Origin of the sequence: Bacteroides salyersiae, from assembly GCF_031172035.1 — a bacterium.
Classification (GTDB): Bacteria; Bacteroidota; Bacteroidia; order Bacteroidales; family Bacteroidaceae; genus Bacteroides; species Bacteroides salyersiae.
This window is the reverse complement of the sequence record NZ_CP133452.1, coordinates 4959743-5017413: the sequence shown is the minus strand read 5'-3', so window position 1 is coordinate 5017413 and position 57671 is coordinate 4959743. Positions and strand designations below refer to the sequence as shown.

Below are 57671 nucleotides of genomic sequence, written 5' to 3'. Positions count from 1 at the left end.
TGGAGGTTTCGGCAGACTTTGTCGGTGAGGCTGAAGCGAAGAATGTGGAGATTAATTATCAGTTGGACGAACAGATCGAAGAGGTTAGTTTTGACAGGGATAAGTGTGAAATTATTCTGACTAACTTGTTGATTAATGCACTGAAGCACAGTCCGGAAGGAACAGGAATAACCATTATTACCAAACTATTGTCAGAAGAGCAACGCGTTCGCATATCGGTTTCCGATCAGGGTTGTGGATTGCAACAGGTAGATGTAAATAAACTCTTTACCCGTTTTTATCAGGGAAACGGTGAGCAGCGTAACGGCTCGGGTATCGGATTGTCTTATTCCAAGATTTTGGCCGAATTACATGGGGGAAATATTGGTGCCAGAGATAACGAAACGGTGGGTGCCACTTTCTTTTTTGAGCTTCCTTTACAAGCCATATCGGAAGAGGTACTTTGTGAGCCCAAAGCTTATCTGAATGAACTGATCACTGATAGTGGTGGAGAAAACATTCCGGATACAAATGCTTTTGTCATGAGTAACTATTCTCTATTGGTTGTTGATGATAATCAGGATTTGGTTGATTTTCTGCGGGATATGTTGAAAGATAAATTTAAGCAAATATATGCTGCCGCAGATGGGGTAGAGGCTTTGGAGCTTCTTCGGAAATATCAACCGGATATTATTGTCAGTGATGTAATGATGCCGCGTATGAACGGTTATGAACTTTGTAAGCAGATAAAAGAGGATATTGCCGTCAGTCATATTCCGGTTATCCTGCTTACTGCGCGTGACGATGAGCAAAGCCAGTTGCAGGGATATAAAATCGGTGCGGACGGGTATTTGACCAAACCGTTCGAAGAGGAAATGCTACTCGAACTTATTCGTAGCCGTTTGCGTAATCGCGAACAGACAAAGGCACGCTATCTGAATGCCGGATTGTTGCCGGCACCCGAAGACAGTACATTCAGTCAGGCAGACGAGACTTTTCTTCTGAAGCTGAACAAAATCATTACCGATCATCTGTCCGATTCCGAGTTGGATGTTGCTTTCCTTTGTAGAGAGATCGGTATGAGTCGTGCTACGCTTTATAATAAGTTAAAAGCACTGACGGATGTGGGAGTCAATGATTATATCAATAAACTTAGAATAGAAAAGGCAATACTGCTTATTACCACTACCAATTTGAATTTTACCGAAATAGCAGAACGCTGTGGATTCACTACATCGCGTTACTTCAGCACTTTATTTAAGCAGTATACGGGAGAAACGCCGACGAAGTATAGGGAGAAGAGTAGTCAAGTGGCTAAGTAGTAAGTAATTGAGTAGTTAAGTAGTAAGTAGTTCAGTAGTCAAGTAGGATAGACTTATTTCTGATTTTTTCATGTTACTTGCTATTTAGTCATTTATTATTAATGGACTACTTGTTATTTGATAGCTTGTTATTAGGCTATTTACTACCTGCTACTTACTACTTGACTACTTAACTACTAATTTCATTTCAGTCTGAATACTGATATACTTTCAAATCAAATTTGGGTACCATGGCAAATAGATGGTCGAAGATATCGGACTGAATACGTTCGTATTCCTTCCATATTTTGTTTCGGGAGAAGAAATAAACTTGGATAGGTACGCCATATTCGGTAGCTTCTTTTTGGCTGATTATCAAGTCAAGATCTTGGTTTACTACAGGCAGACTGCATAAGTAACGTTCTATGTAGACACGATACACTTGCGAGTTGGTCGGTATCACTCCTTCTTCCGGTTGGTAATCGGCCAGTAAAGGGATTTCTTTCCGAAAAGTATCCAGCATTTCGGGGGTACAGAATTTTAGTGTGGTAAGGTCGAGAGTGATATTCTTCATGACTCTCCGTCCACCCGATTCCACCATTCCGCGCCAATTCTGGAAAGAGTTGTTTACGAGACTGTAAGGAGGAATAGTAGAAATCGTGTTATCGAAGTTTTGAATTTTGACCGTATTCAATGTAATTTCCTGTACTATACCATTAGCATTGCTCGAAGGGATTGTAACCCAGTCTCCTAACCGTACCATGTCATTGGCTGATAATTGTATACCTGCCACAAATCCTAAAATGGAATCTTTGAATACTAACATCAGAACGGCTGCCGAAGCCCCCAAACCGGCAAACAGACTTGCCGGCGATTTGTTCACGAGAATGGCAATCATGATGATGCCTCCTACAAAGAAAAGAAGAACTTGCAGAACCTGTATAAATCCTTTCATCGGATGGTTCTTTGCCTTGGCTTTTTCCGAATATACGTCCAATATCATCAGCAGTACTCCGTTGATGGCAAGCAGCAAGGACAGGATGATGTAAACGGCACATATCTTCTGAGAAATAAGCAACAGTTCTTTTCCGCGTACAAAAGCGATTGGTAATAGTATATATACCAATATGCCGGGAATCGTATGTATCAGATTATGGAATACGCGTCGTTTCATTAATAATGTATTCCATACGTGTGGGGAGTGTTTGGTATATTTTCTCATTCCACCTACCAGAATGGCCTGGCAAAGGTAATCGAGCCCTACCGCGATGCAGATCATTAAGATAGCAATAATGGCCTCATCAAACGTGTTGGCTATTTTCGGGTCTATTCCCCATCCGATGAGGATCTTGTTCATCCAATTTCCTAAGTCCATAATTATATCTTGTTTTTTATAAGTATAACGGCAGACTTAGGAAATTGTTTCATCCGGATTTTCATCCGTTTACTTTTTTGTAGTCTTCCAGGAATTTTTTCAATCCGGATTCTGTAAGCGGGTGGTTTAGTAGTCCCTTAATGGCGCTTAACGGACAAGTAGCTACATCGGCTCCGGCTTCTACGCATTCCATGATGTGCTTGGTGTTGCGGATAGAGGCTGCCAATACTTGTGTCTTGTAATTATAATAACGGTACATGCGTACGATATCGGCAACGAGCCCTACACCGTCTTCACAAATATCATCCAGACGACCTACGAAAGGAGACACATAGGTAGCTCCCGCTTTAGCAGCCAGTAAAGCCTGCCCGGCAGAAAATACCAGGGTACAGTTGGTACGGATACCTTTTTCCGTGAAATATTTAATAGCTTTGATGCCATCGGCAATGCATGGTACCTTTACTACGATATGCGGATTTAATGCGGCAAGTTCTTCACCTTCCCGAATCATGCCTTCATAATCGGTAGCTATCACCTCGGCACTTACGTCACCTCCCACGATATTACATATTTCTACATAATGTTTACGTTGGTTTTCGGTTCCTTTGATGCCTTCTTTGGCCATAAGTGAAGGATTGGTAGTAACTCCGTCGAGCACACCGAGTGCATATGCCTCGCGTATCTGCTCCAAATTAGCTGTGTCGATAAAAAATTTCATAACTTCTAAATTTTAGTGGTTAACTATCTAACGTCCAAAGGTAAGTATTTGTTTATCCATTTGCAAGATTATCAGATATTCTCCATTTTTTGTTTCCAATATTGTCTACCGGATGTTCGTAAATGTCTATTTTTTGCTTGTGCGGTAAAAATATTGACTGATGCAGGGTGTGTATGTTCTCATAAATGACGATATTTGTTCCGGAATCTAATATTAACTTATCATGAAAAAAAATTATTTTGTACTTCCCTTAGTTATTACTCCCTGTCTCGTTCAAAATGCCGTTGCGCAAGAGAAAGGAGAACAGCGTCCGAACGTGGTTTTTATCTATGCCGATGACATCGGTTTCGGTGATTTCAGTTGCAATGGTGCGAATACGATTCATACTCCCAATGTAGACCGTGCGGCGGCACAAGGCGTGCGATTTACTAATGCACACAGTGCGGCTGCAACAAGTACTCCTTCCCGTTATGCCATGCTTACGGGAGAATACGCTTGGCGTAAAGCCGGTACGGGTATTGCCGACGGTGATGCCGGTTCTATTATTCGTCCGGATCGCTATACTATGCCGGATATGTTCAAGCAAGCCGGTTATACTACTGCTGTAGTAGGTAAATGGCACTTAGGGTTGGGAGATAAAGGTGGTGAACAAGATTGGAATAAACCGTTGAAACCGGGTACCAACGATATTGGTTTTGACTATTCTTTTATTATGGCTGCCACCGGCGACCGTGTTCCTTGTGTATTTGTAGAAAATGACCAAGTGATCAACCTTGATCCGGCCGATCCTATTCAGGTCAGCTATAAAAAGAATTTTCCCGGGGAGCCTACCGGAAAGGACAATCCCGAATTGTTGGTTATGCATCCTTCTCACGGACATGATATGAGTATTGTCAATGGAATTTCCCGTATCGGTTTTATGAAAGGCGGTAAGTCGGCACTTTGGAAAGATGATAAGATAGCCGAAACCTTGACCGATAAGGCTGTATCTTTTATCGAAACACATAAAGATCGCCCGTTCTTCCTTTATTTTGCTACGCAAGATGCGCATGTTCCCCGTGTTCCCGGAGCACAGTTTGTTGGTAAGAGTGGTATGGGGCCTCGTGGTGATTGTTTGTTGGAGTTTGACTGGAGCGTAGGAGAGGTGTTGAATGCGCTTGAACGACTGGGATTAGACAAAAATACGTTGGTCATTATCTCCAGCGACAATGGTCCGGTTGTAGATGATGGTTATAAAGATCAGGCAGTCGAACTGTTGGGTGATCATAAACCCGGTGGTAAGTATCGCGGTGGTAAATATAGTATCTATGAAGCCGGCACTCGTGTTCCTTGCATTTGGAGATGGCCGGGACAAATTAAGCCCGGAGTGTCCGATGCATTACTTTGTCAGATTGACTGGTTTGCTACTTTTGCACAAATGTTGAATCAGTCTCTTCCCGAGGGTGCAGCACCGGATAGCCGCCCGATGAAAATGGCTTGGATGGGGAAAGAGAAGAAAGGGCGTGATTATCTGGTTCTGCAAAATGCACAAAATAATCTTTCCATTACAGATGGTCGTTGGAAGTATGTTCGTCCCGGTCGGGGGCCGGCTTATAATAAGCAGGTGAATATTGAGTTGGGAAACAGTATGGAACCACAATTGTATGATTTGAAAAAAGATGCCGGTGAAAAGAATAATTTGGCGAAAGAACAGCCCAAACGTGTGCAACAGTTGAGTGCCGAATTGGAAAAGGTAGTTGACGGACGGTACGGATTGCCGTTGTATTGATATTACCTTTGTTGCTGATAATACGTGTTTATAAAACGGATTTTTGTTAACCTTGTTTCTAAAATGTAAGAGTGTATATTCTTATTATATAAGAGTATATACTCTTACATATCAAATGTCTATACTTTTTATACACAAATGTCTATACTCTTATAAGTGTTGATTATCAGTTTGTTATATTCTATTAGACTTTCTGATATGGAATATAAATATTGGATGAGAATATTACTAAAGTTGATTAATAGACAATTATGGGTAGAATGTTGTTTCTATCAATAAAATTCTGTTTCACAAAAAAAGAACCTATTTTTTATATTAAACTATTGCAATCCAGTTGACTGACTATACTATTTATCCGATTCAAAATTTTGAAAAGCGTAGATTATTATTATATCATACTTCTTGTTGTTATTTCTCTAATGATGCTGTGGCAGGTGTATGGGGTGGATTTTATATTTCCTAAAACTAAATAGTTGTTAATTTCACTTTCAAACTCTGAACTAAAATTTGATATATTATGTTGTTTAAAATGAAAGCGAGTTCTACTTCGGTTTTAAAAATCGAATAAAACGGAGAGTAAGATTTATAAAATGAAATAAATTATTCGTTTTCTAAAGTTTTGAATGCTAAATTTATTAATTCATGTAGCTTTATGAAAATATAGAATTAAAATCTATTAATAGATTCAGTCATTGAATATATGCTGTGTAAGCATTTGACCTTTACTCTCAAAATAAAAATCCCATTTAGGGAATGTATGATATATTTATTGTATAACCAACTTAACACATTTTAATTATGAAAAAATTTATTATTGTATCTGCTTTTGTATTGGGAGCATTTACTGCAAGTGCCCAAAACGACCAGACTGCTCTTCAAGGAACTAAATTTGGTGATAACTGGTCTATAGGAATCAATGCCGGTGCAACGACTCCTTTGACTCATAGCGCATTCTTTAAGAACGCCCGTCCGGCTTTTGGATTTGGAGTAGCGAAACAATTAACTCCTATTTTCGGTTTCGGCCTTCAGGGTATGGGATATGTGAATACTACTCAGAGTAAAACGGCTTTTGACGCTTCTGATGTCAGTCTGTTAGGTAAAGTCAACCTGATGAACTTGTTTGCAGGCTATCAGGGAACTCCCCGGCTGTTTGAGATTGAAGCGGTTGCCGGTATCGGTTGGCTTCATTACTATATGAATGGTCCTGGAGATGAAAATTCGTGGTCTACTCGTCTCGGATTGAATTTGAATTTCAACCTTGGCGAATCTAAAGCATGGACTTTGGGAGTGAAACCTGCTATAGTATATGATATGCAAGGCGATTTTAATACGGCAAAAAGCCGCTTTAATGCCAATAATGCCGCTTTTGAACTGACAGCCGGATTGGCATACCATTTTAAAACCAGTAACGGAACCCATCATTTTACTACAGTCAAACCTTATAATGCTGCGGAAATAGCCGAATTGAACTCTTCTATCAATAATCTTCGCTCACAGGTAGGTAGTAAGGATAGTCAATTGGCAACTACCACGCGTCAGGTGAACGAACTGCAAAGCGAGCTGGATGCTTGCCGCAATAAGGTTGTTCCTGTTGAAACAGTAATTAAGACGGATCGGATTCCGGAGTCTGTGATCACATTCAGGCAGGGAAAATCGGTTGTTGATGCTTCTCAATTGCCTAATGTGGAACGAATTGCTTCTTATCTGAAGAAACATCCGGATGCTAATGTGATCATTAAAGGATATGCTTCACCGGAAGGAAATCTTGAATTCAATAAGAAACTGGCAAAAGCACGTGCTGAAGCTGTCGAATCTATTTTGGTGAAAAAGTACAAGATTGATTCTACACGGGTTAGTGCCGAAGGACAAGGTATCGGAGACATGTTTACAGATCCGGATTGGAACCGTGTGAGCATCTGTACGATTGACGAATCCAAGTAAGCGTTTTACTCCTTTTCATATATGATTTCCCCCTCTTGCTCTACTTCTATTGAAGCAGAATAAGAGGGGGAAATTTATTGTATTATCTTCTTGAAATTTTTATTTGCGTTGTTCTACCATGCGGATGGTACCGTCTTCGTTATAATACAGTTTATCGACACATATTGAGCGCAACCAATCGTGATGTGACAAAGCACTGTTGTGATAAAAAGCATACCATTGCCCTTTATATTCTACGATAGAACCGTGATTGGTAGCACTGTCTGTAGGATCCATATAAACACCCATATGCTTCCAAGGACCTAAAGGGCTGTCACTAATGGCGTAATGCATGCGGTTGTCTCCTTCTACGCCATCGTTCCAGTCGTCGTTATGGTTGTCAGAATAGGAAAGGTAGTATTTTCCTTTATATTTATGTATCCATGTGGCTTCATGAAAGTCTACCAGACCTTCCATGACTTTCATTTCTCCATCCAGTTCCATCATATTATCTTTCAGTTTGCCTCCCTTACAAATACCGCCACCGCCATTGTAGATATATGCCTGGCCGTCATCATCCATAAAGACACAAGGATCTATCAGCGAATCCATTCCTTTGATATATCCTTGTACGGTGAAGTTTGCGGCAGGTTCTTTGCTGGTGGCTACTCCGATTTTCCAACTTCCGTTCCAGTCCGTATCGCTGGGGTGGGGGAAATAAAAGTAATACGTGCCGTCTTTGTAGGCACAATCCGGTGCCCACATGAATCCGCCTTCTTTACGTCCCCAAGGTACCTGAGAAGAATTCAGAATTTCACCATGATCCGTCCAGTGCACCATGTCGTCGGTAGAAAACACATGATATCTGTCCATTAGGTCACAACCCCGTGGCGGAGCTATATCATGCGAAGCGTAGACATACAGACGACCGTCGTTCCAAACGTGGGCAGAAGGGTCGGCTGTGTACATGTGTGTGATAAAGGGATTTTGAGGAGTAGAACCCATGCATCCCGCTAATAATAGAGCACATGCGGCATAAAGATACTTTTTCATAAATATAGATGTAATAGTTTTGTTTTGGCAGATATAAAAATATGTATTTGCCGGATTATCATTAATTTCATTTACGTTGTTTTACCATCCGGATAGTACCGTCTTCGTTGTGATACAATCTGTCTACACAAATAGAACGCAATGCCGGATTTTTAGATAAGGAGATTGTATGATAAAAAGCGAACCATTCTCCCTTATATTCCACGATAGAGCCTTGATTGGTAAAACAGTCGGAAGGTTCCATGTAAATGCCCATGTATTTCCACGGTCCTAAAGGGTGGTCGCTGATAGCATAACGCATACAGTTGTAGCCATCCATGCCGTCATTTCTGTTCGGATCATGATTATCGGCATAAGAAAGATAATATTTTCCTTTATACTTATGTATCCATGTACCCTCGTGGAAATCGTCCAGACCTTCCATTGTTTTCATTTCGCCGTCCAGTTCCATCATATTGTCTTTCAGCTTTCCCCCTTTGCAGATACCTCCTCCGCCATTGTAGATATAAGGTTGTCCGTCGTCGTCGATGAAGACAAAAGGGTCTATCATCGGATCCATTCCTTTGATATATCCTTGAACCGTAAAGTTTGCAGCAGGTTCTTTACTGGTAGCTACCCCGATTTTCCAGCTGTTATTGGTATACGTATCACTGGGATGCGGAAAGTAGAAGTAATACGTTCCGTCTTTATATGTACAGTCCGGTGCCCACATAAATCCGCCCTCTTTGCGTCCCCACGGCACTTGTGAAGAGTTTAATATTTCACCATGATCTTTCCAGTGTACCATGTCATCGGTAGAAAATACGTGATACCTGTCCATCAGGTCACATCCTTGCGGCGGGTCTATGTCATGCGATGCATAGACATACAGACGGCCGTCATCCCATACACGGGCAGAAGGGTCGGCCGTGTACATGTGTCTGATAAAAGGATTGGGGGCCAAGCTGTCGATAGTAGTCTTTTCTTTTTTTCTGTTTTTATTTTCAGATGACTGGTGAGAGACTTTGCACCCAACTGATAATAAAGTGCATAGAGCATAAAAGCATATCTTTTTCATAATATAAATTGTTGTTGTACTCTTTTGAATGTACAAATTCGTCTTCTTTGGATTGAAATAAAAAGGAACATACAGATTACTTTATCGGCCAAAAATAGCCAATTTGTATGCTCCAATATTGTAAAAAACAAGCAAAAAGTAGAAAATCCGTCCTATGATAGGGACGTTAGTCGAAGTATAGAACGTCTACGTTATTTTGTGAGACAGGTATGTTGATTATTGTAGACAATGTGAGTTGCTTGTGGATAGATTTGGAATAATCAGTTCGGGAATGCTCGTATAAGAAAAGCTATATTCTTTTTATTGAAGATTTATGTTGAAATTTATGAGTGTATTTCTATCTTGTTTCTCTATTAGGATAAAATTCTGTGTTATGGAAAAATAAATACAAAATAAAGGATTGCTAATTGTCTGATAATCTGCTAATTATACATATTTGCTTTTTCTCTATGAGAAACAGGTTGAAAGTCGTAGAGAAACGTCTCGTTCCTCTACGACCAACGGGACGTTCCTCTACGACCAATGAAATGAAAATTTATAATACTTTACGCGGTACGTGGCTTTTTAGAAAGACTATTTATGTATCTCTGTTCGTAATTTTGACTGTATGATTTTAGAGCGTGATTCTGTGTATAAGTTTCTCTGCCCAAATTTGTTCTGTTACCAACCATCGGGTTTCTTCAGTTTCATGAGATTGTTGAATGACGTTTTCTAATAAATCTTGATATTCTTGCAAAAGTTTTATAGTTACGGTCTGTTTGTTTTCTCTGAGCGACAGTAGAATTTTCAGCTTATGGATATTCAGATTGGGAGTATTGGATAATTCTTCGGCTTTGTTTAAATAAGCTATACATTTTTTGTTGTTTTCCGGAGTATTCGAAAGTTTCATAATACTGTTCGTTATCACGATATAGTCATTCGGACAAGCCATTTTATTATCTATGTTTTTCATGGCAAGACGGGCGGACGCGATATATTTACGATTATAATCCATCATTCCGGACTCAAAACTGACTACGGTGGAGGTCATTTTCAGATAATTTCTGTCTTCTGATAGTGGAGTGAATGCGCCCATTTTTTCGAGTCTTTTTTCTAAAGTACCATAAATATCTCCTTTAGATAGCGCTTTCGCATTATGCTCGTCTTTATAATATGAATAGATTTTAGTGAGAGCGGAAATTAGAGCTTCTTTGTTTTTTCCGGTGAATTCCATGAACTTCATGGCATATTCATCGGCTTCAACTTCCTGTTTTTCTGAATAGTCCAACCCCATGCGATTGATTATTTTTTCATTGATTAATGTTTGTATGAGATCATTAGTCGCAAAAACTAATCCCGGTTCATAGTTGTAGTAACGTTGATAGAGATATTCTTCTGTAGCAGCCACTACTCCGTTAGCCACATCGCCCCAAAATTCGGCACGTTTGGCATGGGTTATATTTTTATTGGTAGTGATAATGGCATGATCCAGAACGTTGTGAGCGACTTCGCGAGCCAGAATAGCGCACAATTCCTCTTCCGTATCCAAGGTCGTAAGTAATCCTGTCGATATAAGCAGACATTGGTTACTTAACATAAGTGCGTCCGGCGAAGGAGATTTTAAAATTCGTATTTGAGGAACGGGGTTTTTATGTGTATTGATGAATTGATTAGGTGCAATGGATAACAACAAACATTGTAGATAATCTTCAGTTGCAGCATCTTCATAAAGCAGTTGCGATTGAGCCAATTCCTTTAAATATTCATCGGCTTCTTCTGCCTGTTCTTGCCGAAGTATTTCCTGATATCCTTTTTTATCATAATAGGATATTAATCCGTTGGATAATTGTGCAATCTGCCAGAAAGCATTGTTACTATCCGGATGCAGATCGATAATGTCGAGCCGGCTTATGGGAATACCTAACTGCACTCCGTTGGCTACTATCACTGCTTGTGTTTCGTAATTACCATTGTAAGGAGTAGCTTTTAATTTAGCGATTCTTTGCAATACTACAGGGGTTCCTTTTGTTGCATTTTGGTAGTCTTTTTTGAGAACGCCTTCGATGTTTAGCGTAGGATTAAAAAAAATATCCTGAGCAAATATTGTTCCATGGCTTAACAGAACGATTATTAGTGTAAGAAGTATACGTTTCATAAGTGCGATGATTTTGTTATTGTTACAAATGTAGAGAGAAAAAAACATATCTGAAAAAGAAAAGTACTATTTGCCGATAGGGATTTCCCTCTATGTTTATTGGCCTTTCCATAATTTCTTGTCCTCCTTCCAGAAACATCTAAAACTCATTGCTAATGGTAGATTTAGACGTTTTTGGAAGCTTAAAAGTGATTTTTGAACATCGATTTATACATGATGTGCTATGTTTGCAATGAAAAAAGTCGTTTAACTAATTTGAAAAAGAGTTGATTAAACGTTAGGTAATTTAATTATTAACTTTATTAATTTATTATTATGAAAAGAAATGTACTTCTCTCAGCAGTTACATTGATGATGACTGCTAATGTTTTTGCACAAGCAGAAGATGTAACTCCCGCCGCGTTTAAATTTCAAGAACGCTCGGTAGGTCCGGTTGAAATGTTTTGGGGTACTGGTGCCAATCCTAGTATAGCAGAGTTAAATGTCAGTGGTTCTATTGTGACTGCAGTGGCACCGGCAAATTCAACAGAGGAAGAAGCTTTATCTTCCGGACTTTCCATTGTGAATAGTGAATTTGGAAATCTTTTGTTGCTGAAAGGTAAAAATGCGCCTGCATCAGCAGAAGGGCCTGCATCGACAGGTGATTTAGGCAAAGGTTGGTTCTCTTTAAATTTTATAGGACCGGCAAGTGCTGAAGGTGGGAATGATTATCGGGTTACATATCAAATGAAAATGGTTTCGGATCTTGAAATCGGTGCTAAGAAATTAGGTTTGTCTTGTGTCTCTGGAGGTGGAAATAATACTTCATTAGGTTCTAAGAGTGAAGTACTTTTTACCGGAGACTCTGGTTGGTGGCAATTTCAAATAAATGCGAAAACCGGAACAAAAGATCCTTTCCGTGCCCGTATTGAATTTGATGGCCAAATGATGGATAAAACTGCTTTATATGTTTATGAAGTAAGTTTTGTGAGGAATCCGGAAGGAGAGTTGGTAAATACGGAAGGTACAGAAAATGCAGACGGTTCTTATACAGGTATGAGTAAACCGAATGGAGCTGTTAGTGTTGGTGTTGCATCTACTATGTCGGATTTGAATGCTCCGTTTGTGACTTGGGATCATCAGTATATTTATGTGAACAATGCCAATAATCGCGAGATGGTTTATATTTATAATATGATCGGACAATTGGTTCATAGTGCAGAAGCCACAGCAGGATTTATGGAAATTCCGATGAATCCGGGAGCTTATATTGTAAAAGTGGGTGCAAAATCAACGAAAGTGATATTATAATTGGATATATTCAATCAGATAAAAGGAGTACCGGTTCTGTACCGGTCTCTTTTTAATTTTTTACTCTTTAAATTTGATAACTATGAAGCAAATAGGAAAGATTTTTTCTTTGTTTGTAGTCTGCTGTTTCTGTTTCTCTTCTTTGCAGGCACAAGTCGTTAATTATGCTTTAAAACTTTCGGGGGATAATTCTGTTATTTGCGGACAAGTACCTGAAATTAATGGGAAAAGTGAATATGCTGTTCAATTTTTAATGGCTCCACAAGAATGGACTGCCGGTGCTTATATTTTTAAACGTGGCTCTGATATAGAGGAGTTTTCAGCGAGACTATCTTCCGTAGCAGGGAATGTCGTTTTTAAGATTGGAACCGAGGAAATCGTTTTGACAGGGGTTTCGGTAACAGGTTGGACACAGATATCATTAGGGGTATTTAAAAATGGAGCCGATACATGGATTAATGGTGTGAAAACCTGGAATGCCAACAGTAATTTGCAGATGCCGTCTTCTAATGAGGATTTGGTTTTAGGTAAAGGGTTTAAAGGACGTTTGGATGAATTCCGTGTATGGAATACCAGCCTACCGAGCGCTGCTGAAGAAGAACTGATGTTCCAGAATACGGTAAATAAATTTCATCCGAAATGGGAATCTCTCGTTTTATACTATAAATTTGACCAAGAGCAATGTGCAGATCATATTGTTGACTATAAATTCGCTCATCACGGTACGTCAAATACTGTAATCCAGAGGGAAGAAGTGACTGATAATAATTTTTTCCGATACCGTGTCGTAACAGGATATTCTTCTTTTAATCGCCATTGTGATCGTCTGCAAATAGATAAAGATATGCATTTACTGACGAACGATTTGATTTTTCTGAATGCTTCAGTAAACGGACGTACAGGTGAGGTTACCATGACGGCTTTGGATGACGCTTCGGCAACGGGAGGGGTTACTTACATGGCTACAGATGGAGAGCGCTCCGGTATTGCGGTTCTGGATGGTACAGGTACATTAAACTTAGGTAAAGCTATTCAGGAGGGAGAACCGTCAAGTTTGTCGGCGACTGTTGAAGGTTGGTTTTATGTAGAAAAATGGGTTGAGGGTGCTGTTCTTTTTGAACAGAAAGAGAATGATTCCAACTTATTTGGTATCTATTTAGGAAATTTGGAAAAGAAACAACTGATTGTTAAAGCAGATGGTTGGCAGATGGAGTGTGATAATGTTCTCAGTCCGGAGCAATGGCAGCATTTAGCTGTAACAATGGATCCCACTTCTTCACGTAATCCCATGCGTATTTATGTTAATAATCAGAATCTGAAAGGAACAATAGACAAACCTGCTGACGGAGTGATGTATACCCTTAAAGATATTGATGCCGATGCGGTGGTGGGTACTGGTTTCATAGGTAAGATGGATGAATTGATGGTTTGGAGAAATGCCCGTACTACTTTTACTTCAGATATGGACGGTACATTGACTTCTGCAGTGTTTCCAGGTGGAGGATATGATGCTATCTTCTTCGATGGTTATTGGAAGTTTGACAGGGAAGATAATATCGGATATAATTCAAAAGGCTGGAAAGCAATGATTGAACAAACCAGAGAGTTGTATAAAGGATATAGAGGATATAAAATAAGAATAGGCCTGATCAGTTCGGATAGTGATGGCAGCGGAAATAAGTTGTGGCCTAATTATATTGGAAATGAATCTTGGCGTGCGAATATTGCTAAAGGAGTTGAGGCGTTGATTCCTTATTGTGACGGTGTAGATATCGATTTGGAATGGTTGGATAATAATCCTAATAATCCTAAATGGGCTTCTTATGGAGAAATGGTAAAAGCAATACGTGCAGTAGTGCCGAACGATAAAATATTTAGTGTAAGTTTACATCCGGTTTCTTATACGATGCCTTTGGATGCGATTGATGCTGTTGATTATGTAACTTTTCAAAATTACGGGCCACGGAAAAGTAGCTTAGTATGGAGTGCTTACTCTTCTTTTTATACTACGGCTGTAAATTATGGCTATCCTGCGGAGAAGATTCGTCTTTCTATGGCGACAACCGCAGTTATGAGTGATAATTCCGGGAAGAATGTGAAAGGATATAAGGATCTGGATTTTTCAACTGTGACTGCCGAATCGAATACAGGTACTATTGGAGGTGTTGACTATACCTTTAATGGAGTAAAAGAGGTACAAAAGAAAATGCAATTGCTTGTTGATAACAACACCGGTGGATGTATGTATTTTGATATGGGGAATGACGTAAGTGTACAAGATGAGTTAAGTTTGATCAGAGCTTTGAGTATGACCATTCATTCTAATGTGGATACATTGGTGACAAAAGTAAGTACAGACCCTGTAGGAATAGAGGAGAAAAAACTTTATCCGGAATTAAATTCGGCTAAGGTTAGTGTTTATCCTAATCCTTCCGATGGTAATTTTCAGGTAGACTTACCTTTTAGCGGAGAAGCTGTATGCGATTTGTTTTCCATGACCGGTAATAAAGTATACAGCACAATAGGAGAAAAACAAATTCGTTTTTCATTAAGTGGTATTCTTTCGACAGGATTATATATATTGAAAATAGATTCTTCTGAGGGACAGGCTACCACAAAAGTGCAGATAAAATAAATGTGAAACTTAATATAATATGGTATGAGAAACAAATGGCAATTTAGTTTATTAGCTTTCGCCTTGCTGATGATTTGTCCTTTCTTGTCATTGCATGCTGAGATTGAATCCGTGCAGCAGTCTAAGGTGATTAAAGGACGGATTACAGATGAGACGAATGAGGGAGTTGTAGGAGCGAATGTTCTTGTGAAGGGGACGACTAATGGAGTTATAACAGATATAGATGGTAACTATTCTATTTCTGTGTCTGGGAATAATGCGATTTTAGTAATTTCATTTATCGGATATAAAACACAGGAAATAAAGGTTGGTAATCAAACGACGGTCAATGTCAAGCTGTCGGAAGATTCCGAGATGTTGGATGAGGTTGTGGTTGTTGGATATGGGACAGTACGTAAAGGAGATGTGACAGGAGCTATTTCTTCGTTAAAACCCGATCAGAATGAAGCGGCAAAGGTTGTATCTATAGATAATCTGTTGCAAGGTAAAATCGCAGGTGTGAATGTTGGAGCAACGGTGGCTACTCCAGGAGCTGCTTCTTCTGTAACCATTCGTGGTGCCAACTCATTGCGTGGTGATAATCAACCTTTATATGTCATTGATAATATCCCGCAAGCTTCTACCGGTGAGTTTGCAGCCAGTGCTTTTGGCGACAGTGATTTTCAAACCGCTCAAAATCCGTTGACGAGTTTGAATCCGCAAGATATTGAGGATATTCAGATCTTGAAGGATGCATCAGCCACAGCTATTTATGGTTCACGCGGTGCTAATGGAGTTATTCTTATTACAACTAAAAAGGGTAAAAGCGGAAAACCTAAAGTCAGCTTAAGTGCGAATTTTACAATTGCAAATGCAACGAAGTTAAAAGATATGTTGAATTTGGAGGAGTATGCGCGCTTTCGTAATGAACAGTTGGGTGAAAAGTCTGCACAGTTCTTTTTTGCCGGTGATGAAGTGCGTTATATTTATTCCGGTGGTGAATATGATCCGGAAAACCCTGAGTCTTATCATGTATTGACCTATCATAACTGGCAAAAAGAGATTTATCAAAGTGCTTTTTCTCAAAATTATTCGGCTACTATCAATGGCGGTAACGACAAAACAACTTATTTTGTTTCAGCTTCCTTTAAAGATATCAATGGTATTGTTTACAATACGGGATTGAAACAGGGGGATTTACGTGCAAATTTATCAATGGATTTATCTAAAAAAGTAAAACTGGATATGACATTGAATGGTTCTATCAAGCAGAATGATATGATGTCCGGAGGTGATACGAAGGGAGGTGCGACTGGCTCTGTAACCCGTACTGCTCTTGATTCGGCACCTTACGTGACACCATCCGGTGAACAAAATTTGTCGGCAGAGGAAAAAACAACCGTATGGAGTTGGATCAATGATTATGATGATATTACTAATGAGAAAACGTTCAGAGCTTCTGCTGATCTGACTTGGAATATTGGTGCGGGATTTTCTTATAATGCCCGTGTGGGTGGAGATATTTTTATGCAATCTCGTGGGCGTTGGTTCGGACTCCAATTGTTTAAGGGGGAGAATGATAATGGTTCTCTTGGATTGACGAATTTGGAGAAAAACCATTATACAGTTGAAAACATTGTAAATTACAATACTAAAATTAAGGATATTGTTGATATTGCAGCTACTGTGGGTATTACTTATGATGATTATGGGTATTTAAATAAGGTTACTTCTGCCCGTAATTTTGAAAACCACTCTTTCCGTACTAAAGGATTGCATATGGCAGGAACTATCAATGAAGAACAACCGATTCAGAAAGATTATCAATTACTTTCATATTTGGGACGTCTGAATTTGGCTTTTATTGAAGGACGTTATTTATTGACTGCAACATTTCGTGCTGATGGTACAAGTAAATTTGTAAAGTCTAACCGTTGGGCATATTTCCCATCCGTAGCTTTGGCATGGCGCATGGAACAAGAGAATTTTGTTAAGGAAAATGCTTCATGGATTGATCAGTTAAAGCTTCGTTTAGGATATGGTCAGACAGGAAATCAGTCTATAGATCCCTATAATAGTTTTTATAATTATAAAAAGACAATTGACTATGCGGATGCTAGTGGAAATAAAGAACTGGGTTTGGCTGTTAGTAATTTGCAAAATCCGGAACTTAAGTGGGAGACAACTACTTCTTATAATATAGGTCTTGATTTTGGCATATTCAATAGCCGTTTATCCGGTACATTGGATTGGTATTACAAACGTACGAATGATTTGTTGATTGATCGTGCTGTTTCCTATACAACAGGGTTTGCAAATGTTCTGATGAACCAAGGAGCATTGTCAAACAAGGGGGTTGAAATCTCTTTGGATGCAGACATTATTCGTACCAAAGACTTTACTTGGAATGTGTCCGGTAATATAGGCTTTAACAGTTCGAAAATTGAAAAATTGGGCTTGCCGCTTTCTTATTATGGAAATAACCAGTATTCAGCTTATTTAGGTAATTCAATCGGTGATCATTTTGGTGTAGCCAATATTTTCATAGAAGGAAAGGCTCCCGGATTGTTTTGGGGATATAAAACAGATGGTATTATTCAGGAGGGGGATGATGTGCCTCAGAAAAGTGACAATAAGAATACCGTTGCAGGAAGTACGGATCCGGGTAATATCAAATTTGTGGATAGTAACGGTGATGGCATGATCACTGAAGATGATAAAGTCATTTTAGGAGATCCTAACCCGGATTTTACTTACGGTTTCCAGACCCGATTGGCTTACAAGGACATTTCTTTGTCTGTATCTTTTAATGGAGTTTATGGAAATGATTTGTTGAATAGCAATTTGCGCTATGAAGCGATGCCGTCTAAGAATTCGTCTAATATTCGTAAAGATGCTTTTGCGAATGCATGGCGGGCGGATAATCCGACAAACCGTTATCCGAGTGTAAATAGTACCAACCCCTCTACCGCCGTACTCGACCGCTATATTGAGGATGGTAGCTTTTTAAGATGTTCGGATATTACTTTGGGATATACTATACCGAAGAGTCTCGTGGGTAAAATTGGTTTTCAAGCAATAAATGTGTTTGCTTCTGTAAAAAATGCATTCGTCATTACCGACTATTCAGGATATGATCCGGAAGTGAATACATTTGCATTTGATGGGTTAAGAAGAGGTATTGATATGAACTCGTTTCCTCAATCACGTTCTTATATCTTTGGTTTAAGTGTAACATTTTAATTGGGTATCATGAAAAAACTAAAATTAATATATTTCTTATTAGCTATTTGTGCATTTTCTTCTTGTTTGGACGAAGATCCTCAATATGCTTTAAATAGTGAATCTGTTTTTTTGGATAAAAATACAGCACAGTTGGCATTACTTTCCTGTTATGGACAATTGACAACATATGATGGTTTTGGCCAGGCTGCTCAGGAGTTGTTGGTAGGTGCTTCCGGATTGGGATGGGCACAAACGAACGCCGGTGATCAGGATCGCTATGTTTCTTTAAATGCGTCTTCCGGTTGTACGATAACGAAGATGTATTGGAGAAGTTTATATAAAACAGTGTCGGAAACAACCTTTTTTGTAGAGAATATGAAAGCGAGCCCGTTGGATGAGGATTTTAAAACGGGCTTGGTAGCACAAGCTAAATTCTTGAGAGGATTTGCATATTATCATTTGTTGACAACTTTTGGAGGAGTTCCTTTGCGCAATACAATTCCATCTTTAGAAACGCTTTCTATTCCAAGGGCGTCAGAAGAAGAAATAGTGGCGCAGATCGAGGAAGACTGGAAAGCGGCTATTAGTGGATTGCCGGAAACTTCCGATGCCGGTAAAGCTTCTGGTTTGGCAGCACGTGCTTATTTGGCTAAATTATACTGGTATCTGGGCTGTCAGGGGAAAGAGTCTGCTTCTGATAAGACATATTGGGATTTAGCCTTGGAGCAATGTGAACTGGTATATGGAAAATTTGAATTAGAATATAATTTTTCGGATTTATTTGTGCAACATTCGAATTCTAAAGAGGCTATTTTTCAGTTAAATTTCTCAACCGAATCTTCTACAACAGGAAATCGTGGAAGTTGGATATTTGCTCCTCAGAATTCTACGACTGGAATATCGTGGGGACGTATTCGTATGTCGAAAGCTTTTCATGACTATTTGAAAGGAACCTATCCGGATGATCCGAGATATAATGAAACTGTTTTCTTGGAATGGACCAATACGAGTACAGGTGATAAACAGGTTGCCTATCCTAAATTGATCTATAAAGAGGGTCGCGTTACTCATAATGTGGAGATTGATTATAGTATATGTGCTGAATCCACTAATCCTACAGTGGAAGAATTGGAATCTATGGACCAAATGTTGGTGAAACGTTTCGTGGAGCCTACCGGAGAGCACAATGGATGGGCTTATTATAAGAAAGCGATTGATCTGAACTCTACTGCACAAAACTCTCGTAAGAATCTTATTTTATATCGCTACGCTGACTTTTTACTTATGATGGCAGATGTTCTGAACGAATCTGGTGATACGGAAAGAGCTATTGAGATAGCAAATGAGGTATTGCGGAGAGCGCGCCAGTCAGGAGGGGCTAATGCGGTTTATCCGAAAGATTGGGAGAGAAATTTAACTCAGGATGAGGTGAGGAATAAAATTTTCTGGGAACGTTTGGTCGAATTGGCCGGTGAACAGACAATGTATTGTGATGTACGTAGACGAGGAACAGAATATCTGAAGAAAGTATTAGAAATTCAGAACAATCATCATATAACAAGAGCCATTGTAGAGAATGCTGAATTGGGTGGACATAAATTTAAAGAACGTCTTTTTAATAATGGTAATTTGACTGAAGACTTTTTAAAGAAAAATCTTAGATTACCTATTCCACAAGAAGAATTGAATACGAATGAGGCAATATCTGCCAGTGATCAGAACTATGGATATTAATTTGTTTTTTCGTTACTAACTTCTCATAGGAGAACGATAAGTATATAAGGAAAAGTTTTACGTTTTACTATAAGTAGTGGTGAGTCATGAGCTCACTGCTACTTGCTGGAAAAAGTATAATAGAAATTGTGACGAATAATAATCATTTGGTCATATTTATTGTTGCAAATTATATTATATGAAATTTCTAATCTGAATAAATACTATTAAAGAGTAATTGTATGTTCTGTTAGTAATAACTATAAGATAACCAGACTTTATAAGATTGAGATGAGATCGTTTTCCCATTTTCAATTTTAGTGTCATTATTAGTTATTATTTTGTCTTTCTTTTCAAATAATATTCAGAAACAGATGTATTTTGAACATTTTTGGAATATATAAAATTATTTCCGAACATTGGTTAGTAACTATTGTCGTACATTTGTATTCTAATTAAGTATAGAATTACTGAAAGATAAAAGATAGAAATTATTGTATTTAAATTAATCTTGTTTTACAATGAACCGACCAGACTTAAAATTAGTTTATCCCTTTGCCGGATTAGCAACATTGGCAGCAGCTTCTTCTTGTCAGCATCAAAAGAAAGAAGAAGCAAAACCATATAATATTGTTTATATCATGACAGACGACCATACAGCTCAGATGATGAGTTGCTATGATACACGTTATATGGAAACTCCCAATTTGGATCGTATCGCTAATGACGGAGTACGCTTTACCAATAGTTTTGTGGCTAATTCACTGAGTGGACCGAGCCGTGCCTGCATGATAACCGGTAAGCATAGTTGTGCCAATAAATTTTATGATAACACTACCTGTATTTTTGATAGTGCACAGCAGACTTTTCCTAAGCTGCTTCAAAAGGTGGGTTACCAAACAGCTTTGGTAGGTAAATGGCACTTGGAAAGTTTGCCTTCCGGTTTTAATTATTGGGAAATCGTGCCTGGTCAGGGAGATTATTATAATCCGGATTTTATTACTCAGGATAATGATACCATTCAGAAACAGGGATATTTGACGAATATCATTACGGATGACGCTATCGACTGGATGGAGAATAAACGGGACAAAGAGAAGCCGTTCTGCCTTTTGATTCATCATAAGGCTATTCATCGTAATTGGATGGCAGATACATGCAATCTGGCACTCTATGAGGATAAGACTTTTTCTCTTCCGGAAAATTTCTTTGATGATTATGAAGGACGTCCGGCTGCTGCTGCGCAGGAGATGAGTATCGTGAAAGATATGGATATGATTTACGACTTGAAGATGCTTCGTTCGGATAAGAATTCACGTTTGAAATCTTTGTATGAGAGTTTTCTCGGACGTATGAATACTGATCAAAGGGCTGCATGGGATAGGTTTTACGGTCCGGTTATCGATGATTTTTACAAGCAGAACCTGAAAGGGAAAGAATTGGCCAATTGGAAATTCCAGCGTTATATGCGTGATTATATGAAGACGGTGAAATCATTGGATGACAATGTGGGTCGCGTACTCGATTATCTGGAAGAAAAAGGGATGCTGGACAATACTTTGGTGGTTTATACTTCAGATCAGGGATTTTATATGGGTGAACATGGCTGGTTCGATAAACGCTTTATGTATGAAGAATCGATGCGTACCCCTTTGATTATGCGTCTGCCGAAAGGTTTCGATCGTAAAGGCGACATCACCGAGATGGTTCAGAATATCGATTATGCGCCGACTTTCCTTGAACTGGCAGGTGCGCCGGTACCTGATGATATTCAGGGAGTATCGTTGTTGCCTCTGTTGAAAGGAGAACATCCGAAAGATTGGAGGAAAGCGTTGTATTATCACTTCTATGAATATCCTGCCGAGCATATGGTAAAACGTCATTATGGAATTCGTACGGAACGATATAAATTGATACATTTCTATAATGATATCGACTGGTGGGAATTGTATGATATCCAGAGCGATCCTACTGAAATGCATAATTTATATGGAAATATACAATATGATTCTGTAATAAACGAACTTAAAACGGAGATGCTTAAGCTACAGGAGCAATATGATGATCCGGTACGCTTTTCTCCGGAAAGAGATAAAGAATAAAAATGTAAATTGTTGATTTATCATGAAACACACCTTATCAATTATAATAGCATTACTGTTTGCCCCTATTATAGCAGTACAGGCTGACGACTTGACACGAAGTATTTCGATTGTTCCCACCCCGGTGCAGATGGTACCGGGAGAGGGGAGCTACCGATTTTCGGATCAGACGGTGTTTGCTGTAGAAAATTCGGGACAGGCGGAAGTTGTCAGGAATTTTATTAAACTGTTTACCCGTGCTGCCGGATTTACACCCCAACTGAAAGAGGGAAGCGCAGCCGGTGGTGACGTTTGTTGTGTAACAGATCGTAATTTAAAAAGTGAAGCTTACCGGTTGGAAGTTACTCCGAACCGTATCGTGATGAAAGCTTCGGATACGAAAGGCTTTTTTTATGCGTTGCAGACTATTCGTCTATTATTGCCGTCCTCTATCGAGAATGCTCGGAATGTAGGGGGGAATCCGGACTGGACAATACCTTCGGTGAAAATCAGTGATGAACCTCGGTTTGGTTATCGTGGGCTGTTGTTGGATGCCGCCCGTTTTTTTATTCCTAAAGAGAACGTGTTGCGGATTATGGATTGCATGGCTATGCTGAAGCTGAATAAATTGCATTTTCATTTATGCGATGATAATGGCTGGCGCTTGGAAATAAAAAAACATCCTCGTCTTACGGAAGTGGGGGCCTGGCGCGTGGATCGTAGGGATGTACCTTTTCATTCGCGAAGGAATCCGAAGTTGGGAGAAGCGACTCCTGTCGGTGGATTTTATACGCAGGAAGACATGAAAGAGATGATTGCTTATGCAGCCGAACGGCAGATCGAGGTGATTCCGGAAATAGAAATGCCTGCACACAGCAATGCTGCGTTGGCATCTTACCCGGAGTTGGCTTGTCCGGTAGTGAAGAATTTTATAGGAGTGTTGCCCGGTTTGGGTGGAACGCACGCCAATATTATTTATTGTGCAGGCAATGATAGTGTATTTGCCTTCTTGCAGGATGTAATTGATGAAGTGGTGGAGTTGTTTCCTTCCCGGTATATTCATCTGGGAGGTGATGAGGCTAATAAGACGAATTGGGAAAAATGCCCTCTTTGTCAGGCACGGATGAAAAAAGAACATCTGACTCACGAAGAGGATTTGCAGGGATATTTTATGAAGCGGATGTGTGAATATGTGCAAAGTAAAGGACGTGAGGTAATCGGATGGGATGAATTGACCAATAGTACGATTCCTGATGGGACTATTATTTTGGGCTGGCAAGGAATGGGGACGGCCGCTTTGAAAGCTGCTGAATTGGGGCATCCGTTTATCATGACCCCGGCACGCATCATGTATCTGATTCGTTATCAGGGGCCACAATGGTTTGAACCTGTTACTTATTTCGGAAATAATACTTTGCGGAATGTGTTTGACTATGAACCGGTGCAGGAAGACTGGAAACCGGAGTATACATCTCTTCTGATGGGAGTACAAGGGTCTATGTGGACGGAGTTCTGCAATAAACCCGAAGATGTGGATTATTTGCTTTTCCCTCGTTTGGCGGCAGTGGCCGAGAGGGCTTGGACAAAACCGGAGTTGAAAGATTGGAACGGTTTTTTGAAAGGACTGGATGTTTATAACAGCCATATTGCGGTTAAAGGGGTGGGCTATTCCCGTTCGATGTATAACATTCAGCACACCGTGACATCGGTAGATGGAGCGTTGCAGGTTAATCTGGAATGTATTCGTCCGGATGTAGAAATACACTATACATTGGATAATAGGGAACCTTCGGTAAAATCACCTCGTTACACTCAATGTCTGACTGTCAAAAATGCACAAGTATTGAGATGTGCTACTTTTAAAGATGGGAAACAGATGGGAAAGACGCTGATTTTACCTGTTATTTGGAATAAGGCTACCGGTAAGCCTGTACTTGGAGATAACAAGAATGAGATAGTGATGACGAACGGGATACGTGGAAGTCTGAAACAGACCGATTATGAATGGTCTTCTTGGGAAAAGAGCGATCACATTTCCTTTACAATTGATTTACAGAAAAAAGAGATATTGAATACATTAACTTTAGGCTGTATTACCAATTATGGAATGGCTATTCATAAGCCTGCTGTTGTCAAAGTGGAAGTCTCTGATGATAACCGTAAGTTCCGTGAAATAGGAATATTGAACTTTACTTCCGAAGAAATTTTCCGGGAGGGTAATTTTATCGAAGACTTATCATTGGATATGGGCGGTATACAGGCTCGCTATATCCGTATTACGGCTGAGGGCCCCGGAGCATGTCCGGAGGATCATGTACGACCGGGGCAGGAATCCCGGGTGATGTTCGACGAGGTGATGGTGGAGTGAGAATTAGATTTTAGAATTTAGTAGCTGGTAGTTAGAATCCTTGCGGCGTGACAGTCACAAACGGCATATCTTCTACCTTCTACCTTCCAACTCCTAACTTCTAACTCCTAACTACCAGTTTCTAATTTTAAAAACATAAAAACGATGAATAACTCATTGAAATCATTTTTATTGATGATACTGGCAATGCCGGTTATCATTCCTGTTACGGCACAGCAACAGCCTGAATGGCAGAGCCAGTATGCCGTGGGGTTGAATAAATTGGCTCCTCACACTTATGTGTGGCCTTATGGCAGTGCTTCGGAAGTACAAAAAGGTGCTTATGAGCAATCTCCTTATTATATGAGCCTGAATGGTAAATGGAAGTTTAATTGGGTAAAGAATCCAGATAATCGTCCGAAAGATTTTTATAAACCTGCTTTCTATACCGGCGGATGGGCAGATATTGATGTTCCCGGTAACTGGGAACGCCAAGGGTATGGTACGGCTATTTATGTTAATGAGGCCTATGAATTTGATGATAAGATGTTCAATTTCAAAAAGAATCCTCCTCTGGTTCCTTATAAAGAGAATGAGGTAGGCTCTTACAGGCGAACCTTTACCATTCCCGCCGGATGGGAAGGGCGTCGTGTCGTTCTTTGTTGTGAAGGAGTTATTTCCTTCTATTATATATGGGTAAACGGTGAGTTTTTGGGATATAATCAAGGATCTAAGACAGCTGCGGAATGGGACATCACAGATAAACTGGTAAATGGGGAAAATACGATCGCACTTGAAGTATATCGTTGGAGCTCAGGATCTTATCTGGAATGCCAGGATATGTGGCGTTTGAGTGGAATTGAGCGGGATGTGTATCTTTACAGTACTCCGAAACAGTACATTGCCGATTATAAGGTGACTTCTGTTCTTGAAAAGGAATATTATAAAGAGGGGATATTTAATTTGGATGTGACGGTTGCCGGTCCTGCATCGGGGATAGCTTCCATTGGTTATACACTGAAAGATGCTTCGAATAAAACGGTCCTGCAAGGAAGTCAGGATATAAAGTCGCGCGGATTGAGTAACTATATTACATTCGATGAACAGCGTATTCCCGATGTGAAAAAATGGAGTGCCGAATATCCGAATTTGTACACATTAATATTGGAATTGAAAGACGCGAGTGGAAAGACTACCGAAATAACAGGTTGTGAGGTTGGTTTCCGTACTTCCGAAATAAAAGACGGACGTTTCTGCATCAACGGTGTACCTGTATTGGTAAAGGGGGTCAACCGTCATGAGCATTCCCAGTTGGGCCGTACAGTCAGCAAAGAATTGATGGAAGAAGACATTAAATTGATGAAGCAACACAATATCAATACCGTCCGCAACTCTCATTACCCGACCCATCCTTATTGGTATCAGCTTTGCGACCGTTATGGCCTTTATATGATCGACGAGGCCAATATCGAATCGCATGGTATGGGTTACGGTTCTGCTTCTCTTGCCAAGGACAGCACATGGCTTACGGCACATATGGATCGTACGCACCGCATGTACGAGCGTTCAAAGAATCATCCGGCTATTGTTATCTGGTCTTTAGGCAACGAATCCGGAAATGGAATTAATTTCGAACGTACGTATGACTGGTTGAAATCGGTAGAAAAGAATCGTCCTGTACAGTACGAACGTGCGGAGGAAAATTATAATACGGATATCTATTGCCGCATGTATCGGAGCGTGGATGTGATTAAAGATTACGTGTCCCGTAAGGATATCTACCGTCCTTTCATCCTTTGCGAATACCTGCATGCCATGGGCAACAGTTGTGGCGGCATGAAGGAATACTGGGATGTGTTCGAAAGTGAACCGATGGCCCAGGGTGGTTGTATTTGGGATTGGGTCGATCAGTCGTTCCGTGAAATCGACAAGGATGGTAAGTGGTATTGGACTTATGGTGGTGATTACGGTCCGAAAGATATTCCCAGTTTTGGTAATTTCTGCTGTAACGGACTTGTAAATGCCATTCGCGAACCTCATCCCCATCTGTTGGAAGTGAAGAAAATCTATCAGAATATCAAGAGCACATTGATTGGCAAGAAGGATTTGACGGTTCGTGTGAAAAACTGGTTCGATTTCTCCGATTTGAATGAATATGTATTGAATTGGAATGTAACCGGTGATGACGGAACGATAATTGCCGAAGGTACGAAAGAGGTTGCTTGTGCTCCTCATGCGACGGTAGATGTTACTTTGGGAGATGTCAAACTTCCGAAAACGCTCCGCGAGGCTTATCTTAATTTGAGTTGGAAACGGCAGGAAGCCACCCCGTTGGTAAATACCGATTGGGAGGTAGCTTATGACCAGTTTGTACTTCCGGTATCTAAAAATGCTCGTGGATACAGACCGGATAAAGTCGGAAATACGACTTTTACGGTTGATAAGGCAACAGGTGCTTTGAATTCTCTTTGTCTGGATGGAGAAGAGTTATTAGGGAGTCCGATGACACTGAGCTTGTTCCGTCCGGCCACAGATAATGACAATCGCGATCAGATGGGAGCTAAATTATGGAGGGCTGCCGGATTGGATGCGTTGACTCAAAAAGTGGTTTCCTTGAAAGAAAGCAAAACATCGACTACTGCACAGGTCGATATCCTGAATGCAAAAGGGGAGAAGGTGGGCGATGCTACTTTTGCCTATACGTTGAATCGTGACGGCTCTGTGAAAGTACGGACCACGTTCCAGCCCGACACGACATTGGTAAAATCAATGGCCCGCCTGGGGCTGACATTCGAAGTGGAGGATGCATACGACCATATAACTTATTTGGGAAGAGGTGAACACGAAACCTATATCGACCGGAATCAGTCGGGTAAAATCGGCATTTATGAAACGACTCCGGAGCGTATGTTCCATTATTATGTGGTACCTCAATCTACGGGAAACCGTACGGATGTCCGTTGGATGAAACTGACGGATGATGCCGGTAAGGGTTGTTGGGTAGAGTCGGATTCTCCGTTTCAGTTTAGCACCATTGCTTTCCCGGATGTAATGGTGGAGAAAGCGCGCCATATCAATGAACTGGAACGTAATGGAAAGATAACCGTACATCTGGATGCCAAACAGGCAGGTGTAGGTACCGCAACTTGCGGGCCGGGAGTGCAGTCACAGTATCTGGTTCCATTGACAAAACAAACTTTTGATTTCATTATTTATCCGGTGAAGAATAGAGAATAATAGAAGGTAATTATATATTGCCTTACAGTGTGAATCCTTGTTAAGCAGTAGGATATATGAAAATATAAACCCTCTATAAATTGTATAATCGTTTATAGAGGGTTTTGCTGTAAGATAGTATAAGTCGCCTTGCTTAAATAAACTGGTAAATACTTTTAAGAAGAAAGTTTAAATATGCTCTAAGATGAGGAGGTTGTGTCAAAACGTTGGCACAACCTTTTTCTATAATGGCAGTATCCATAATTTTGTGTAAATAGAAACGGGATTCAGTTATAAGTTCTCTTATATCTGAATTCTGTTTTCAAAAATAAGCATAAATTGATTCATAATCAATCCCCAGTTAGTAATCGGCATTGTCCATTTCTTCTCAATCTCCATCAGAGAAAGGTATACCATTTTCTTCACAGCATCATCCGAAGGGAATGAAAGTTTTGATTTAGTGTACTTTCTGATTTTTCCATTCAGATTTTCTATGAGGTTTGTTGTGTAGATTATTTTCCTGATTTCCAATGGGAACTGGAAGAAAACAGTCAGGTCATCCCAGTTATTCCTCCATGAGAGGATGGCATAAGGGTACTTCCCTCCCCATTTCTTTTCCAAATTATCCAGTTCCACGGCAGCAGCCTCCTTGTTGGGCGCGTTATAGATGTTCTTCATATCGGCTGTAAACTCTTTCTTGTCCTTGTAAACGACATATTTGCAGGAGTTCCTAATCTGATGTACGACACATATTTGCGTGGAAGATTGAGGAAATACGGCACGTATGGTGTCGGTAAATCCGTTCAGGTTGTCAGTGCAGGTAATCAGTATGTCCTGCACTCCGCGGGCCTTCAAATCTGTCAGGACACCCATCCAGAATGAAGAACTTTCTGATTTTCCCACCCACATGCCAAGGACTTCCTTCAAGCCGTTCTGTTTCAGACCGATACAGAGATAGACAGTCTTGTTGATGATTTTACCGTTGTCACGAACCTTGAAGACAATACCGTCCATCCAAACGATAAGATAGACCGGGTCCAAAGGGCGGTTCTGCCATTCCTGAGCAGCTTGATTGACTTTGTTCGTGATGATGGAAATGGCTGATGTGGACAGTTCTATCTCATAGATTTCACGCATCTCCTCTTCTATGTCGGACACGATCATTCCTTTGGCATATAGGGAGATAACAAGTTTTTCTATGGAAAGCCCACGACTCTCGTGTTTGGGAACAACTATGGGCTCGAATTCACCGTTACGGTCACGGGGAATAGGTATGACCGCTTCACCGTGTTCGGTTTGGATTTTCTTGGGGTAGCTGCCGTTACGGGAATTGCCGCTGTTATGACCGGAAACCGAATTCTTCTCATAACCCAGATGGGCATCCATCTCACCTTCAAGCATTTTCTCCAATACCTGCGCGTGTAACTGCTTCAGAAACTTGCTGACATCAGCTTCTGTTTTGAACTGGCTAAGGAACTCCTTACTTAATACCTCATCAGGCACTACATGATTCTTCTCTTTCATAATTTTCTTCATTTTGCAAAGCTATTAAATAAAAAATACGGAACCCATACTGAATCCCGTATTTTACATTTACACAAAATATTTTATAGTGCCTCTATAATTTATAGTCCTGTTATCTTTTCTTTTGTCTACGCCGCTTTTTTCTCATTCATTTGGTAACAAGTTGCTATCTTCCCGTTGTATCGGGTTATAAATAGTCCAATAAATATAGATTTAGCAAGTGTAATGAGCTCCTTTCCTGCTTTTCTCAGTTTTGCACACATCTTTTTGATATTAAAAGCTATGGCAAAGAAGGCAAAGTCCATTTTCACCTTGTCTTCTCCCACATGCCGGAACCTCCTGTATGCCATGTTGTATTTCATTTGTCCGAAAACAGCTTCCGGTTCTATACACCGCCTGCCCCTATGCCTGACTCCTTCTTCTGAAACTAATCTTTTCCGTGCCTGCCGTTTATATTGGTTTAACCGGTGGTTGACTTCTATAATACGGTTCCCCTGTGCTTTAAAACAACTTCCATGCAAAGGACAACCTTCGCATCTTTGTGCTTTATACCGGGCACTTTCGGTGATGTATCCGCTCGCTGTTTTGTCACGTCTGGTTCCTATTCGGTTCATGTGTTGCCCCATCGGACAAACGTAATAATCCTCTCCCGCATTGTAATGGAGACTTTCCGCATGGAACGGGTTGGGAGTATAACGGGGACGCTGCTCTTTATGGAAGTAGTTGTACTTGACAAAGGCCTCTATCCCATTTTCCTGCATGAACCGGTAATTTTCTTCCGAGCCGTAACCGGAGTCTGCCACACCGATACTCGGTAAGCGGTTATAGCGGTGCTGGAAGGAGTGGAAGAAAGGGATCAGGGTCAGCGTATCGGTGGGGTTGGGAAACAGCCGGAAGTCTATGATGAACTGGTTTTCAGTACCTATTTGTAAATTATACCCGGGTTTGGTCTGCCCGTTCTTCATGGCGTCTTCTTTCATACGCATGAATGTGGCATCAGGATCGGTCTTGGAATAGGAATTACGTTCTCCAAGGACTTCAAGGTGATTGTCGTATTCAATCAGCTTGTCACGATACCCTTCAAGTTCCCTGACCTGTTTTTTCTTTTCACGCAGAGCTTTCTTTTGTTCCTTGTCCTGTGTTACTTGGTGTTCCAGCACTTCTTTGAGTTCATCCACTATATTAGAGAGCATGGAGGGAGTCAACTCCACGGATGTGTCTTTTACAGAATTCTCCTGTATAATGGCTTCATCCACCTGCTCCAGAAGGATGCGAATCTTATTCAGCAACCTTGTACGGTTCTTTTCGACTGTCTTGCGCCAGACAAAAGTATATTTGTTGGCCTTGGACTCAATCTTGGTGCCGTCGATATACTCCACGTCAAGACTGATGAAACCCTTGTCGGCAAGGACAAGAACCAGCTGCGTGAAGACGTTGTTTATTTCCTCCTTTACACGGTTACGGAAACGGTTGATGGTTATGAAATCCGGATGCTCATGACCGGCAAGCCAGATATAATGGATATCACGCAAAAGAAGCTTCTCTATTTTACGACAGGAATAGATATTATTCATATAAGCGTAGATAATTACCTTGAGTATCATTTGGGGATGATAAGCTGAGCGCCCCGTTTCTTTATAAAGCTTCTTGAAATTATCAAGATTGAGATTATCAACAACTGCATTGACTATGCGGACCGGATCGTCCGCAGCTATGTTTTCATCAATTCTTTGTGGAAAAAGAACGGTTTGGTTGGGAATGTAAGAACAAAAATGTAACTTTGCCATAACGAAAAAACTGATGCCTAAAGTTACATAAACTTTGGGTAATAACAAAGCCCGGGCTTGGGAAAGTCCGGGCTTTGCGCATAAAAAAAGGCTGTGCCAGCATTTTGACACAACCTCCTATGCGTTATAATTAAAAAATACCATTTGTTATTATTTTCACTTTTTAATGTTTTCGATCTTTTACATGATTTTGATATTTTAATTTATGTAAAATTTGGTTTCATACCATAAAAGCAATATATTTGTTGACTAAACTATTCTAAATCTATAAAATACAATGAAAAAGATACTTGTATTTTTCATGTTGGCGGTCACTTTGATTACTTATGTACAAGGGGTGACCATATCTTCTTCGTACATCAGTGATATCACGTTAGATGGAGTTCCGGCTGTTATTGAGAACACTCATGGGGAGGAACGTTTATTCTTCGCCATAGACCCTGACAAAGGATCTGCATTTACAGCAATCCTTAGTTGTCCGGGAGCGACACAAATCCTGTTCGATGGACAGAATATCTCCACCGACAATCCTGTAATAACCGTTGCTGACTATGCGACGGGTAACCATACCCTTTCTGTGACTCGTGAAGGAATACAGCGTACATGGCGATTGATGTTCACCACGCTGCCGATTATCTGTTTCGATTCAGACCTGGAAGCAATGCTTGCCGTGCGTAACAGTGAAGATTTGTATTATCAAAATCCCCGTAAAAAAACAGATGGGTATATCGTGATTGTCGATCCTCTGAAACGTACGGATGGTGAATATGTGTTTAGCCAAAACACAAAATCCCGCATTCGTGGTGCGGCATCGGGTGGATATAGTAAAAAATCATTCACTGTTAGCCTGTATGATGATGCTTACGAAGATAAGGTAGATGCCACCGTTCTCGGTATGCGCGATGATGACGGATGGATTCTCGATGCAATGTATGCCGACCATGCACGGATGCGTAACCGCTTGTTGTTTGATATTTGGAACGATATGGACGATCTGCCTTACGACAAAGACTCTGATAAACCTTTTCAGGCCAATGGCACCCACGGCATGCATGTCGAGATACTGTTCAACGGTTCATACTTCGGGCTTTACTGCCTTACCGATAAAATCGACCGTAAACAGCTTAATTTGAAGAAATCGCGTACCGATTTCGACGGTAATTACACGGGTTCCCGTGGCATATTGTGGAAGGGGAGATTCATGCAAGATATCTGTACTTTTAACTCATACCCCAAAGAATATCCTGCTGACACATTGTATTGGGGATATGTTTCTCAGGAATATCCCGACGACAATAATTCTCAGGCTAATTGGGAACTGCTCAAGCAATTCATCGACCTGATTTCTCCGGCCAATAATGGGAAATACGATGAAGGAGCCAAAGGACGTCTCACGGCAGCATTGCCCCAATGGATTTATATTGACAATGTGGTCAATTATCAGATATTCGGCGAAGTATTTTGCCTTCAGGATAACTGGGGCAAAAATCTGCTTTATAGTATCCGTAATTTGGAGAAAGGGCATAATATTCTTTTCACTCCTTGGGATCTGGATGCAAGTCTGGGGCGCACTGCCGGTGGAGACATTCACGGAATCGATGATCCCAAATGGCACCCTTTCGGGGAACATTGCTCCCCGAAAAACGGCATGTATTTCACTCTTTTGCAGCATAATCCCCTTGAGTATAAAACTCGATTGCGGCATCGTTGGAATATGCTGAAAGATAACCTCCTCTCTCCTGAAGCGGTATACACGCGTATGAAAACCTATGCCGATAAACTCACAAATAGCGGTGCATGGGCACGGGAAAAAGCCCGTTGGCCCGAACATGCCGGAGACGTGTACGAAGAAATAGATTATATGAAATCGTATTTTGAAATTTATCACGACCTTTTCGAAAAAGCGGTGGTAAATTTCCCGACGGGTATAACGTCTCCTGCTATGGAGGAATCTGATGCTATCCTGCAGGTTTATACCGGTGCAGGAAGTATAAATGCCAGTGTTTCCGGCAATAACGATAAAGGTGTAATTGCTGTGTTCGATGGTGCAGGACGTTTCATTACCTCTTCGGAAACATCACAGTTGCAAATTGGCGGATTGGTGTCCGGAATATATTGTGTACAACTTAGGCTTGACAATCGGGTTCAGATTCAAAAAGTGATTGTGAGAGAATAGGGGGGGAGATATCGACACATTATCAGAAACAATTTTGAACGATTGCTGAATGAACATGAGGGATATTTTGAATGTCTATAGCCCGATAACGCTCGACGAGATGAGTGGAATAAGTTTGATGAACCGGACGGATACCAAATTTGTTGCCGGTATCGAAAGGGTTCGTGAGCTGTTGTTTATGGCAAAGAACGATTATTTTGTACAGCAAACCGGTGGAATGCGGATATTGTCATACTATTCGGTGTATTTTGACACAAAGACATTCGATATGTACGTAGCCCATCAAAATGGTAAATTGAATCGCCAGAAGATACGTATTCGTTCGTATGTCGACTCGGGGGATAATTTTCTTGAAGTGAAAACAAAGAACAATCGTGGACGGACTGATAAAAAACGCATACCTGTTGATACATTTGATCCGTCTAAACCGCAATACAACATTATATTTTCCGATGACATTCATGATGATAAACCAAACTGTGTCGATTTTCTCAAAGAATATCTCCATTGTTCCCCTGCCACACTTAAGGAGTCGCTTGAGATTCGTTTTGATCGTATCACTCTCGTGAACAAGAAAAAGACCGAACGATTGACAATTGATATGAATCTGAATTTCTTTAACACATCCACCGGTATTATAAAGTCCCTCGAAAAACTTGCCGTAATTGAGCTCAAGCGTGATGGATTAGTACATTCGCCTGTTCTTGAGATGCTTCGTACTTTGCGTATTTTACCGATGGGATTCAGTAAATATTGCATAGGGTCGGCTATTACCAATCTGGCTTTAAAACGTAATCGGATTCTTCCGAAATTGCGGCAGATTGAAAAGATATCCGTGGTTTGATGTACAAAATGACTATGTAGTAAAGCGTCGATAAAAATACAGAATAACACATTTATCAAATATAATTTTTACATAATGGAAGATATTGAAACTTTAGACTTATTGGGAACACCGTTGATGGAAGGATATAACTTGATTACTATGTTATTGAGATTTTCGTTCAATATGCTCGTGGTGTGGCTTATGATTCATTGCCTCTATTACCCTAAGAGCGGACGGAGAGACTATTACTTTACATTTATGCTTATCAGCATCAGTATCTTTTTTCTGATTTTCCTGCTCGGTGGTGTGAAATTGAAAATCGGATTTGCACTCGGCTTGTTTGCTATTTTCGGAATAATACGTTATCGTACGGAGTCTATGCCGGTGAGGGAGATGACGTATCTGTTTTGTATCATAGCAATATCGGTTATAAATGCTCTTGCCATCACGATAAGCTATATCGAACTTCTTGTAACGAATGTCATATTCTTATTGGCCGCATGGTTCTTTGAAAGTTACATACTACTGAAGCATGTATCGACGAAACTGATCCAGTATGACCGTATTGCGCTTATAACGCCCGATAAGCGTCTTGAACTGATAACTGACTTGGAGCATCGCACAGGATTGAAAATTAACTCGGTTGAAATCGGTGCGATTGATTTTCTACGTGATATGGCAATAGTGAAAATATATTATGAGACAGATCATGTGGGCGATAACAGTATTAACAACGAACTTAAATTATCCCGTGAAGAATGGACAGATGTAGGAAGACAATAACCCGTTATGCCCGCATTCCGACTCTTGCGGCAATATTAGTCGTTGGGTTGCTTGGGCCGACAAGTGTAAAGGCGCAATCTTCCGATTTTGGTATATGGTCGGCGGTTGGGGTTGAAAAGAAAATTAACAAGAAATGGAATGTCGGTGCGGAGACCGAATTTCGCACCCGTAACGATTCGAAGACACCCGAAAGATGGAGTTTCGGAGTGGATGGCAGCTATAAGTTAATGCGTTACGTCAAAGTTGCTGCTGCTTACAGCCTGCTTTACGATAATAACAAAGAGAAAATAACGTGGAATCCCGACGGTAACTACAACAATTGGCGTCCGTCTTATTGGGGAGTACGCCATCGCTTTTCCTTTTCCGTGACCGGGAATGTCGATATAGGAAGGTTGAAACTTTCATTGCGCGAACGCTGGCAGTATACTTATCGTCCGTCGAAGATTACCGAACGCTATGATTTTGATAATGCGCAATGGGAGACTACTGAAGTTCGTGGCAAGGGGCGGAACGTTTTACGTTCGCGATTTCGTGTAAGATACGATATTCCTCATTGCAAGCTCGATCCATATACTGATATTGAGTTGTTTAATTCGTGGTCACTGACTAAAATGCGCTACACTATCGGTGCTGATTATAAAATAAGGAAAAGACACGTTGTCGGTCTTTATTATCGGTGGCAGAACATTACCGGTGACGATGATGATAATCAGCCGGATTGTCATATTCTCGGTATGGGTTATACGTTTAAATTTTAAGATATGTATAAATTCTATTCAATAATAATATTTGTAGTCATGGCGGTATTTACGTCATGTGAGAATGATGACACCGATTTCAGTCATATCATTGATGGGGCTGAAGTTGAAGTGAAAGATATCGAATTTGATTCTACGCCACTTGACGAGGGAGTCGAAAACATTCCCTCTGACGATAACGACTACGTTGAAAACAGTGATTTTTATTCTGTTGTCAAAGTCGATTATCGTGGGATGACTGCTGTAGTGAGCGGTGATGTCGATATGGTAACCGTATTTGTCGAAGGTGCACATGTCACTATCCATTCTTATCGGCACAACATCGAGTATGTACTTAAGGGTTCGAGTGATAACGGTTCGTTCAAAATTTACAGCGACTACAAAATGAAAATCACATTGGATGGCGTTGCATTGCATCATCCTTCGGGTGCCGCTCTCAATAATCAGTGCGGTAAGTCACTCTATCTCGTACTTGCGCCCGGCAGCGAAAATACTCTCAGCGACGGTGATCATTACATAATGTCCGGCAATGAAGATATGAAAGGGGCTTTTTTTAGTGAAGGGCAAATTATATTCAGTGGTTCGGGAATTCTTAATGTAAAAGGGGGGTATAAAAATGCCATTGTCAGCGATGATTATATCGTGTTTCGTCCCGGTAATGTGATTAATGCCGGCAGCACAGCTGGTCACGGCATTAAAGCTAATGATGGGGTGAAGATAATGGGGGGAGTACTCAATGTGGAAGTGACTGTAGCGGCAGCCAAAGGCATTAATTCCGAGTATGATGTGATTGTGCGCGGAGGACGTACCACGGTTATCACATCGGGCAATCCGCGTGTTAAGAGTGATGATAGCAGCAGTTGTGCAGCAGTAAAATGTGACGGCTCATTCATCATGACTGCGGGAATGCTTAACCTCAAAAGTACCGGTGAGGGAGGTAAGGGTATCAATTCCGATAAAGACATTTCGATAATATCCGGAGAACTCAACGTTGTGACACTCGGCGACAAAGGTGTGGCATCGCCCAAAGGCGTTAAAGCGGACGGCGACATCACTTTCGGAAAGGCGGACATATATGTTTATAGTAAAGTGGGCCGTGCCATCGATGCTTTCGGCTCATTTACATTTGGTTCTGACTACGCTTCACTTATCGACAGTAAACATTTCTTTGAGATAAAATATTAATAAACCCTTAATGCCTAATATCGCTTTTGTTTAATATTTTTTGAAAGCAAAATTGAAACAAGTCAATCTTTTCTATTTTTTAAAAATATTTTGTTCGGAATAGTATAATTTCATTTGAAATCTTATAGTTATAGACATTTTTGGAAAATAAAAAAATAGTTTTAGACATCATTTTGTATTTATCATCGTAAGTTTGCAATAATATTCAAATATTTGATGATATCGATTCGATATAAAAGTGTTGTATAGCTTTCTGGAGAGATAATAAACTATAAAAATAGAAATTATATTGAAATATGTTGAGTATATGTGAAATGTTCGGGCTTTCAACTAATGGGAAATCGTATGAGGCCTGTTGAGTGAAGTTGATAGATGAAGGAGGGAAAATATATTGAGTAGGATTGAATTCTTGGTTGCGGCTTAGTACTTTTCCTTTTTCAAATGTAATATTATTAAAGAAAGTGTGTTATGTCAATGAATTGGAATGTAGTGGAAAGATAACTTTGTATTAAGGAAATAGTGTTGACGGTTTATCATTGAATAGTAGAGAAAATCCATTCATGACAAAGAATATTTCTGTAATCTTGGAATATCTTTTTTAGTGCCTTATACAAAGGACTTTGGGAGAATTACCCAATTTTGAGGTAATGACTTGGCAACTGTGCAATCTGCTGCGTTATACCTTGAATTGCTTTCAAGTAACTCGTTTCCGTGTACAAAAATAATAGAATAGTCCGATGCACACAAGGTACATCAAAGAAAAAGTTCGACTATTTGTTTAGTTTGTTTAATCGCATTACAATTGAAGTTTGACTTCTACCCATTTTGTTTGCAATATATTTGACACTCTTACCTTCATTGTGCAGTTTCAATAAAAATTGGTCTGCACTTCTTGTCCATCTTTTATTGGCGTTAGGGTGCTTTACATAGCTTTCTTCTGACACCTTTTCGGGGTGCAAGAATTCATCCACAAATACAGACGGGAAACGCTTATCGTATAATACAAGCGTTTTTACCTTAGCCCTTGTTATTGCAACATAGAATAATCTTCTTTCTTCTCCGTATGGGAATTGGTCGCTCTTAGTGAGCACATAGTTAAGCACAGGGTCGTTACTCACCTGTGATGGGAAACCGTATGTATCTTTATTGCATTGTAAGAGTATTACATAATCCGCTTCAAGACCTTTTGACTTATGTACGGTTAAAAACTCTATTTTTCGTCCTCCTATCACATAGTAGAATCTATTACCCTCTTTAATTGATTGGTACATAAAAGAGAGGTAGTAATCATCAAAAGAGTAACGCCCCAATAGGAATATTGATTTATCCGATGGAATAGAAGCCACAAGTTGCCCTATCGTATTGCAGTAATCTCGTCTATCATAAGTATAGAATTCCAACTCGGTTCTCATTTCTGAGCTGAACGAATGGATACTCTTTTGTATTTGGGCTTTATTGCGTTGTATAAAGTTCGACGATAAAGAAACCAAAGGCTCTCCAAACCTGTATGTAGTTTCAATCTTGTTTATCTCCGTTGCTCCAAAATATTCGGGGAATTGATTGAATAGAGCCATATCACTTCCCGAAAAACGATAAATAGACTGCCAATCATCACCCACACAATACAACTTTGCAGGAGGATTACCCTCTCGCAATACTTTCAAGAAGTTGTAACGGTCAACAGAAATATCTTGAAACTCATCCACTATGATATAATCATATTCAACAGGGTGTGAAGTACGACATATCTCAGTGGCTTGAAGAATAGCATCGGTAAAATCAATTTGGTTACTATCGCTTAACGCATTTATGTAGCGTTCATATACAGGTTGAAATATATTCTTGATGATAAACACACTTCGTTCATCATCTGCATTTTTGGCTTGTTTCAAAACCTCTTTAACTGATTTACAACTTGATTTTACCAATGTAACGAAAGTAACAACAAGTCGTATAAACGCCTTTTCCTGCTTGCTGCCTTTGGGTAGTACTAAATCGTATAACTCCTCATCGGTCTTTTCTTGAATTGGTACACCTGCTTCAGCTAATAGTTTACGAAGTTTATCCCTAATATCAGAATAATGGAAATCTGCACTTGATGTCACTAAAAGTTGTGTACCAAATTTCTCGTGAGCCGCTTTTTTCCAAGTTATACCATCATTGTATTTCTGATAGGCTTCTTCGTAGGTTATACCCTTGTCTTTTGCGAACCAAGCAGGAACAAGTCCGTGTTCATCAACTCCGAAATGTTCAAGATAGATGCGTTTGGTTACTCCTTCTTGCTTAAAATATATTGAGAAGTCGGGACGATATTGTGAGTGCATCTCATCTGCTAATTGATGTTCGTATGGTTCTTCATATCTGAATTTCACTCCCAGCGAGGACAAAGCAAAACATATTTTTTGTTCTTGTTCACTTCTCACATATATGGCTCTGCCGTCCATATCGGGGAACATCGCCTTTAGCTGCACATTCTTTTGCTCTGATAATTGCTCTCGTCTTTCATTCTTGCGTTGTTCCCAATCGGCTTCATTCGTTTGGTAATCAATGAAGTATTCCACTATACTTTTCTTGAAAGACGATTTATCTAATAATTTGTGATATATATCAACAAACAATGAATCTGTATTGTCGCAAATCGATGGTTTTGTGCCTGTTGTTTTGCCTATAATATCAATGGCTAACTTATGGAATGTGTAACCTTTCAATCCATTGGTCGCCATTCTTTCGGTTAGTTCGGCTGCTGCTTTGTTCGTGTAACTGATTAGTAATATTTTATGAGGTGCAATGCCTTTTACTTCCGTCAAGTATTTGACTTTTCCCACAATAGAAGAGGTCTTTCCGCTACCTGCACTACTAACGACCAAGCAATTATCTTCCTCTGAAACGATTGAACGTCTTTGTTGCATGTCTAATGGATATTTTAGACAATGGTCGAAAAAATCTTTATGAGCGTCAAGCAAAAATGTGATAACGCCCTCATTATGCTGTTTTACAAGTTTATTGATGGCTCCAAAATCATTGATGAATTTGGAAATGTTTTCAGATGGAGTGATTTTAAAGGCTTCAAGTTTCTTCAAAAGAGAATATGCCTCTTGAAAATGTGATTTGTAATGATTTATAAAATCTTGTTCTTGCGTTGCAGAGATTATCTTGCCATAAAAGCCATTGTTCAAGTCGGTAGGAATATCTATAAACTCTTTCTCATTGAGAGTAGATAATCTATCTTTTGCTTGCTCATAGTTTGATTTCTCGCTATATGAAGATATCTGACTGAACTTTTCTGAAAGTGCATTGACTTGTTTTTTTAGGCGTATTCGTACCATTGCCATCACGATAACCGAAATCGCAATTATACAAATCATCATAATAAACAATGGCTGCATATTAGAAGTAATATTTATCTGAATCTTTCAATCCATCTATAATCATCCCCTTTGGTACTCCACTGAAATTTCCACATATCGCCTGTGTTATCGTTTATAAGATAGTATTGATACATACTTGTTAGTGGCTGAATAGAGAATACACACCTTTCGTTATTTTCTACTAATTCGTTTTTATTGATAGGAATACAAAATAGGTTGTCTAAATCTTGTGTACTATATTGAACTTGCCATAGTCGCCCATTATATGAGTCTAACAATATAAATGTCCACATATTTTGAGTAGCAAACATCTGGAATCTATTAGTCCAATTTGAAGATTTTTCAGGATATGCAAGAGAAAACATATTGATAGGTGCAGCAAACATATAGTCTTCCCCCTTGACACTAAACTGAACTTGCCAATTCTTACCTGTATATGTATCAAGCATTATGAAAGTCCACATATTCTGTGTCTCATAAAGGCGAAATCTACCTTCTCTATCTCCTAAAATTTCTCTTGCACTACAAATTTCCCAAGACTGACCATCATCTTGAATTTGTTGAACTTCACCTGTCATCGTATTTAAACGAAGTTGATTATGGTAGTTCTGAGTCTTATATACCTTATATATTTGAGCATACGATGTAGCAGCGATAACCATAAAAACAAGTAATGCAATAAGCTTTCTCATAATCAATAGTTCCGTTTATTGAAAATTAAATATCCTCTAAATCCTTTTGGATTTTTGTTTCTACATTTTGAGTATCACGATAACGAATTACGACCATACCCTCATAGACACCAGAAGTCTTTTCTATTGATAAGTCTATATCTCCACCTGTTACTTCCCATGCACTGCCCCACACAACTGTCCCTTGATGGACTTCTGCCATTAAAGCGGTATTAGAATCTGAGTGAGCAGGATTCTTTTCTTTTGAAATAGTTGGGTTACCATATTTGCGAGTATATAAATCCTTATAATAATCGTAAGTATTAACAAGTGTATTCCATTCACCACTTGGGTCAAATAATACGGCTACAGCAAACACACTTTTACCATCATCAGTGGCTGTTACGCCTATAGTAGCATTACGACCAGTAAAATCTCCCATAAACAAAGCAAGATTGTTTTCACTGCCAATAGATGTAAATCCTTTGCTTTTTAACTTTTGACAGAATTCAGTCATACTTCCCTCAATGGGAATTCCTTTAAACGTAAGATGTTCCGAACTGCTTTGAGCATACGATGTCAAAGTAATTACCGTAAATACGAACGATACAATAAGTTTTCTCATAATCTGTTATATTATTTAAATCGTTTATTACTAACATAATCCAACCAACGAAGAAAGCGTGGCACTGCAATGCTACGTCTTAGTTCGGAGGTCCTGAGAAAACCCTGTGTACAGATGTAGTAATAGCAGCCCACGCTATAGCGTGAGAACCACTATGCTACCCTTGTACACAATTCAGAAATTTCTCAGGTTTCCGTTCTACAAGATAAGCATACCGCTTCTTCTTTTTCGTATGTCTTGGAAAGAGTTACCTCAATCCAATACAAAAGTATGAAAAATCCGTGATATTCCTTAAATCATCACGGATTTTTTTGATTTACAGTTTCATACTCCTATTCTGTCTTGGTTTCGGTATTCCGATAGCTTCTCTAAACTCATTCATTTTCTTTCTGAACCAGCTCACGTGTGAAACCCCGTCTATCTTGAAATCGAATTTACCGCTTTCATCCTGTTTGATGGAGCAGACGGAGTGTCGGGTATCAAAACTTCGGTTAAATTCGGAAGAATAGAGTTCGCCTTTTATCCCGACCTCCTTGAACTCGCACAGTCTTCTGATTATTCCGTCATTAAACTTCAATCGGTCACGCAGGAAGTTTATTATAGGCATCAGCTTCTCCACATATGGAAAGTAGCGTCTGACAAAATCCGCAAACTCCGACAGCTTGCGGTGCTGTTGCTCGTAAGCGTTTCTTATCTCCTGTATCTGTTTGGCTTGTTGCCGTTCCCGTTGTCGGGCTTCGTTTTCAAGTTCAAGGATGCGGTCTTGCAAATCCTCGTTCCTGCGTTCCAACGATTTCATCTTTCCACTTCCGAAAAGAGAACCCACACTGCTTGCAAGGGCGGTTGCCGTATCGGTGGCTGCGCTTTTGAGCTTGTCGGTGCGGATTTCCGCTTTTACCTGTTTCAGTTCCTCCTGCGCCTCGGCTTTCTTCTCCTGTAACAGTCTGGTTTCGGTTTCAAGGGTTTCATTTTTCTTTTTCAAGTCCCGATAATACTGCATGGTGGTAGTGTGCCGTGCTTCCGAGCCCCGTACCCCACGTTGCAATCCGTATTTCGTCATCACCCTTGCGTAATTGTCGTGGTAGGCAATCAGGGTCTGGCGGTTGAACAGGTCATCGGCACACAAACGGACGGAATTTGTTTTCTTGCGGTACTTGCGCTTACCGTCCGTCTGTTCTTTCTTGGCTTTGCGCCTTTCACCCGTCACGATAGGAACAACGGCTGCGTGGATGTGCGGAGTCTTCTCGTCCATGTGCAGATGGGCGGCAACCACATTGTCTTTGCCGAATGTGGCTTGCAGCCATTGGATACTGTCGTTGCACCATTCGTCGAGCTTTCCTTTTTCCTGTATGTTCATCATGTCCTCGTGCGTACCCGACAAAACCACCCGAACGACACGGACTTGGTCGTGCGTGATTTTCCGTCTGATGCCTGCCGTGTTCAGCCTGTGGGCAATCGCTTCATCCCTGCCGTGAACGCCATCAGGGTATTCGACAAGCACCCTGTTCAGATGTGTTCTTGTCGGGTCTGCGTTTTTAGGTATTATCTTTCTCTCTATATGGTCGGACTGCGTGGTGTCCGATGTACCCTTTGCCTTCTTAATGTCCAATGAAAAATATCCCATATCATTACTGTTTTTGCGGTTATCGTTATGTTTCTTCTCTCTGCCTGTGGCATCGGCTCACAGGGTTTATTATGCAAATGAACCATTGCAGCACTCGGCATAATCCAAACGAGTTTGGCTTCTGCTCTCATTTGCACAGGGTTTCCAAAGGGATTTCCCTTTGGCTCAATAGGGTGTTTTTAGCGTTACGGAGTAATGCGTGAAGAAAACGCCCTATTGAGCTATGGTATTTCTGTCTAAATACCTTGGGAGAGCGGACGTGCATATTACAGATGAAATCCCCCTTTCTTTTTCGGTGGCTGCATCATCCGCCTTGCGAATTGGACTTGCTTCTTCTCCTTTATCGGCTCTGCCGATTGGGACAAGGGCTTACCGCACAGGTAGTCGTTCAAGTCCTTATACTCACGATAGTACATTGACTTGTCAAGCAGGCGTTCCCCAAACTTCTCTTTCAGTTTCGTGCAGGTGTTCCGTCCTGCCGTGTCGTTGTCAAGGAAACAGCCGACTTGGGTGTAGGTCTCTAATATGCTTTCCGCTTTTGCAAGATTGGAAACGGAGTTCAGTATGACATAGTCCTGTGTGTCCAATCGCGGGTGTTGCGGATTGTTTCTTACTCGGATGGTAAGGAATGAGAGGTAATCCATGAACCCCTCGAACAGGTAACACATACATCGTTGTCCGTCCTGCTGTCGGATATGGGTGATGTCTTTCGGGGCGACACATCCCTTGAAGTATCTGTTGCGCACTTCATATCCTCCTGCCATGTTCGGGAAGCCGATGGCAAAATAGGGTTTGTCGGCATTCATAAACCGAAGCTCCCTGCATTCTCTTTTGGCAAGTCCGATGTTTATTCCCCTTTCTTGCAGATAGGCAATAAGTGCAAGAGAGGACAACTCACCAACCCTTAATCCCTGATAAGGCTGATTGTTGGAATGCTGTCTGCCAAAAGAGAACGATGCAGGGCGGATGTATGCTGTCCGCTCCTCTATGCGTTTCAGCAGATAGGCTACATCTTCCGAATAGTAAAGTTCCGCTGCCAATGCGAGGATGTTTCCGCCTTTGCCGATGCCGAAGTCATACCATTTTTCAAGCTCAGTGTTTACCTTGAACGATGCGTCCGTTTCTTCCCGTAGCGGTGATTTATACCACAGGTTCTTGCCTTGTTGCTTTACAGGCGTATAGCCCAGACTTTGCAGATAGTCTGCCAGTTTGATTTGCTTTACATCTTGGATTGTCATATTACATACGGTTTTGAAGTTGATGAAAATTTGTTGATTTGATGAATTGTCAATGTAATATGTTTATATACAGCCTCGTAACCTCTCAACATCTTCTCAACAAACCACTCGCCAAAAGAGAAATTCACAAACGGGTGTCGGTGGTTCTCAACTTCTCTTTTGGCTTGTTGAGATTTTGTTGAGAATGTATATCGTTTATTGTCAGTGTATTTATACCCATATTCAACAATTCAACAGAAAAATGATAATGTTACAAGGATTCAAGTTGCTCCCTTGTGACGGTGTAGAAGCGTCCCACTCTCCTTATCGGCTCATACCGACACTCCCGATTGCAGTTAAACAGGTAGGTGGTATAAGTCAGTCCGTTTGGCGCAGGAGTCAGTTTCCAACATTCCTGCAACACTTTTCGGACTTGGTGTTTCTCCACCTTTACCTGTGAGTGTACCAGCAAAAGAAGAATGTCACTGTAACAGAAAGAGAATGTATCCGTGCCGACACTGTCCATGATGTCAAGGACAAGTTCGTGCATCTCTATCTCCAACCGGTTACGGTTGCTGCGGATAATCTTCTGCAAGGCTTCTGTATGCAGCAATGTGGGGTTGAACCACATCCGGCTTTCCTTATTGGTGGATAGCTGTCTGTGTTGCAGGAAATGAAGAAAGGCGGGTATCTCCGCTTTCAGCTTTTGCAGGAAGTCGGTATCATCGGACTGCAAGCGGTCTATCTTGCGCACCCAATAGCGTGTTTCCCCTGCGTCTATGATTACGGGTAGATACTCGTTGTTGGAACACAGCACGAATTTGGCGAAGAACGCAATCTCGTCACGGTCTTTGCCTTTGGCTTCCACCTTATAGGAAAGTGTGGTGCTGAGGTTCTTCAACCGCTCGCTATCCTCCCTGCGGTTGAGCAGCACCTCATCCACCACGATAAGCAACTTGCCAGCCCAGTCGGAATTGAACTGGCTGCGGAAATCCTCGTTGGTGTTGAAAGTCACATTGTTCTGAAAAAGGGCTTTCAGAAAGTTCAGGAAGGTGCTTTTGCCCGTGTTGCGTTCTTCCGACACCAACAGCAGGATAGGCAACTTCTGAATCGGTTGCAGGTAGAGCAGTTGCAGATAGTCCATCCCCAACTCGTACTGTTCCCCGAAGATGTGCCGTACCAAAGATTGGATATGCGATAAATCGCCCTCCTGCGGTCGGTGGTCTATCGGTTCGTAGAGGTTAAGGAACTTGCCGACCACGGAACGGTAGCCGATGTGTTCGGGTACGGTGCAGAAGCCGTCATACTTGGGAACGCTGCCGATGTAATCCTTGCCGTAATCCTGTCGCAGGGTCTCGTTGTTCCATGCGATGCGTTTCTTCACATACCCTCCGTTCAGTCTCGGTTGCTCCACAATCTTGTAGAGCGTTGTCCCGACACGGATAAATTCTTCCTTTGCCATGCCGCCATCCGATGGCGGTCTGTGGCTGTCCTGTTGTTCGATAGCTGACATAATCAAATGGTTTTAAGTTTGAAAATTACCAGCTACAAAAATATAATCAATTATCGGATAGGTTGTTATGCAAAACACAGCAGAATGGTGACAAATAGCCCCCGAAACAAAAACTTTCGATGGCTTGGGGCAGGAAACAGGTTCTGCAAACGGAAAAACTCCCGAAAAGCGAATGTCGGATTACGCTTTTCGGGAGAAAAAATCAGAGCGTCTGTCGTTCTGTCGTACTGACTTAATGAATTACTGACTTACCGAGTGAATAATGTCAGGCATTCAGCTACGAGCAGTATTCGGATTTGGATATACCATTGGTATTCAGCGAGAAAAAGATGCTTGTTTTCTCTTTTCGCAGGTACAGTCTTTCAAGAACGGCATTGCGTACCCGTTCCGCTCCGAATGTGCCGATATGGAAAGCAAGGGCTACTATCGCTTCAAGGTTGTAAACCTCCATACAGCAATTATCGGATACCCGTATGCTTCGCCTTATCCCGTATTCCCTTAAAATTCCGCTCTTGCAAAGAGCTTTCAGCCCTGCACGGAATGTCGGGGCGGTTACTCCGAACAGGTCGCAAAGTTCCCATTCGCTCATGGCGGTTGCGCTAATGTTGGTCGGCAAGGTGATGTTGCCGTTGCCGTCCGTTGTGATGATGCTTCGTTTCATGGCTATGCTTGGTTATGGGGTTACACTTCCGAACGATGCGTTCAGCTTGTTGCCGAACATCGTCAGGTCATTGTCAAGTTTCTGTGTGGTTATCTTCGCATAGATTTGAGTCGTGACAATGTTCGTATGTCCCAAAACACGGCTCACGCTTTCAATGGGCATCCCCTTGCTAAGAGCCAGTGTTCCAAACGTATGACGTGCACAGTGGTAGGAGATTTGCTTCTCTATTCCGCATTCCGCCATTACCTTTTTCAGTTGTTTGCACATCGTCCAATAGTTGATTTTCCCGAAAACCTGCTTGTCTTCCGACAGATACTTGTACCGTTCGATTATCTGCAAGGGAATATCCAGCAGCTTCACTTGGAACGGGACATTTGTCTTGTGCCGTTTCGACAATATCCATTTCTCACCGTTCACCTCCACTATTTCGTCTGTTGTGAGTTCTTTCATATCTACAAAAGACAAGGCGGTGAAGCAGGCGAAAATGAACAGATCCCGCACCAATGTGAGGGTGGGGTTGTCAAACTCGTGCGCCATGATTCTTTTGATTTCGTCCTCTGTCAGATATTCCCGTTCCTTAACATTAGGGCTGATATGGAACTGCGCAAACGGATTTCTCGGTATCAGTCCGTTATAGTGCGCACGCATCACCACTCCTTTTAGCCACATGCAGTTCAGCCAGATGGTGGCGTTTTTCAGTCCCCGTTCAGCCGTAAGATAAGCCGCAAACTCCTTGATGAAGTCGGGTGTAAGTTCCAGCATGGACATATCCGTCCGTCTGTAGAATGACTTGATAAAGGCTGTGACATAGTTCCTTGCCCTTACCATGACCTTGTATGTGCCGATGCTGCGGTCTTTGCCGACACGTTTCAGGAAGTTGGCGCAATCCTTGTCAAAAGCCTTTATCAGTGTCTCATACTCGCTTCCTACCCCTTGGTAGGCATTGCGCACCATTTCAGCCGTTACGTATGCCTCTCGGTCGGATATGCGCTGATAGTGCTTGATGATTTGCGCCTTGATGTTGTCCAATGCCAGATTGACGTTCCGTGCTTCGGCACTCTTGCCTTTGGCTCGGTTGCCTTTCGCATCCCAAAGGGTTTTCGGGATGGTCTGCTTGCAACTGAACTGCGCCACAGTACCGTTGATTGTCACTCGTCCCATGATGGGGACAATACCGTCTTTCTCCTTGCTGCCGTTCACGTAGAACAGCACTTTGAATGTACTTCTTGCCATACTCGTTTTTTTGTTTGCAAAGTTAAATATCAACGAGTTAGACCTTGATACGCAAATCGGTGACAAACGGTGCAATAGCATCTCTCATATGTTAAATCTTACTCTTTCACGGGTAATGATTTGCAAACCATTCTTCTTCTTAAATCCGCTTTTCTTTGCGTTTTCCGATTTTTCGGCTTGTCATCATTTGACACCGTAACGACTCTGATATTAAGTCGTTTAGCGTCATTTCTCCCGTTTTTCGAGGTTATTCCAGAGATTTTGTGTAATTTTGGAACTGGATAGTATAACGTAATGGATTTTAAAAATAGTAAAGTGACTGGCATTGTAACTATTTTGTAAATTTCCCAATGGAATATATGTGGTAAAGTTATATTAAACTTAGGTTGACTACCTTTTGTAAGGTTAAATAGATGAATACTATGAATAGAGATAAAATATTGGAGAATAATTCTTCTCGACTTGCTTCATTAGATATATTACGGGGCTTTGACTTGTTTCTTCTTGTTTTTTTTCAACCTGTGTTTGTAGCATTAGGGCAACAATTAGATTTGCCTTTTCTGAATAGATTAGTCTATCAATTTGACCACGAAGCGTGGGTTGGATTTCATCTTTGGGATCTTGTAATGCCGCTTTTTTTGTTTATGACAGGGGCTTCGATGCCTTTTTCTTTGTCTAAATACAAAATTTCTTCTGCCGGCTGCCAGTTTGTCTATCGTCGGATTTTTAGGCGGGTTGTTTTGCTATTTTTATTTGGTATGATTGTTCAGGGCAATCTGCTGGGATTTGACAGTCAGCATATTTATTTATATTCTAATACATTGCAGGCCATTGCTGTAGGGTATCTCATAGCTGCTATTATCCAATTGCATTTTTCATTTAAGTGGCAGATTATAATAACCTTGTTACTACTTCTGGTATATTGGATTCCTATGACATTTTGTGGCGATTTTACACCCCAAGGAAACTTTGCAGAGCAAGTAGATAGATGGGTTTTAGGCCGTTTTCGAGATGGAGTTTATTGGAATGGAGATGGTACATGGAGTTTCTCACTTCAATATAATTATACGTGGATTTGGAGCAGTCTGACATTTGGAGTAACTGTAATGCTTGGAACTTTTGCCGGAAAACTAATGAAAGAGGGGGAGGCGAACCGGAAAAGGGTAGTGAGGATATTGTTGATAACCGGATTGATTTTGATAGGTGTAGCAGTGTTGTGGAGTTTGCAAATGCCTGTTATAAAGCGTCTGTGGACAGGCAGTATGACATTGTTGTCCGGTGGATATTGCTTTTTGTTAATGGCGTTTTTTTATTATTGGATTGATTATAAAGGCCGTATCTGGGGGCTGAACTGGTTGAAAATATATGGAATGAATTCCATTGCGGCTTATCTGTTGGGTGAAGTGATAAATTTTCGGTGTGTTGCAGCTTCGGTGAGTTATGGGTTGGAACAATACTTGGGTGATTATTATCAAGTATGGTTGACTTTTGCCAATTACCTTATTCTCTTTTTCATTTTGAGGGCCATGTATAAATGTGGATTATTCCTTAAGGTTTAATAAGTGGATGTAGTGGAGAAATGATATATTGGCGGAATGTAGAAAGTAAAATGAACCTGATAATCTGGAAAAAGGATATTTTTCATATTTAGAATATTAATAATTATGGCATAGAGAATGAGAAAATTGTATTTATGTTTTGTGAGTGTGTTTTTATCTTTTTCTGCGCTTTGGGCGGAGGGAACGGATTATACCCGGGGACTTTCCATTTGGTTCGATACCCCGAACAGTCTGGATGGAAGGGCGATCTGGTTGCGTGCTGACGGATCGGGGATGAATCCCGATAGAGAGTGGGAAAATGCTTCTTTACCGATTGGAAACGGTAGCTTAGGGGCTAATATATTAGGCTCGGTAGCTGCAGAACGGATTACCTTGAATGAAAAGACCCTTTGGAAAGGAGGTCCGAATACAGCCGGAGGGGCCGACTATTATTGGAAAGTGAATAAACAGTCGGCTTCGGTAATGGAAGAGATACGGCAGGCATTTACCGATGGCGATTATGAAAAGGCAGAATTGCTGACTCGGAAGAACTTTAATGGTTTGGCACATTACGAGGAGGGAGATGAGACTCCTTTCCGTTTCGGATCATTCACTACGATGGGAGAAATTTATGTGGAAACCGGATTGAGCGAGATAGGGATGAGTGACTATTACCGGGCACTCTCGCTGGATTCGGCTATGGCGGTGGTGAGTTTTAAGAAAGATAATACCCGGTATATGCGTAAATACTTTATTTCGTATCCGGATAGCGTAATGGCGATGAAGTTCACTGCTAATAAAACCGGGAAACAGAACCTGGTACTCCGTTATTGTCCGAATTCGGAGGCAAAGAGCAGTCTGTGTGCGGACGATACCGACGGATTATTATATACTGGAGTATTGGAGAATAATGGGATGAAGTTTGCAATCCGTATCAAAGCGATAACGAAGGGAGGAACGACGACCGTAGAACAAGATCGTCTGATAGTGAAAGATGCCGATGAAGTAGTTTTCTTGTTGACTGCCGATACGGATTATAAGATGAATTTTCAACCGGATTTTAAAGATCCGAAGACATACGTGGGGAGCGATCCGGAGCAGACGACCCGAAAAACAATGGAAGGAGCTATCCGGAAAGGATATGATGAACTATATCGTGCCCATGAAGCGGATTATACCTCTCTTTTCAATCGTGTGAAGTTACAATTGAATCCGGAGGTAACTGCCCGGAATCTGCCTACCAATCTGCGTTTGGCAAACTATCGGAAAGGGCAGGCCGATTATCGTCTGGAGGAGTTGTATTATCAATACGGCCGTTATCTGTTGATCGCTTGTTCCCGTTCGGGTAATATGCCTGCAAACCTGCAGGGCATGTGGCACAACAACTTGAATGGTCCCTGGCGTGTGGATTATCATAACAACATCAATATACAGATGAATTATTGGCCGGCCTGCTCCACCAATTTAGGAGAATGTACCCGGCCGTTGGTTGATTTTATCCGGAGCTTGGTGAAGCCCGGTGCAGAAACGGCAAAAGCTTATTTCAATGCCCGTGGGTGGACAGCTTCTATTTCCGCCAATATTTTCGGTTTTACGTCGCCTTTGTCGAGCGAAGATATGTCATGGAATTTTAATCCGATGGCAGGTCCCTGGCTGGCTACCCATATTTGGGAATATTACGACTATACGCGTGACAAGGAATTCCTGAAAAGCACGGGATACGATCTACTTAAAAGCAGTGCACAGTTCACAGTGGATTATTTGTGGCATAAACCAGACGGAACTTATACGGCTGCTCCTTCCACTTCACCGGAACACGGTCCGGTGGATGAGGGGACTACCTTTGTACATGCAGTGGTGCGTGAAATCCTGCTGAATGCCATTGAAGCAAGTAAGGTGCTGGGAGTGGACAAGAAAGAACGAAAAGAGTGGGAGTATGTGCTTGCGCATCTGGCTCCTTATAAGATAGGACGTTACGGGCAGTTGATGGAGTGGTCCAGAGACATCGACGATCCGGAAGACGAGCATCGTCATGTGAATCATCTGTTCGGATTGCATCCGGGGCATACCCTGTCTCCGGTGACGACTCCGGAATTGGCTCAGGCTGCCCGGGTGGTGCTCGAACATCGTGGAGATGGAGCTACCGGATGGAGTATGGGTTGGAAACTGAACCAATGGGCAAGATTGCAGGATGGAAATCATGCTTATAAACTGTATGGCAATCTGTTGAAGAATGGGACATTGGATAATTTGTGGGATACGCATGCGCCTTTCCAGATCGACGGGAATTTTGGAGGTACGGCAGGTATCACCGAAATGCTGCTGCAAAGTCATATGGGATTCATTCAGTTGCTGCCTGCACTGCCGGATGCGTGGCAAGACGGTTCGGTAAGCGGAATTTGTGCAAGAGGCGGTTTTGAAGTGAATCTTTCGTGGAAGGATGGTAAGTTGGCAGAGGCGGTAGTGACCTCTGAAAAGGGTGTTCCGTGTACGGTGAGATACGAAGATAAGACGTTGTCTTTTAAGACAAAGAAAGGTAGCAGCTACCGGATTGTAATGGACAATAATGAACTGAAAAAGAAAATAATAGAATGATGAAGAAAGGACTTTTTTTATTGTTATTGCTTTGGTTATGGATGATACCGGCCGAAGCGGCTTATCAGCCTCAGTATTCAGTGGCCGGCTTCTATCCTTTGGATGATACCGGACGTACGGTGTACTCTATGAATCCTGCCTGGCGTTTCCATAAGGGAAGTGCTTCCGAAGCGTATCGGGTGGATTTTGAAGACAGTGCCTGGGAAGTGGTTTCATTGCCGGACGGAATAGAGTATCAGCCGACGGAAGCCAGTGGGTGTACGAATTATCAAGGAGAGGTATGGTATCGTAAGCATTTTACTCCGGTAGATGAATGGAAGAATAAGAAGCTGTTCTTGCATTTCGAGGCGATCATGGGTAAATCTAAAATCTGGATTAACGGACATTTGGTGAATGAACACTTCGGGGGATATCTGCCGGTTATTGCGGATGTTACCGCCTATGTGGATTTTGGAAAAGACAATGTGATAGCCGTATGCGCTGATAATAGCGACGATCCTTCGTATCCTCCCGGTAAGGCGCAGGATGTACTGGATTTTACTTATAGCGGAGGAATCTACCGCGACTGCTGGCTGATTGCCCATAACGATGTGTACATTACAGATCCGAATTATGAAAATAAGGTAGCGGGTGGCGGATTATTTGTTGCTTATAATAATGTGTCGGAAGAAAGCGCGGATGTATTGCTGGATATTCAGGTAAGAAACGACCGTAAACAGTCTTTTAATGGAAAGGTGGTTTATGAATTGCTCGATGCCAATGGCGGGAAAGTGGGTGAAGCTGGCCGTAAACTTTCCATAGGCAAAGGAAAGGCGGTTTCCGGTGCCAGTAAGATAAAATTGTCTGCTCCGCATCTCTGGTCGCCGGAGTCGCCCTATTTGTATCAGTTGCATGTGTATATAAAAGATAATCAAGGAAATGTGATTGATGGTTATCGTCGTCGTATCGGTGTGCGCAGCATAGAGTTTAAGGGGAAGGACGGTTTTTGGCTGAACGGGAAACCTTATGAAGCTCCCCTGATAGGTGCTAACCGGCACCAGGATTTTGCGATTGTGGGCAATGCACTGTCTAATGGCATGCATTGGCGGGATGCAAAGAAATTGAGGGATGCCGGATTGAAAGTGATCAGAAATGCCCATTATCCGCAAGATCCCGCCTTTATGGATGCTTGTGATGAATTGGGGCTTTTCGTAATAGTCAATACTCCGGGATGGCAGTTCTGGAATGAGGCTCCGGAATTTGCGCAACGGGTTTATTCTGATATTCGCAATATGGTGCGTCGGGATCGGAATCACCCTTCCGTATGGATGTGGGAGCCGATTTTGAATGAGACGTGGTATCCGGCGGATTTTGCACAAAACGTGAAAAACATCGTGATGGAAGAGTATCCGTATCCTTATTGCTATACAGGATGTGATTCGGAGGCGAAAGGACACGAATATTTTCCGGTACTTTTTAAGCACCCGCAACTGGGAGGAGTAGATAAAGAGGAAGCGGAACATCCGGAAATTACTTACTTTACCCGTGAATGGGGAGATAATGTGGACGATTGGTCATCGCACAATTCTCCCAGTCGTGCCAGCCGTGCCTGGGGAGAAACTCCCATGCTGATTCAGGCACAGGGGTATGCGAATCCTTCTTATCCGTATACCTGTTATGAGACGCTGTATCAGACAACCCGGCAGCATATCGGCGGATGTCTGTGGCATTCGTTCGATCATCAGAGGGGCTATCATCCCGATCCTTTTTACGGGGGGATTATGGATGCTTTCCGGCAGCCGAAGTATTCGTATTATATGTTTCAGGCGCAACGTAGCCCGCAGAAAAGCGATTTGATAGCCGAAACGGGGCCGATGGTATACATCGCACACGCGATGACTCCTTTCTCACCCAAAGATGTGACGGTTTATTCCAATTGTGACGAGGTTCGTCTTACGGTATTTAAAGAGGGAAAACAGTATCATTTTAAAAAGGAGAAAAGGGAGAAGGGAATGCCGTCTCCGGTGATTACGTTTAAGGATGCGTATGATTTTATGCAGGATAAGGCTTTGTCGCGTAAAAGAAAGCAGGCGGATGTATATATGTTTGCAGAGGGGCTTATCGATGGAAAAGTGGTGGCTACTCATCGGGTATCTCCGGCACGTCGTCCGTCCCGGCTTTTGCTGTGGGTTGATAATGAGGGGATGCAGATGGAAGCCAATGGCTCGGATATAGTTACGGTAGTAGCTGCTGTGGCAGATGAAAACGGGAATATCAAACGTTTGAATAACTATTTCGTTCGTTTCGAGATTGAAGGTGAAGGTACGATTTTGGGTGATGAGGACATTATGGCGAATCCACGTCCCGTACAATGGGGGACGGCACCTGTATTGGTGAAGTCGACTACCCGTCCCGGCAAGATTAAGGTTCGGGCTTCCGTATTGGTGGAAGGTACACAGATGCCCGCCAGTGAAACGATTGAAATAGAGACTTATCCGGCAACTGTTCCTTTGATTTTTGATGAGGCCGAAGAGAATGCTATGGGTAAGATAGTCAGAAAGAAAACTACCGGGAAAACGGAAGACGAAGATTGTGCACGCGAAGTGAAGAGATTACAAATGGAATTGAATCAATATAAACTGAAAGAGGTGGAACAACAACAAACGGATTTCGGTGAAAAAAGATGAATAGAGAAGTACAATGAAGAAAATTTTATTATCAATGGCTCTGCTTGCTGCGGTTTGTAGCGGGCAGGCACAAAACGGAGAAGAGTATTATGTGAAGCATCTGGATTTTCCACAGGGTGCTACACTTCAAGAGAAAGTGGATATGGCGGCAAGATTGGTACCGACGCCACAACAGTTGGCTTGGCAACAGATGGAACTGACTGCTTTCCTGCATTTCGGTATCAATACCTTTACAGGTCGTGAATGGGGAGACGGGACAGAAGATCCGGCCCTGTTCAATCCGACACAGTTGGATGCAGAGCAGTGGGTGCGTACATTGAAAGAAGCCGGTTTTAAGATGGTGCTTCTCACGGCGAAGCATCATGACGGTTTTTGTTTGTGGCCTACCAAGACTACGGCTCATTCGGTAGCTTCTTCATCTTGGAAGAATGGTAAAGGGGATGTGGTGAAGGAACTTCGGGACGCTTGTGATAAGTATGACATGAAATTCGGAGTGTATCTGTCTCCCTGGGATAGAAATGCGGCATGCTATGGGGATTCTCCGAAATATAACGAGTTTTTCATTCAGCAATTGACAGAGTTGCTTTCCAACTATGGGGAAGTGCACGAGGTGTGGTTCGATGGTGCCAATGGTGAAGGGCCTAATGGCAAGAAACAGGTTTATGACTGGGATGCATTCTATAAAACGATCCAGAAGTTACAACCGAAAGCTGTAATGGCTATTATGGGTGACGATGTGCGCTGGGTAGGCAACGAGAAAGGAATCGGCCGCGAGACGGAATGGAGTGCTACCGTGCTTACTCCGGGAATCTATTCCCGTTCGGAGAAAAACAACAAACAGTTGGGGGTATTTGGCAAGGCGCAGGATTTGGGAAGTCGGGATATACTCGGAAATGCAACGGAACTTTTCTGGTATCCTTCGGAGGTAGATGTTTCTATTCGTCCGGGTTGGTTCTATCATCAGGAAGAGGATAGTAAGGTGAAAAGCCTGAAACATTTGACGGATATTTATTTTCAGTCTGTCGGTTATAATTCGGTTTTACTGTTGAATATACCGCCGGATCGCCGGGGATTGATAAACGAAGCGGATGTGACCCGTTTGAAAGAGTTTGCCGAATATCGTAAACAGACTTTTGCCGATGACAGGGTGAAAGGCGGACAGAAGTTATGGGAAGCGAAACCGGGTGAAGAACGCATTTATAAACTGAAATCGGGTTCGGAGATCAATGTAGTGATGTTGCAGGAGGATATTTCGAAAGGACAGCGTGTGGAAGAATTTTCGGTAGAGGCACATACTGCTGATGGCTGGAAAGAGGTAGGGCAGGGGACTACCGTAGGTTATAAACGTATGTTACGTTTCCCTGCAGTAAAAACCGATCGGTTGAAAATTAAAATAAAGAATTGCCGTCTGACCGCCAATATCAGTAAGATAGCTGCTTTTTATGCGGTTCCTTTACAGGAAGAGGGTGAAACAGTCGATTGGAACAATCTGCCGCGTTCTGCTTGGAAACAGGTTTCTGCTTCTCCGCTCGTTATTGATTTAGGCAGTCCGGTATCGTTGGGGGCTTTTACTTATGCTCCTGCCAAAGCCGAAGCCAAGCCGACAATGGCGTTCCGGTATAAATTCTTTGTGAGCTTGGATGGTAATAATTGGAAAGAAGTTCCTTCAAGTGGAGAGTTTAGTAACATTATGCATAATCCGCTTCCGCAAACGGTATCATTTAAGGAGAAGGTGAAAGCCCGGTTTATCAAATTAGAAGCTACTACACCGACAGATACTCCTGCTGTGGTGGAAATAAATGAAATCGGGGTAACGGTGAATAAATAACGTCCACTTGCAACAAGGATGCTGCAGCATAGCTTCTCCTCCTTTTGGAAGCCATACGGAATATAAAGTTATATCGAACTTAGATTAAATAAATAATTGATGAGTACAATGAACATAAATAAGCGTAATTTATATACTACCGCCTCTGCTTTGGTTTTGTCTGGGCCATTAGTGGCTCAGCAACCGAATATTATTCTTTTTCTGGTGGATGATATGGGGTGGCAGGATACCTCAGTTCCTTTCGGGGCAGAGCCCACCAAGTTGAACGAAATTTATCATACCCCCAATATGGAGAGGTTGGCACAAAAAGGGGTGAAATTTACTCATGCTTATGCAAATTCCATCAGCTCTCCGTCGCGGGTAAGTCTTTTTACCGGGGCAAATGCTGCAAGACATCGGGTAACTAACTGGACCTTGAAGAAAAATGTTTCTACTGATCGCAAAAACGATCTGTTGGAATTTGGAGATTGGAATTACAATGGTTTGTGTCCGGAAGAGGGTGTGCCTTATACATTTTATGCCAAATGTCTACCCGAACTGCTTCGGGAAAACGGATATACAACCATGATGGTGGGTAAAGCGCATTTTGGATCATTGGATACTCCGGCAGCTGATCCGTTAACAATTGGCTTCGACTATAACATTGCCGGACATGCTGCCGGAGCGATGGGGAGTTATTTGGGAGAAGAAGGATACGGGGCTACCGGAAACCCCGAGTGGGCGAAGATATGGGCCGTTCCCAATCTGGAAAAGTATCATGGTACGGATACGTTTTTGACTGAAGCTTTGACGTTAGAGGCTAAAGGATTGATGGATAAGGCACTGCTTAAGCAAAAACCTTTCTTTTTGTATATGAGTCATTATGCAGTTCATGCTCCATTTGCTACCGATAAGAGGTTTTATGATAAGTATATTGCTAAAGGACTTTCTCATAAAGAAGCGCAGTATGCCGGACTGGTGGAAGGTATGGATAAGAGTTTGGGCGATCTGATGGATTATCTGGAAGAAAAAGGTATCGCACAAAATACGGTTGTCATTTTTATGTCGGATAACGGTGGTTATACAATAGGCCGTCCGGATAAGAACTTTCCATTAAGTGAGGGAAAAGGGTCACTGAAGGAGGGAGGTATTCGTGAGCCGATGATCGTCTACTGGCCGGGGGTGACGCAACCTTCTGCCGAAAATGCGACACCGGTGATTATTGAGGATTTCTTTCCCAGTATTTTGGAACTTGCCGGGGTAAAGAAAGGAATACATACTCCGCAAGTTGTGGATGGAAAAAGTTTTGTGCCATTCCTGAAG

35 protein-coding genes (2 of these 35 running past the window's edge) are annotated in these 57671 nt (G+C 41.4%); 20 read left to right on the top strand and 15 right to left on the bottom strand.

Annotation, left to right across the window (positions count from 1 at the left end):
* A protein-coding gene (locus RB604_RS19280; protein ID WP_005930093.1) for a hybrid sensor histidine kinase/response regulator transcription factor crosses the window boundary here: on the top strand, positions 1 to 1301 show its final stretch. 2647 nt of this gene lie to the left of the window's left edge; 1301 of the gene's 3948 nt are visible here — the last part of the coding sequence; the start codon falls outside the window, past its left edge; its stop codon occupies positions 1299 to 1301.
* A gap of 187 nt (positions 1302 to 1488) precedes the next feature.
* Here the strand turns inward: RB604_RS19280 and RB604_RS19275 are convergent, their stop codons facing one another.
* Both RB604_RS19275 and fsa read right to left on the bottom strand, forming a co-directional pair.
* Positions 1489 to 2655 carry a mechanosensitive ion channel family protein gene (locus RB604_RS19275; RefSeq protein WP_005930095.1) on the bottom strand — a complete coding sequence of 389 codons (1167 nt, stop codon included), beginning with the start codon at positions 2653 to 2655 and terminating at the stop codon, positions 1489 to 1491.
* Between the two features lie 61 nt (positions 2656 to 2716).
* On the bottom strand, positions 2717 to 3373 hold the full coding sequence (gene fsa / locus RB604_RS19270) for a fructose-6-phosphate aldolase (RefSeq protein ID WP_005930098.1): 657 nt from the start codon (positions 3371 to 3373) through the stop codon (positions 2717 to 2719).
* A gap of 223 nt (positions 3374 to 3596) precedes the next feature.
* Here fsa and RB604_RS19265 point away from each other — a divergent pair, with 223 nt between their 5' ends.
* Entirely contained in the window at positions 3597 to 5141 is a 1545-nt protein-coding gene (locus tag RB604_RS19265; protein WP_005930100.1) for a sulfatase family protein, read from the top strand.
* 798 nt (positions 5142 to 5939) lie between these two features.
* Positions 5940 to 7082: an OmpA family protein gene (locus RB604_RS19260; RefSeq protein WP_007481601.1), complete on the top strand. Its 1143-nt coding sequence runs from the start codon at positions 5940 to 5942 to the stop codon at positions 7080 to 7082.
* A 99-nt stretch (positions 7083 to 7181) separates the two neighbouring features.
* Here RB604_RS19260 and RB604_RS19255 read toward each other — a convergent pair whose 3' ends face one another.
* The 3 genes from RB604_RS19255 to RB604_RS19245 form a co-directional block, all read right to left on the bottom strand.
* Entirely contained in the window at positions 7182 to 8114 is a 933-nt protein-coding gene (locus RB604_RS19255) for a family 43 glycosylhydrolase (RefSeq protein ID WP_007481603.1), read from the bottom strand.
* Between the two features lie 67 nt (positions 8115 to 8181).
* Positions 8182 to 9171, bottom strand: coding sequence for a family 43 glycosylhydrolase (locus tag RB604_RS19250; protein ID WP_007481605.1), 990 nt, complete (start codon positions 9169 to 9171; stop codon positions 8182 to 8184).
* A 613-nt stretch (positions 9172 to 9784) separates the two neighbouring features.
* Positions 9785 to 11305 carry a M48 family metalloprotease gene (locus RB604_RS19245; RefSeq protein ID WP_055294206.1) on the bottom strand — a complete coding sequence of 507 codons (1521 nt, stop codon included), beginning with the start codon at positions 11303 to 11305 and terminating at the stop codon, positions 9785 to 9787.
* Positions 11306 to 11620: 315 nt separating this feature from the next.
* Here RB604_RS19245 and RB604_RS19240 point away from each other — a divergent pair, with 315 nt between their 5' ends.
* The 7 genes from RB604_RS19240 to RB604_RS19210 all read left to right on the top strand — a co-directional run bounded on the left by RB604_RS19240 (position 11621) and on the right by RB604_RS19210 (position 27812).
* Positions 11621 to 12595, top strand: a complete 975-nt coding sequence (locus RB604_RS19240; protein ID WP_055294204.1) for a T9SS type A sorting domain-containing protein — start codon at positions 11621 to 11623, stop codon at positions 12593 to 12595.
* A gap of 82 nt (positions 12596 to 12677) precedes the next feature.
* Entirely contained in the window at positions 12678 to 15230 is a 2553-nt protein-coding gene (locus RB604_RS19235; protein WP_007481611.1) for a LamG-like jellyroll fold domain-containing protein, read from the top strand.
* A 24-nt stretch (positions 15231 to 15254) separates the two neighbouring features.
* Entirely contained in the window at positions 15255 to 18452 is a 3198-nt protein-coding gene (locus RB604_RS19230; RefSeq protein WP_007481614.1) for a SusC/RagA family TonB-linked outer membrane protein, read from the top strand.
* 9 nt (positions 18453 to 18461) lie between these two features.
* Entirely contained in the window at positions 18462 to 20168 is a 1707-nt protein-coding gene (locus RB604_RS19225; protein WP_007481616.1) for a RagB/SusD family nutrient uptake outer membrane protein, read from the top strand.
* A 500-nt stretch (positions 20169 to 20668) separates the two neighbouring features.
* Complete coding sequence (locus RB604_RS19220) at positions 20669 to 22249, top strand: sulfatase family protein (RefSeq protein ID WP_007481618.1); 1581 nt, start codon at positions 20669 to 20671, stop codon at positions 22247 to 22249.
* 22 nt (positions 22250 to 22271) lie between these two features.
* Complete coding sequence (locus tag RB604_RS19215) at positions 22272 to 24596, top strand: glycoside hydrolase family 20 protein (protein ID WP_007481619.1); 2325 nt, start codon at positions 22272 to 22274, stop codon at positions 24594 to 24596.
* Between the two features lie 144 nt (positions 24597 to 24740).
* Positions 24741 to 27812: a glycoside hydrolase family 2 TIM barrel-domain containing protein gene (locus RB604_RS19210; protein WP_055294202.1), complete on the top strand. Its 3072-nt coding sequence runs from the start codon at positions 24741 to 24743 to the stop codon at positions 27810 to 27812.
* A gap of 282 nt (positions 27813 to 28094) precedes the next feature.
* Here the strand turns inward: RB604_RS19210 and RB604_RS19205 are convergent, their stop codons facing one another.
* Positions 28095 to 29315 carry an IS256 family transposase gene (locus RB604_RS19205; protein WP_444859570.1) on the bottom strand — a complete coding sequence of 407 codons (1221 nt, stop codon included), beginning with the start codon at positions 29313 to 29315 and terminating at the stop codon, positions 28095 to 28097.
* Positions 29316 to 29443: 128 nt separating this feature from the next.
* Positions 29444 to 31102 (bottom strand): IS1182 family transposase, encoded by a 1659-nt coding sequence (locus tag RB604_RS19200; protein ID WP_055294196.1) that lies wholly within the window; start codon positions 31100 to 31102, stop codon positions 29444 to 29446.
* Between the two features lie 277 nt (positions 31103 to 31379).
* On the opposite strand from RB604_RS19200, the gene RB604_RS19195 reads away from it, so the two are divergent.
* The 5 genes from RB604_RS19195 to RB604_RS19175 all read left to right on the top strand — a co-directional run bounded on the left by RB604_RS19195 (position 31380) and on the right by RB604_RS19175 (position 36830).
* Entirely contained in the window at positions 31380 to 33278 is a 1899-nt protein-coding gene (locus RB604_RS19195) for a CotH kinase family protein (protein ID WP_055294194.1), read from the top strand.
* A gap of 49 nt (positions 33279 to 33327) precedes the next feature.
* Entirely contained in the window at positions 33328 to 34122 is a 795-nt protein-coding gene (locus RB604_RS19190) for a polyphosphate polymerase domain-containing protein (RefSeq protein WP_055294192.1), read from the top strand.
* Positions 34123 to 34197: 75 nt separating this feature from the next.
* Positions 34198 to 34887, top strand: coding sequence for a DUF4956 domain-containing protein (locus RB604_RS19185; RefSeq protein ID WP_007481632.1), 690 nt, complete (start codon positions 34198 to 34200; stop codon positions 34885 to 34887).
* Entirely contained in the window at positions 34863 to 35645 is a 783-nt protein-coding gene (locus RB604_RS19180) for a DUF2490 domain-containing protein (protein ID WP_007481635.1), read from the top strand. The genes RB604_RS19185 and RB604_RS19180 overlap by 25 nt, the downstream gene beginning before the upstream one ends.
* A gap of 39 nt (positions 35646 to 35684) precedes the next feature.
* Positions 35685 to 36830 carry a carbohydrate-binding domain-containing protein gene (locus tag RB604_RS19175; RefSeq protein WP_005930143.1) on the top strand — a complete coding sequence of 382 codons (1146 nt, stop codon included), beginning with the start codon at positions 35685 to 35687 and terminating at the stop codon, positions 36828 to 36830.
* 770 nt (positions 36831 to 37600) lie between these two features.
* Here the strand turns inward: RB604_RS19175 and RB604_RS19170 are convergent.
* From RB604_RS19170 to RB604_RS19135, 8 genes are all read right to left on the bottom strand, one after another.
* Complete coding sequence (locus tag RB604_RS19170) at positions 37601 to 40216, bottom strand: UvrD-helicase domain-containing protein (RefSeq protein WP_117693816.1); 2616 nt, start codon at positions 40214 to 40216, stop codon at positions 37601 to 37603.
* A gap of 14 nt (positions 40217 to 40230) precedes the next feature.
* Positions 40231 to 40890 carry a hypothetical protein gene (locus RB604_RS19165; protein WP_117693812.1) on the bottom strand — a complete coding sequence of 220 codons (660 nt, stop codon included), beginning with the start codon at positions 40888 to 40890 and terminating at the stop codon, positions 40231 to 40233.
* A gap of 25 nt (positions 40891 to 40915) precedes the next feature.
* Positions 40916 to 41494: a hypothetical protein gene (locus RB604_RS19160; RefSeq protein ID WP_117737021.1), complete on the bottom strand. Its 579-nt coding sequence runs from the start codon at positions 41492 to 41494 to the stop codon at positions 40916 to 40918.
* A 316-nt stretch (positions 41495 to 41810) separates the two neighbouring features.
* Positions 41811 to 43118, bottom strand: a complete 1308-nt coding sequence (gene mobV, locus RB604_RS19155; RefSeq protein WP_117737020.1) for a MobV family relaxase — start codon at positions 43116 to 43118, stop codon at positions 41811 to 41813.
* A 266-nt stretch (positions 43119 to 43384) separates the two neighbouring features.
* A complete protein-coding gene (locus tag RB604_RS19150; RefSeq protein ID WP_117737019.1) occupies positions 43385 to 44356 on the bottom strand; it encodes a DUF8464 domain-containing protein in 972 nt (323 codons plus the stop codon).
* A gap of 250 nt (positions 44357 to 44606) precedes the next feature.
* Positions 44607 to 45848, bottom strand: a complete 1242-nt coding sequence (locus RB604_RS19145; protein WP_117665880.1) for a primase-helicase family protein — start codon at positions 45846 to 45848, stop codon at positions 44607 to 44609.
* Positions 45849 to 46125: 277 nt separating this feature from the next.
* On the bottom strand, positions 46126 to 46509 hold the full coding sequence (locus RB604_RS19140; protein WP_117737018.1) for a hypothetical protein: 384 nt from the start codon (positions 46507 to 46509) through the stop codon (positions 46126 to 46128).
* Between the two features lie 12 nt (positions 46510 to 46521).
* On the bottom strand, positions 46522 to 47742 hold the full coding sequence (locus RB604_RS19135) for a site-specific integrase (RefSeq protein WP_309006882.1): 1221 nt from the start codon (positions 47740 to 47742) through the stop codon (positions 46522 to 46524).
* A gap of 422 nt (positions 47743 to 48164) precedes the next feature.
* Here RB604_RS19135 and RB604_RS19130 point away from each other — a divergent pair, with 422 nt between their 5' ends.
* From RB604_RS19130 to RB604_RS19110, 5 genes are all read left to right on the top strand, one after another.
* Positions 48165 to 49301: an acyltransferase family protein gene (locus tag RB604_RS19130; RefSeq protein ID WP_005930146.1), complete on the top strand. Its 1137-nt coding sequence runs from the start codon at positions 48165 to 48167 to the stop codon at positions 49299 to 49301.
* 117 nt (positions 49302 to 49418) lie between these two features.
* Complete coding sequence (locus RB604_RS19125) at positions 49419 to 51875, top strand: glycoside hydrolase family 95 protein (protein ID WP_007481639.1); 2457 nt, start codon at positions 49419 to 49421, stop codon at positions 51873 to 51875.
* A complete protein-coding gene (locus RB604_RS19120) occupies positions 51875 to 54541 on the top strand; it encodes a glycoside hydrolase family 2 protein (protein WP_007481641.1) in 2667 nt (888 codons plus the stop codon). The genes RB604_RS19125 and RB604_RS19120 overlap by 1 nt, the downstream gene beginning before the upstream one ends.
* A gap of 13 nt (positions 54542 to 54554) precedes the next feature.
* Positions 54555 to 56369 (top strand): alpha-L-fucosidase, encoded by a 1815-nt coding sequence (locus RB604_RS19115; protein ID WP_122282028.1) that lies wholly within the window; start codon positions 54555 to 54557, stop codon positions 56367 to 56369.
* Between the two features lie 108 nt (positions 56370 to 56477).
* Positions 56478 to 57671, top strand: the 5' portion of a protein-coding gene (locus RB604_RS19110; protein ID WP_005930158.1) for a sulfatase. It continues 342 nt past the right edge of the window; the window shows 1194 of its 1536 coding nt (coding positions 1-1194); the start codon lies at positions 56478 to 56480; the stop codon falls past the right edge of the window.

Bases quoted from the DNA above. Each gene is read 5' to 3' on its own strand.
- RB604_RS19215 (WP_007481619.1), top strand. From the start codon at position 22,272: ATGAAACACACCTTATCAATTATAATAGCATTACTGTTTGCCCCTATT.
- RB604_RS19135 (WP_309006882.1), bottom strand. From the start codon at position 47,742: ATGGCAAGAAGTACATTCAAAGTGCTGTTCTACGTGAACGGCAGCAAG.
- RB604_RS19190 (WP_055294192.1), top strand. From the start codon at position 33,328: ATGAACATGAGGGATATTTTGAATGTCTATAGCCCGATAACGCTCGAC.
- RB604_RS19205 (WP_444859570.1), bottom strand. From the start codon at position 29,315: ATGAAAGAGAAGAATCATGTAGTGCCTGATGAGGTATTAAGTAAGGAG.
- RB604_RS19200 (WP_055294196.1), bottom strand. From the start codon at position 31,102: ATGGCAAAGTTACATTTTTGTTCTTACATTCCCAACCAAACCGTTCTT.
- RB604_RS19225 (WP_007481616.1), top strand. From the start codon at position 18,462: ATGAAAAAACTAAAATTAATATATTTCTTATTAGCTATTTGTGCATTT.
- RB604_RS19265 (WP_005930100.1), top strand. From the start codon at position 3,597: ATGAAAAAAAATTATTTTGTACTTCCCTTAGTTATTACTCCCTGTCTC.
- RB604_RS19195 (WP_055294194.1), top strand. From the start codon at position 31,380: ATGAAAAAGATACTTGTATTTTTCATGTTGGCGGTCACTTTGATTACT.
- RB604_RS19255 (WP_007481603.1), bottom strand. From the start codon at position 8,114: ATGAAAAAGTATCTTTATGCCGCATGTGCTCTATTATTAGCGGGATGC.
- RB604_RS19180 (WP_007481635.1), top strand. From the start codon at position 34,863: ATGGACAGATGTAGGAAGACAATAACCCGTTATGCCCGCATTCCGACT.
- RB604_RS19145 (WP_117665880.1), bottom strand. From the start codon at position 45,848: ATGTCAGCTATCGAACAACAGGACAGCCACAGACCGCCATCGGATGGC.
- RB604_RS19175 (WP_005930143.1), top strand. From the start codon at position 35,685: ATGGCGGTATTTACGTCATGTGAGAATGATGACACCGATTTCAGTCAT.
- RB604_RS19260 (WP_007481601.1), top strand. From the start codon at position 5,940: ATGAAAAAATTTATTATTGTATCTGCTTTTGTATTGGGAGCATTTACT.
- RB604_RS19220 (WP_007481618.1), top strand. From the start codon at position 20,669: ATGAACCGACCAGACTTAAAATTAGTTTATCCCTTTGCCGGATTAGCA.
- RB604_RS19150 (WP_117737019.1), bottom strand. From the start codon at position 44,356: ATGACAATCCAAGATGTAAAGCAAATCAAACTGGCAGACTATCTGCAA.
- RB604_RS19120 (WP_007481641.1), top strand. From the start codon at position 51,875: ATGAAGAAAGGACTTTTTTTATTGTTATTGCTTTGGTTATGGATGATA.
- RB604_RS19165 (WP_117693812.1), bottom strand. From the start codon at position 40,890: ATGAGAAAGCTTATTGCATTACTTGTTTTTATGGTTATCGCTGCTACA.
- RB604_RS19170 (WP_117693816.1), bottom strand. From the start codon at position 40,216: ATGCAGCCATTGTTTATTATGATGATTTGTATAATTGCGATTTCGGTT.
- fsa (WP_005930098.1), bottom strand. From the start codon at position 3,373: ATGAAATTTTTTATCGACACAGCTAATTTGGAGCAGATACGCGAGGCA.
- RB604_RS19185 (WP_007481632.1), top strand. From the start codon at position 34,198: ATGGAAGATATTGAAACTTTAGACTTATTGGGAACACCGTTGATGGAA.
- RB604_RS19240 (WP_055294204.1), top strand. From the start codon at position 11,621: ATGAAAAGAAATGTACTTCTCTCAGCAGTTACATTGATGATGACTGCT.
- RB604_RS19125 (WP_007481639.1), top strand. From the start codon at position 49,419: ATGAGAAAATTGTATTTATGTTTTGTGAGTGTGTTTTTATCTTTTTCT.
- RB604_RS19275 (WP_005930095.1), bottom strand. From the start codon at position 2,655: ATGGACTTAGGAAATTGGATGAACAAGATCCTCATCGGATGGGGAATA.
- RB604_RS19160 (WP_117737021.1), bottom strand. From the start codon at position 41,494: ATGAGAAAACTTATTGTATCGTTCGTATTTACGGTAATTACTTTGACA.
- RB604_RS19140 (WP_117737018.1), bottom strand. From the start codon at position 46,509: ATGAAACGAAGCATCATCACAACGGACGGCAACGGCAACATCACCTTG.
- RB604_RS19230 (WP_007481614.1), top strand. From the start codon at position 15,255: ATGAGAAACAAATGGCAATTTAGTTTATTAGCTTTCGCCTTGCTGATG.
- mobV (WP_117737020.1), bottom strand. From the start codon at position 43,118: ATGGGATATTTTTCATTGGACATTAAGAAGGCAAAGGGTACATCGGAC.
- RB604_RS19250 (WP_007481605.1), bottom strand. From the start codon at position 9,171: ATGAAAAAGATATGCTTTTATGCTCTATGCACTTTATTATCAGTTGGG.
- RB604_RS19210 (WP_055294202.1), top strand. From the start codon at position 24,741: ATGAATAACTCATTGAAATCATTTTTATTGATGATACTGGCAATGCCG.
- RB604_RS19235 (WP_007481611.1), top strand. From the start codon at position 12,678: ATGAAGCAAATAGGAAAGATTTTTTCTTTGTTTGTAGTCTGCTGTTTC.
- RB604_RS19115 (WP_122282028.1), top strand. From the start codon at position 54,555: ATGAAGAAAATTTTATTATCAATGGCTCTGCTTGCTGCGGTTTGTAGC.
- RB604_RS19245 (WP_055294206.1), bottom strand. From the start codon at position 11,305: ATGAAACGTATACTTCTTACACTAATAATCGTTCTGTTAAGCCATGGA.
- RB604_RS19130 (WP_005930146.1), top strand. From the start codon at position 48,165: ATGAATAGAGATAAAATATTGGAGAATAATTCTTCTCGACTTGCTTCA.